This window comes from Oscillibacter sp., from assembly GCF_032018205.1.
In the GTDB taxonomy this organism is placed as follows: Bacteria; Bacillota; Clostridia; order Oscillospirales; family Oscillospiraceae; genus Oscillibacter.
This window is the reverse complement of the sequence record NZ_DALZOY010000009.1, coordinates 66455-123792: the sequence shown is the minus strand read 5'-3', so window position 1 is coordinate 123792 and position 57338 is coordinate 66455. Positions and strand designations below refer to the sequence as shown.

Annotated in this window: 51 protein-coding genes, 7 tRNA genes, 3 pseudogenes and 1 CRISPR repeat array (1 of these 62 cut by a window edge); of the genes and pseudogenes, 36 read left to right on the top strand and 25 right to left on the bottom strand. The window is 56.4% G+C overall.

Translation table 11 applies throughout. The features are described from left to right. Positions 1 to 620, top strand: the end of a protein-coding gene (gene guaA, locus RTU96_RS08950; RefSeq protein WP_312636192.1) for a glutamine-hydrolyzing GMP synthase. It extends 916 nt beyond the left edge of the window; the window shows 620 of its 1536 coding nt (coding positions 917-1536); the start codon falls outside the window, past its left edge; its stop codon occupies positions 618 to 620. 117 nt (positions 621 to 737) lie between these two features. Here the strand turns inward: guaA and RTU96_RS14770 are convergent, their stop codons facing one another. From RTU96_RS14770 to RTU96_RS08935, 3 genes and pseudogenes are all read right to left on the bottom strand, one after another. Beyond that, positions 738 to 1034 carry a M20/M25/M40 family metallo-hydrolase gene (locus tag RTU96_RS14770; protein ID WP_397356734.1) on the bottom strand — a complete coding sequence of 99 codons (297 nt, stop codon included), beginning with the start codon at positions 1032 to 1034 and terminating at the stop codon, positions 738 to 740. Then, positions 989 to 1294, bottom strand: a pseudogene (locus tag RTU96_RS08940) (ATP-binding cassette domain-containing protein); the annotation flags it as partial. The gene RTU96_RS14770 and the pseudogene RTU96_RS08940, both read right to left, overlap by 46 nt. 93 nt (positions 1295 to 1387) lie before the next feature. Beyond that, positions 1388 to 1855, bottom strand: coding sequence for an ABC transporter permease subunit (locus RTU96_RS08935; RefSeq protein ID WP_312636190.1), 468 nt, complete (start codon positions 1853 to 1855; stop codon positions 1388 to 1390). 344 nt (positions 1856 to 2199) lie between these two features. Between RTU96_RS08935 and RTU96_RS08930 the strand changes: the two are divergent. Continuing rightward, positions 2200 to 2960: pseudogene (locus RTU96_RS08930) on the top strand (trans-sulfuration enzyme family protein); the annotation flags it as partial. Then, positions 2957 to 3621: pseudogene (locus RTU96_RS08925) on the top strand (PLP-dependent cysteine synthase family protein). The pseudogenes RTU96_RS08930 and RTU96_RS08925, both read left to right, overlap by 4 nt. Positions 3622 to 3810: 189 nt before the next feature. Here the strand turns inward: RTU96_RS08925 and RTU96_RS08920 are convergent. Together RTU96_RS08920 and RTU96_RS08915 are read right to left on the bottom strand one after the other, a co-directional pair. Further along, positions 3811 to 4572 (bottom strand): tRNA threonylcarbamoyladenosine dehydratase, encoded by a 762-nt coding sequence (locus RTU96_RS08920; protein ID WP_312636189.1) that lies wholly within the window; start codon positions 4570 to 4572, stop codon positions 3811 to 3813. Positions 4573 to 4637: 65 nt separating this feature from the next. Then, entirely contained in the window at positions 4638 to 5546 is a 909-nt protein-coding gene (locus RTU96_RS08915) for an XdhC/CoxI family protein (RefSeq protein WP_312636188.1), read from the bottom strand. A gap of 351 nt (positions 5547 to 5897) precedes the next feature. Here RTU96_RS08915 and RTU96_RS08910 point away from each other — a divergent pair, with 351 nt between their 5' ends. Then, positions 5898 to 6041, top strand: a complete 144-nt coding sequence (locus tag RTU96_RS08910; protein ID WP_312636187.1) for a hypothetical protein — start codon at positions 5898 to 5900, stop codon at positions 6039 to 6041. Positions 6042 to 6537: 496 nt separating this feature from the next. Next, positions 6538 to 6759, top strand: a complete 222-nt coding sequence (locus RTU96_RS08905; protein ID WP_312636186.1) for a hypothetical protein — start codon at positions 6538 to 6540, stop codon at positions 6757 to 6759. A gap of 102 nt (positions 6760 to 6861) precedes the next feature. Here the strand turns inward: RTU96_RS08905 and RTU96_RS08900 are convergent, their stop codons facing one another. After that, a complete protein-coding gene (locus RTU96_RS08900) occupies positions 6862 to 7656 on the bottom strand; it encodes a class I SAM-dependent methyltransferase (RefSeq protein ID WP_312636185.1) in 795 nt (264 codons plus the stop codon). Between the two features lie 462 nt (positions 7657 to 8118). On the opposite strand from RTU96_RS08900, the gene RTU96_RS08895 reads away from it, so the two are divergent. Further along, complete coding sequence (locus RTU96_RS08895) at positions 8119 to 8985, top strand: AraC family transcriptional regulator (protein ID WP_312636182.1); 867 nt, start codon at positions 8119 to 8121, stop codon at positions 8983 to 8985. A 72-nt stretch (positions 8986 to 9057) separates the two neighbouring features. Here RTU96_RS08895 and RTU96_RS08890 read toward each other — a convergent pair whose 3' ends face one another. The 6 genes from RTU96_RS08890 to RTU96_RS08865 all read right to left on the bottom strand — a co-directional run bounded on the left by RTU96_RS08890 (position 9058) and on the right by RTU96_RS08865 (position 12803). Then, positions 9058 to 9819, bottom strand: coding sequence for an N-acetyltransferase (locus RTU96_RS08890; protein ID WP_312636181.1), 762 nt, complete (start codon positions 9817 to 9819; stop codon positions 9058 to 9060). 8 nt (positions 9820 to 9827) lie between these two features. After that, entirely contained in the window at positions 9828 to 10259 is a 432-nt protein-coding gene (locus tag RTU96_RS08885; protein WP_312636180.1) for a DUF3788 domain-containing protein, read from the bottom strand. A gap of 177 nt (positions 10260 to 10436) precedes the next feature. Continuing rightward, positions 10437 to 11129: a DNA alkylation repair protein gene (locus RTU96_RS08880; RefSeq protein ID WP_312636178.1), complete on the bottom strand. Its 693-nt coding sequence runs from the start codon at positions 11127 to 11129 to the stop codon at positions 10437 to 10439. Positions 11130 to 11292: 163 nt separating this feature from the next. Further along, positions 11293 to 11520 carry a hypothetical protein gene (locus RTU96_RS08875; protein WP_312636177.1) on the bottom strand — a complete coding sequence of 76 codons (228 nt, stop codon included), beginning with the start codon at positions 11518 to 11520 and terminating at the stop codon, positions 11293 to 11295. A 56-nt stretch (positions 11521 to 11576) separates the two neighbouring features. Continuing rightward, entirely contained in the window at positions 11577 to 12272 is a 696-nt protein-coding gene (locus RTU96_RS08870) for an alpha/beta hydrolase (protein WP_312636175.1), read from the bottom strand. A gap of 437 nt (positions 12273 to 12709) precedes the next feature. Then, positions 12710 to 12803, bottom strand: a tRNA-Ser gene (locus RTU96_RS08865). A 243-nt stretch (positions 12804 to 13046) separates the two neighbouring features. Here RTU96_RS08865 and RTU96_RS08860 point away from each other — a divergent pair. From RTU96_RS08860 to RTU96_RS08790, 15 genes are all read left to right on the top strand, one after another. After that, a tRNA-Gly gene (locus tag RTU96_RS08860) sits at positions 13047 to 13121 on the top strand. 6 nt (positions 13122 to 13127) lie between these two features. After that, positions 13128 to 13204, top strand: a tRNA-Arg gene (locus RTU96_RS08855). A gap of 51 nt (positions 13205 to 13255) precedes the next feature. Further along, positions 13256 to 13331: transfer RNA gene (locus RTU96_RS08850), tRNA-His, on the top strand. Positions 13332 to 13386: 55 nt separating this feature from the next. Beyond that, positions 13387 to 13461 (top strand) — tRNA-Gln (locus RTU96_RS08845). Positions 13462 to 13473: 12 nt separating this feature from the next. Continuing rightward, a tRNA-Lys gene (locus RTU96_RS08840) sits at positions 13474 to 13549 on the top strand. A 315-nt stretch (positions 13550 to 13864) separates the two neighbouring features. Next, positions 13865 to 15403 carry a CRISPR-associated endonuclease Cas3'' gene (locus tag RTU96_RS08835; RefSeq protein WP_312636174.1) on the top strand — a complete coding sequence of 513 codons (1539 nt, stop codon included), beginning with the start codon at positions 13865 to 13867 and terminating at the stop codon, positions 15401 to 15403. A gap of 9 nt (positions 15404 to 15412) precedes the next feature. Beyond that, positions 15413 to 16087: a hypothetical protein gene (locus tag RTU96_RS08830; RefSeq protein WP_397356743.1), complete on the top strand. Its 675-nt coding sequence runs from the start codon at positions 15413 to 15415 to the stop codon at positions 16085 to 16087. Positions 16088 to 16119: 32 nt separating this feature from the next. Continuing rightward, complete coding sequence (cas5c, locus tag RTU96_RS08825) at positions 16120 to 16779, top strand: type I-C CRISPR-associated protein Cas5c (RefSeq protein WP_312636204.1); 660 nt, start codon at positions 16120 to 16122, stop codon at positions 16777 to 16779. A gap of 7 nt (positions 16780 to 16786) precedes the next feature. After that, on the top strand, positions 16787 to 18571 hold the full coding sequence (cas8c, locus tag RTU96_RS08820; RefSeq protein WP_312636171.1) for a type I-C CRISPR-associated protein Cas8c/Csd1: 1785 nt from the start codon (positions 16787 to 16789) through the stop codon (positions 18569 to 18571). A gap of 15 nt (positions 18572 to 18586) precedes the next feature. Then, positions 18587 to 19579, top strand: coding sequence for a type I-C CRISPR-associated protein Cas7/Csd2 (cas7c, locus tag RTU96_RS08815; RefSeq protein ID WP_312636169.1), 993 nt, complete (start codon positions 18587 to 18589; stop codon positions 19577 to 19579). Further along, entirely contained in the window at positions 19560 to 20144 is a 585-nt protein-coding gene (cas4, locus tag RTU96_RS08810) for a CRISPR-associated protein Cas4 (protein WP_312636168.1), read from the top strand. Before cas7c ends, cas4 begins: the two co-directional genes overlap by 20 nt. 6 nt (positions 20145 to 20150) lie before the next feature. Continuing rightward, positions 20151 to 22154: direct repeats of the CRISPR family, unit length 31 nt; unit sequence GATGCCCCCTCACGGGGGCATGACTTGAAAC. Between the two features lie 521 nt (positions 22155 to 22675). Then, positions 22676 to 24196, top strand: a complete 1521-nt coding sequence (locus RTU96_RS08805; protein WP_397356740.1) for a DUF1538 domain-containing protein — start codon at positions 22676 to 22678, stop codon at positions 24194 to 24196. Then, positions 24186 to 24899, top strand: coding sequence for a P-II family nitrogen regulator (locus tag RTU96_RS08800; protein ID WP_312636164.1), 714 nt, complete (start codon positions 24186 to 24188; stop codon positions 24897 to 24899). Before RTU96_RS08805 ends, RTU96_RS08800 begins: the two co-directional genes overlap by 11 nt. Positions 24900 to 25038: 139 nt before the next feature. Then, positions 25039 to 26949, top strand: coding sequence for an LTA synthase family protein (locus RTU96_RS08795; RefSeq protein ID WP_312636162.1), 1911 nt, complete (start codon positions 25039 to 25041; stop codon positions 26947 to 26949). Further along, the gene (locus RTU96_RS08790; protein WP_312636160.1) at positions 26949 to 27479 is read left to right on the top strand and encodes a hypothetical protein; all 531 of its coding nucleotides are present in this window, start codon (positions 26949 to 26951) and stop codon (positions 27477 to 27479) included. The genes RTU96_RS08795 and RTU96_RS08790 overlap by 1 nt, the downstream gene beginning before the upstream one ends. A gap of 113 nt (positions 27480 to 27592) precedes the next feature. On the opposite strand, the gene uvrC is transcribed toward RTU96_RS08790, so the two are convergent. The 4 genes from uvrC to RTU96_RS08770 all read right to left on the bottom strand — a co-directional run bounded on the left by uvrC (position 27593) and on the right by RTU96_RS08770 (position 31233). Then, complete coding sequence (gene uvrC, locus RTU96_RS08785; protein WP_312636159.1) at positions 27593 to 29452, bottom strand: excinuclease ABC subunit UvrC; 1860 nt, start codon at positions 29450 to 29452, stop codon at positions 27593 to 27595. 121 nt (positions 29453 to 29573) lie between these two features. Beyond that, positions 29574 to 29837, bottom strand: coding sequence for an HPr family phosphocarrier protein (locus tag RTU96_RS08780; RefSeq protein WP_293009669.1), 264 nt, complete (start codon positions 29835 to 29837; stop codon positions 29574 to 29576). A gap of 303 nt (positions 29838 to 30140) precedes the next feature. Beyond that, on the bottom strand, positions 30141 to 30674 hold the full coding sequence (gene rbr / locus RTU96_RS08775; RefSeq protein WP_293009668.1) for a rubrerythrin: 534 nt from the start codon (positions 30672 to 30674) through the stop codon (positions 30141 to 30143). 163 nt (positions 30675 to 30837) lie between these two features. Further along, complete coding sequence (locus RTU96_RS08770) at positions 30838 to 31233, bottom strand: transcriptional repressor (RefSeq protein WP_312636157.1); 396 nt, start codon at positions 31231 to 31233, stop codon at positions 30838 to 30840. A gap of 202 nt (positions 31234 to 31435) precedes the next feature. Here RTU96_RS08770 and RTU96_RS08765 point away from each other — a divergent pair, with 202 nt between their 5' ends. Then, the gene (locus tag RTU96_RS08765) at positions 31436 to 31873 is read left to right on the top strand and encodes a hypothetical protein (RefSeq protein ID WP_312636156.1); all 438 of its coding nucleotides are present in this window, start codon (positions 31436 to 31438) and stop codon (positions 31871 to 31873) included. A gap of 123 nt (positions 31874 to 31996) precedes the next feature. Here RTU96_RS08765 and RTU96_RS08760 read toward each other — a convergent pair whose 3' ends face one another. Together RTU96_RS08760 and RTU96_RS08755 are read right to left on the bottom strand one after the other, a co-directional pair. After that, the gene (locus RTU96_RS08760) at positions 31997 to 32950 is read right to left on the bottom strand and encodes a calcium/sodium antiporter (protein ID WP_312636154.1); all 954 of its coding nucleotides are present in this window, start codon (positions 32948 to 32950) and stop codon (positions 31997 to 31999) included. Positions 32951 to 33059: 109 nt separating this feature from the next. Beyond that, positions 33060 to 34190, bottom strand: coding sequence for a bifunctional histidine phosphatase family protein/GNAT family N-acetyltransferase (locus RTU96_RS08755; RefSeq protein ID WP_312636153.1), 1131 nt, complete (start codon positions 34188 to 34190; stop codon positions 33060 to 33062). 136 nt (positions 34191 to 34326) lie between these two features. Here RTU96_RS08755 and RTU96_RS08750 point away from each other — a divergent pair, with 136 nt between their 5' ends. From RTU96_RS08750 to RTU96_RS08740, 3 genes are all read left to right on the top strand, one after another. Further along, positions 34327 to 34506 carry a hypothetical protein gene (locus tag RTU96_RS08750; RefSeq protein ID WP_294857139.1) on the top strand — a complete coding sequence of 60 codons (180 nt, stop codon included), beginning with the start codon at positions 34327 to 34329 and terminating at the stop codon, positions 34504 to 34506. 183 nt (positions 34507 to 34689) lie between these two features. After that, positions 34690 to 34780: transfer RNA gene (locus RTU96_RS08745), tRNA-Ser, on the top strand. A gap of 216 nt (positions 34781 to 34996) precedes the next feature. Next, entirely contained in the window at positions 34997 to 36205 is a 1209-nt protein-coding gene (locus RTU96_RS08740) for an MFS transporter (RefSeq protein WP_312636152.1), read from the top strand. A 59-nt stretch (positions 36206 to 36264) separates the two neighbouring features. Here RTU96_RS08740 and RTU96_RS08735 read toward each other — a convergent pair whose 3' ends face one another. Continuing rightward, entirely contained in the window at positions 36265 to 36438 is a 174-nt protein-coding gene (locus tag RTU96_RS08735) for a hypothetical protein (protein WP_312636151.1), read from the bottom strand. A gap of 82 nt (positions 36439 to 36520) precedes the next feature. Here RTU96_RS08735 and RTU96_RS08730 point away from each other — a divergent pair, with 82 nt between their 5' ends. The 3 genes from RTU96_RS08730 to RTU96_RS08720 all read left to right on the top strand — a co-directional run bounded on the left by RTU96_RS08730 (position 36521) and on the right by RTU96_RS08720 (position 39580). Next, complete coding sequence (locus RTU96_RS08730; protein ID WP_312636150.1) at positions 36521 to 36751, top strand: helix-turn-helix transcriptional regulator; 231 nt, start codon at positions 36521 to 36523, stop codon at positions 36749 to 36751. Between the two features lie 126 nt (positions 36752 to 36877). Continuing rightward, positions 36878 to 38002: a peptide chain release factor 2 gene (prfB, locus tag RTU96_RS08725; protein WP_294857133.1), complete on the top strand. Its 1125-nt coding sequence runs from the start codon at positions 36878 to 36880 to the stop codon at positions 38000 to 38002. A 198-nt stretch (positions 38003 to 38200) separates the two neighbouring features. Then, positions 38201 to 39580, top strand: a complete 1380-nt coding sequence (locus RTU96_RS08720) for an MATE family efflux transporter (RefSeq protein WP_312636149.1) — start codon at positions 38201 to 38203, stop codon at positions 39578 to 39580. 36 nt (positions 39581 to 39616) lie between these two features. Here the strand turns inward: RTU96_RS08720 and RTU96_RS08715 are convergent, their stop codons facing one another. From RTU96_RS08715 to RTU96_RS08695, 5 genes are all read right to left on the bottom strand, one after another. Next, a complete protein-coding gene (locus tag RTU96_RS08715; protein WP_312636148.1) occupies positions 39617 to 40342 on the bottom strand; it encodes a M23 family metallopeptidase in 726 nt (241 codons plus the stop codon). Positions 40343 to 40466: 124 nt separating this feature from the next. Then, positions 40467 to 41984: a 2,3-bisphosphoglycerate-independent phosphoglycerate mutase gene (gpmI, locus tag RTU96_RS08710; RefSeq protein WP_312636147.1), complete on the bottom strand. Its 1518-nt coding sequence runs from the start codon at positions 41982 to 41984 to the stop codon at positions 40467 to 40469. 112 nt (positions 41985 to 42096) lie between these two features. Then, complete coding sequence (tpiA, locus tag RTU96_RS08705) at positions 42097 to 42870, bottom strand: triose-phosphate isomerase (RefSeq protein ID WP_293009257.1); 774 nt, start codon at positions 42868 to 42870, stop codon at positions 42097 to 42099. Between the two features lie 128 nt (positions 42871 to 42998). Beyond that, positions 42999 to 44192 (bottom strand): phosphoglycerate kinase, encoded by a 1194-nt coding sequence (locus tag RTU96_RS08700; protein ID WP_312636146.1) that lies wholly within the window; start codon positions 44190 to 44192, stop codon positions 42999 to 43001. A gap of 107 nt (positions 44193 to 44299) precedes the next feature. Continuing rightward, positions 44300 to 44791 (bottom strand): tRNA (cytidine(34)-2'-O)-methyltransferase, encoded by a 492-nt coding sequence (locus tag RTU96_RS08695; RefSeq protein WP_293009259.1) that lies wholly within the window; start codon positions 44789 to 44791, stop codon positions 44300 to 44302. 355 nt (positions 44792 to 45146) lie between these two features. Here RTU96_RS08695 and RTU96_RS08690 point away from each other — a divergent pair, with 355 nt between their 5' ends. The 7 genes from RTU96_RS08690 (at position 45147) to RTU96_RS08660 (ending at position 54944) form a co-directional block, all read left to right on the top strand. After that, entirely contained in the window at positions 45147 to 46262 is a 1116-nt protein-coding gene (locus tag RTU96_RS08690) for a DapH/DapD/GlmU-related protein (RefSeq protein ID WP_312636144.1), read from the top strand. A 60-nt stretch (positions 46263 to 46322) separates the two neighbouring features. Continuing rightward, positions 46323 to 47282, top strand: coding sequence for a ribose-phosphate pyrophosphokinase (locus RTU96_RS08685; protein WP_312636142.1), 960 nt, complete (start codon positions 46323 to 46325; stop codon positions 47280 to 47282). 217 nt (positions 47283 to 47499) lie between these two features. Then, complete coding sequence (pth, locus tag RTU96_RS08680; RefSeq protein ID WP_312636202.1) at positions 47500 to 48099, top strand: aminoacyl-tRNA hydrolase; 600 nt, start codon at positions 47500 to 47502, stop codon at positions 48097 to 48099. A 55-nt stretch (positions 48100 to 48154) separates the two neighbouring features. Beyond that, positions 48155 to 51685 carry a transcription-repair coupling factor gene (mfd, locus tag RTU96_RS08675; protein ID WP_312636141.1) on the top strand — a complete coding sequence of 1177 codons (3531 nt, stop codon included), beginning with the start codon at positions 48155 to 48157 and terminating at the stop codon, positions 51683 to 51685. Next, complete coding sequence (gene lepB, locus RTU96_RS08670; protein WP_312636138.1) at positions 51678 to 52355, top strand: signal peptidase I; 678 nt, start codon at positions 51678 to 51680, stop codon at positions 52353 to 52355. The genes mfd and lepB overlap by 8 nt, the downstream gene beginning before the upstream one ends. A 39-nt stretch (positions 52356 to 52394) precedes the next feature. Continuing rightward, a complete protein-coding gene (locus RTU96_RS08665; RefSeq protein WP_312636137.1) occupies positions 52395 to 53369 on the top strand; it encodes a peptidylprolyl isomerase in 975 nt (324 codons plus the stop codon). 318 nt (positions 53370 to 53687) lie between these two features. Next, complete coding sequence (locus RTU96_RS08660) at positions 53688 to 54944, top strand: acetyl-CoA C-acetyltransferase (protein ID WP_293009266.1); 1257 nt, start codon at positions 53688 to 53690, stop codon at positions 54942 to 54944. A 240-nt stretch (positions 54945 to 55184) separates the two neighbouring features. On the opposite strand, the gene RTU96_RS08655 is transcribed toward RTU96_RS08660, so the two are convergent. Continuing rightward, on the bottom strand, positions 55185 to 56597 hold the full coding sequence (locus RTU96_RS08655; protein ID WP_312636136.1) for a PLP-dependent aminotransferase family protein: 1413 nt from the start codon (positions 56595 to 56597) through the stop codon (positions 55185 to 55187). A gap of 108 nt (positions 56598 to 56705) precedes the next feature. On the opposite strand from RTU96_RS08655, the gene RTU96_RS08650 reads away from it, so the two are divergent. Further along, complete coding sequence (locus RTU96_RS08650) at positions 56706 to 57254, top strand: ECF transporter S component (RefSeq protein WP_312636135.1); 549 nt, start codon at positions 56706 to 56708, stop codon at positions 57252 to 57254. Positions 57255 to 57338: the final 84 nt, after the last annotated feature.

The window sequence follows — 57338 nt, the reverse complement described above, 5'->3', positions numbered from 1 at the left end:
TTTTCGAGGCCGAGGCCAAGAAAATCGGCAAGGTGGACTATCTGGCGCAGGGCACCATTTATCCCGATGTGATCGAGTCCGGCCTTGGCGCTTCCGCCACCATCAAGAGCCACCACAATGTGGGCGGCCTGCCCGACTACGTGGACTTTAAGGAGATTATTGAGCCGTTGCGGATGCTGTTCAAGGACGAGGTCCGCGGCCTCGGCCGCGAACTGGGCCTGCCCGAATATCTTGTGATGCGCCAGCCTTTCCCCGGTCCCGGGCTTGCCATCCGGGTGATTGGCGAAATCACGAAGGAAAAGCTGGACACTCTGCGCCTTGCGGATTTCATTTTCCGGGACGAGGTGGCAAAGGCCAAGCTGGAAGATTCCATGAACCAGTATTTTGCGGTGCTCACCAATATGCGCTCTGTGGGCGTGATGGGCGACGGACGGACCTATGACTACACGCTGGCTCTGCGCAGCGTGACCACCACGGACTTCATGACCGCCGACTGGACCCGCATCCCCTACGATGTATTGGATCGCGTCTCCACCCGCATTGTCAACGAGGTCCCCCACATCAACCGCATTGTCTACGACATCACCTCCAAGCCCCCCGCCACCATCGAGTGGGAGTAAATAAAACAACGCCGGGAACCCGTATGACTACTGGGTTTCCGGCGTTTTATTTTGTGTTTTAAGAGGCGCTCTTCTCTATATTTACACGAACTCAGCAGGAAGCGCCAGCCTCATATTTCAATTTATCCGCCATCTGTTCGCTTTGGAAGCAGGACTGACACTGATTTGCGCGCCTAATAGGGCGGTGGTGTGAAAATCATGTCCGCAGGCATGCATACGCCCCGCGTTTTCAGAGCTGTACGCAAGCTCGCTGGCCTCTGTAATCGGAAGCGCGTCAATATCCGCGTGGATAGTAATAACGGGTCCTGAAGCGTTTCCAACATTCTTGCCAACGCCCCCGTCGGAAGGCCCACCCTGTCCAGAAGCTGTCTGCCCCGGAGGACCGCGTCCTGTTTGTTCATTTTCTTCACGCACAACAGGCTCTGCGTCACGTTTTCCAAGGCGGTTTTGTTGCGGAACAGATTATAGTGCTGGAACACCATGGCCGATTTGCCGCGCAAACCGGAAATCTGCTTTTTGGTGGCGGTTTTTGCGTCTATTGCAGCGCCGTTGAATTCGATTTGTCCCTCGTCGGGCGCATTCAGCCAGTTGATTGCCCACAGAAGCGTGGTTTTCCCAGCGCCGGACGGACCGATCATCGTGACAATCTCGCCCTGCCGGATATTCAAATCAATTTCCCGTAAAATTACGTTTTCGCCAAATTGCTTTTAAGATTTCTAATGTGAACACTTCGCGGCTCTCCTCTCGTATCTGCGCACTCTCTTTTCTCAGCAGCCAAACAGATACTCCAGCACGATGCAGCAGACCCAGTAAATCAGAGCGACCACAATCAGCAGGGAGATCAAGGAGTTTCCAAGCGGCGGCAGGGCAACCGTAAACGCCTGAGGGAGAACCACCCGGAACAGCGCCTGCCGCGTCGTCATATTGACGCTGTAACAGGCTTCAAGCTGTCCTGCGCCAACGGAGAGCATCGCGCTGCGAATGGTTTCCGACATGAACGCGTCGCTGTTCAGGGACAGAGCCACCACGGCGAAGACAGCGGCCTGAATCCCGTTGACCGAAAAATTGCTTCCAAGCTGTTCGTTCAGGCTACGCAAAAAAACCAGAATCCCGTAATAGTCCACCAAAAGCTGCACCATGTCCGGCGTGCCGCGGGCAAAGGATAAGCAGGGGCGAGAGGATACGGATATTAAAATACCGGACAAACGCCACGCCAAATCCCAGTATAAGCGCAATGATTCCCGAGCAGGCCGCAATCTTCAACGTAACAGGCAGATATGAAATGATTTCAGGTACGGTTGAAACCATGAATTGAAGGTCAAACACTTTTCCCATAGAGATAATCCTTTCTGATTGCGGTGAAAGGCATCTGCTTCCATACGCACAAATGCCGCGCTGAGACTGTGTCCGCCCGCTTCATTATGCAGAAATCGTTAAAATTCCAATGTAATCCGTGCGCAGTCAGGCAAGCCCACCCGCCCCAAAACTCAGTTAATACGGGCCTGCACCGCTTCCCGCGTGGAATAATCCTCGCCAAGATAGGTGTTGCTCAACTCCGCAAGTGTTCCGTTGTCCAGCAACCTTCCGGGTCCTGGACAAGGTTTTTAAAAATTTCGGCATTACCTATGAAATCATCGACACCACGGACCTGTCGGCTCTGCCCGAGAAGCTGACGCCCGACGTATGGGAAGCCGGTGATTGTGGATAACACCTTTATGACGCCCTATCTGCAAAGGCCGCTTTCCCTTGGCGCGGATATCGCGATTCACAGCGGCACGAAGTATCTCGGCGGGCACAGCGGCGTAATTTCCGGCTTCGTGGTTGTGAAAGACCCGGCACTGGCCGACCGGCTTTACTTTTTGCAAAACTCCACCGGCGGGGTCTTGGGTCCGTTCGACTCCTTCCTCATGCTGCGCGGCATCAAAACGCTGGGCGTGCGCATGGACCGGCACACCGCCAACGCGCAGGTCATCGCCCGCTGGCTGGAGGTCCAAGCAGGTTTATTACCCGGGGCTGGAGCGCGACCCCGGCTATACCATCCAGCAAAAGCAGGCATCCGGAGCAGGCGGCATGATCTCCTTTGAGCTGCATGCAGACTATGACGTCCGTGTGTTTTTCCGCGGTCTGCATCTGGTCACGCTGGCGGAAAGTCTGGGTGGTGTTGAATCTCTCGTTTGCCACCCCGCCACCATGACCCATGCCGCCATTCCGGAGGAGATTCGGAAAAAGGTGGGCATCACGGACGGTCTGATCCGGCTGTCGGTTGGAATTGAAAGCGTGCAGGATATCCAAGGGGATTTGGAGCAGGCGATTCAGGCAGCGGGAAAGGCGCAAGCATGAACTATGCAGACAGCATCCAGGCTTTCATCGGCGAAACGCCGATGCTCTGGCTGAATCATCTGGATGCTCCGGAGGGAGCGGGCCTCTTTGCCAAGCTGGAGCTTTTCAATCCGGCGGGAAGTGTGAAGGACCGCGTCGGGCAATACACGGTGGCGGAAAAGAGCGGTCGCCTGCTCCCCGGCGGCACGTTTGTTGAAGCAACCGCGGATAACACAGGTATCGGCATTGCCGTGGCGGCGCTGAATAAGGGCTATCGGGTTATTTTTATGGTGCCGGGCAAGTTTTCCATGGAAAAGCAGGCTGTTATGAAGGCATTGGGCGCAGAAATCGTTTTCACGCCCAGAGAGGGCGGCATGCAGCAGGCGGCGCAGGCAGCGCAGGCACCTTCGGAGGGGTCATGCGCTATTTAAAGGAACAAAATCCAAACATTCAGGGCGTTCTGGCGAACCCCATCGGCTCTACCATTGGCGGCGGAGAACACCGCGACTATGGCATCGAAGGCATTGGAAACAACTTCATTCCGAAAACCATGGACAGTTCTCTGGTGGACCGGGTGATTAAAGTCGGAGATACCGAGGCGTTTGACACTGCCCGTTTATTGGCAAAAAAGAGGGCGTTGTGGCGGGCAGCTCCTCCGGCGCCTCGCTGGCGGCGGCGCTGAAGCTTGCGTCGGACGTAACGCGGGGAAACATTGTGGTGATTTTACCGGACCGGGGGGATCGGTATTTCAGCAAGAACCTGTTCTGAAAAATGGGGCTCCCTGATGGTTTGCTGATGCAGCATGCGCTGCTTCAATAAGCCGTCAGGGGGCCGTCTATGTGCTTGGGTGGCACGTCAAATGAATTTCTGTTCACTTCCCCACCCCGGAGAGGTCTTTCACCACTTCTCCGGCGAGGATCAGCCCTGCCACAGGCGGAACAAACGCGTTGCTGCCCGGCACCTGCCGGCGCTGGGTGCATTTGCGCGCCGTTCCCGGCGGGCAGATGCAGTGGGTCCGGCAGCTGATGGTCATGTCGTCAATGGGCGTCATCGCCGGTTCCCGGGAGTAGACCACCTTTAATTTCCTGATTCCCCTTTTTTTCAGCTCCCGCCGCATCACGCGGGCCAGCGGGCAGACAGAGGTTTTGTAAATATCCGTCACTTCAAACGCCGTGGGGTCCATTTTATTTCCGGCCCCCATGCTGCTGATGATGGGAACGCCGGCGCTCTGTGCCTGCTCAACCAGCTCCAGCTTTCCAGTCACGGTGTCAATCGCATCCACCACGTAATCATATTGTGTAAAGTCAAACTGCGCCGCCGTCTGCGGGGCGTAAAAAGTCTTGTAGGTGTGCACAACCGCGTCCGGATTAATTTCCAGAATGCGCTCCTGCGCCACATCCACCTTATACTGCCCAACGGTTTTGCGGGTGGCAAATATCTGCCGGTTGACATTGGTAAGGCAGACCCGGTCGTCGTCGATGAGATCCAGTGTGCCCACGCCGCTGCGCGCCAAAGCCTCCGCCGTATAGCCGCCCACGCCCCCGATGCCAAACACCGCCACCCGCGCCGCAGACAGCTTTTCCATCCCGTCCGCGCCCAGCAAAAGCTGCGTTCTTGAAAATTGATTTAACATATTTCCTTATATCCTAACTTCCTGCGTTTTCAATTTATCGTCCCCAAGCTGCGCCAACGGGGAGTTCATATATCCTGAATCAGCACCTTCATCTGCCCGCCGCAGACCATGCCCTCTTCCTCCGCGCGATTGCTCATGTCCACCGTAACGCACTGGCGGCGGCCTGTCCCAATCAAGCGGTACGCATCCATTAACACGGCATTTTCGCTGCATCCGCCGCCAATCGTCCCCACCGCCCGAAAGCTTTGGTCCACCGCCATCATGGCTCCGGATTTCACCGGCGTGGACCCTTCTGTTTCGTAGACAAGCAGCAAGGCCTTTGGCGTTTGCGCATTTGCCAGAAGCTCCAGCAGCGGAAGGTTGATGTCCTCTGTGACAAGCAGTTCGGCTTTTGAGCGGCGGGGCGTGTCCTTCCGTCTGGATTGAATGACCTCGGCTGTAATCGAAATTGCGATTTCCTCCACTGTAAGCGCATTGATGTTAACGCCAATGGGCGTATGAATCTGATCCAGCACAGCGCAGGGAAAGCCCTCCTCTTCCAAAAGGCGAAGCAGCTCTATGCCCCGCCGTTTCGAGCCGATCATCCCCAGATAGTGTGGAAATTCGCCGTGCAGGATAATCCTCAAGCAGTCCGCATCGTGGCGGTGCCCTCTGGTGATGGTTGCAATATAGTCCCGCTTTGTAATTGCAATCTTTTTGATTGCATCCGGAAATGCGTCGCAAATCACCTCTGCCGCTTCCGGAAACCGCGTTTGATTGGCAAAGGACGGCCGGTCATCCACAACCGTCACCGCAAAACCAATATCGGCGCAATAGCGGCACAGAGGCTGGGCAATGTGCCCGCCGCCCAGCAAAATCAGCCGCTCCTTCGCGCTAAATGTACGCAGGTATGTGTCGCCCTCAATCTCAAACGGCATAGACGCCGCTTCTCCCACCCGAATCGCATTCAAAAGCTTCTCAAATTCCAAACGCATCTCAGTGCTTCCTTCCCAGCTCCCCCGGCTGCAAAGACGGAGAAGCACCGTATTCCGAACTGTCCGCCAAATTTTCACTGAAAGGTTTCCCCCGCCCTCGAATATCAAGAGCAGAAAGACATCCAAGTTTTATCTCCTGCGCGGCCGAGCAGCGCAGGGCATAAGGGGCAGCATAAGCAAGTCCGTTCCACCAACATAGTTTGTTTATTGGTTTTTACAGCGTAGCATATTTTTCGTCAGGATGCAAGGAAAGCACCTGCTATTTTCATATTGTATTTCCAGTCAAATCATGCTATACTGAGTGAACTTAATACCACAGTAGTGAAGCACATCGAAGAGGAGGACAATTTTATGGATGAGATTAAAAAGAGCGCAGACCCGAAAAGCACTCAGAACGGTCATGAACCTATTCAGGATCTGGAATTTGTCGCCTGTTCTCCCGAGTTTTCCAACGGGTGCACGGATGTAGAGCCGGATGAGCCCGAGCAACCGTGAATTCTGCCGGACAGCCTGCAAGCTTGAAAGCTTGCAGGCTTTTTTTATTTGATCCAGCGATACCCGCCGCATGGACTGCCACGCCGATTTTTAAAGAGGACGCCAGCGCGTTTCCTGAAAAACGGGCCCCGGAGTACTTAGGCTAATAACCTGTCTGTTAAAACACCATGTCCCTTATGCTAATACAATATCCATCCCCCAGAATACTCCTTTTTTATTTTCCGCTCCTGTCAATTGCTCCATGCGCCTTTTCATATTCTTCGACACAATTTCGGATAAGAATCAGAATCTGACTGTTTGCGGACCGCCCCTCATAATCCGCCACAACGTGCAGCTTATTTAGCAATTCATCATCAATCCGAATGGAAAGGCTTTTTGTAGCCATATATTCACCTCGAAATAAATTTAATATGTATTTATTTTAGACTCATTTTATGGTGCAATGCGGAAATAGATATAAAACATATTCAATTCACATCTATAAAAGGAGCTTTTTATGGCAGACTATAAAAAACTATATCTCAAAATGTTTCGGGCCTCGGATGAGGCGATCAACCTTTTGATTGCGGCGCAGCAAACCTGCGAAGAGCTTTACATCAGCCAGCCCGAGGTGGAATTAAAGGTTCTTCCGTTGCCGTCAGAAACAAGAACCACAGAAATGAGACATGATTTTAAATCCATGCCTGCCAGTCTGACAAAAGAAAATGAGCCGTCGTAGGACGGCTCATTTTTTCGTGAAACGCCCGCCGGGCTTCAATCCAATGAAACGGCAGGACACCCCACAGCCCGTGCTTTGACGCAAGGGCGCATTGCTCAGGTCCTATTTCCTGCCGCAGATCAGGCCCATTTCGCCCGCCACCAGCGGCGTGCGCAAAAACTTGGGCACAAAGTCGTTCTGCCGCGTGTCTATAAAGCGTATTTCCCTTACCTCCTTGGAGAGCGCTTCAACCAGCCCATCCATATCCGGATAGCTTCTCGGAGAATTAAAAACATCTTCAAAGGAAAAAGGTGCGCCGGGCTTTAAAACACGCAGGGCCTCCTGAATCAGCTTCAGCTTATCCGGCTGAGACGCCACCTCGTGAAATACAAAATTGCTCACCGCCGCGTCAAAGTATCCGTCGGGAAAATCCAGCTTTGCCGCATCTCCCTTTTGGAAAGCGGTGCGCCCGGCAACGCCTTCCAGCCGCGCATTGGTTTCACACTGGCTTTGGGCATAATCCCACATTGCGCCCCAATAATCCATCCCGACGCAATGGGCTCCCGGGTATTTCTTTGCGGCCTTAATGGTCAGCGCGCCGCTGCCGCAGCCGATATCCAGCAGCACCCCGTTTCCGTCCCAGTCCAGATATCGCAACACATTGTCTAATATTTTTCCCTGAACACCGCCGCCCTCATATGAGAGCAGCTCTCGGGCATGGGCCATATAAAAGAAAAATATCCCCATAAGCACTGACACCGCCGCCAGCAGAACCCGCAAAATCAGGATGGGGACGCCGCCGGACAGCAAAAAGCTCAGCGCAAACAGCAGCGCCGAAGCCGCGGTAATTGTCCCCAGAATCACCGGCAGCTTTACCGGAATCCAATTTGCGTAGTCAATGTTTGTTTGCTTTTTCATACGGTATCCTCCCCTTGTTCGCCCGTTGCGGGCGGTTTTATCCCATTAACGCGCGCAGAGCAACCCACAGTCCGAAATCTTCGGGCAGATTGCCGCTTTCATCCGAACCCCAAGAGCATTCGGTTAGAAATAGCTAACCCGATTTTACCATGATATTGCTTACAATTCAATCATTTACTCAAAAGATTTTTCGAGATACAAAACATGAATGAATCCAAGCCGCATACACCGCACAATTACCTCCCGTTTGGAAAAATAATGTGGTATACTAAAGAAGCCGGACGCCGGCGCCCTTATAATCCCAAAATTCATTTGGATAAGTCCCGCAAAACGGCGGCTTTTAAGCCGAGCACCGTGTCTTGGCTCCACCCAAACCCAGAAATATATCTCTCCGAATCCGGCAGAGACGGAGAGGACGCGCCTCCCAAAATAACGTAAGATTTCAGCACAGGAGATGATGGTATGGATTGGCTTTCCCAACTCAACGACGCACTGCGGTATATCGAGGAAAATCTGGACGGAGAAATCGACCCGGAACATACATCGAAGCTTGCCTGCTGCTCGGTGTTCCACTTTCAGCGGATGTTTTCGTATATGGCCGGGGTTTCCTTGTCAGAATACATCCGCAGGCGGCGCATGACAAAAGCGGCGTTCGATTTGCAGAACACCGAGGATAAGGTGATTGACGTCGCGCTGAAATACGGGTACGACTCCCCCACCGCCTTCAACCGCGCGTTTCAGAGTGTCCACGGGGTTTCTCCCTCCGCCGCCCGGCAGGAGGGCGCGAGGCTTAAAGCCTACCAGCCCATCAGCTTCAAAATTACCATACGAGGTGAAGCTGAAATGAATTACCGAATTGAGCATCACAACGCATTCCGCATTGTTGGCCCGAAAATGAGCTGCCCCTGGTCCCCCGAAAAGCAGGAGGGATTTTCCCTCATCCCTAAGTTTTGGGCCGAACAGTATCCAAAGGGAACCATTCCCGCATTATGCCAGCTCATGAATAAGCAGCCCATGGGCATCCTTGGCGTCTGTACGGGGGACTGGCAGACCGCGGGAAGCTTTGATTACTACATTGCGGTTTCCAGCGACCGGCCGGTGCCGGAGGGGATGGTGGAATATGAAATTCCCGACTGCACCTGGGCGATTTTTGAATGCAAGGGCGCCATGCCCCACGCAATTCAGGCCATGCAGCAGCGTATTTTGACGGAGTGGCTTCCCGGCAGCGGCTATCAATACGCCGACGCGCCTGACATCGAGCAGTATACCGACGGCGACCAAAGCAGCGAGGACTATGTTTGCTATATTTGGCTACCCGTGAAAAAGTAAACAACTTATTCTCTCAGAACAAACAGGGGCCGCAGCGATTTTCTTTCGCTGCGGCCCCTTCTCTGCCTATCTTTAAAATCCGTGCTCGTTTAAAAACTTTTCAAATTTTGCCGATCCGAAAATCTCGTTGGTCACATATTCGCCGTTATAAAAAAAGCCGTAGGTGGTGAACGGTGTGGGGGCCGACTGTGCCTGCGCCGTGGTTTCAATCTTGTGGACGCTGATTCTTGCGCCCCTTTCCTCCGCAAGCTTCACGATGACCGGCACATATTTGTCCGTGTGGGGGCACTGGTTGGTATAATACAAAACCATACCCTGCTCCTCAATTACGCCCTGTCTTGCGCAGTCTTTAAACCTTGGGACCGGCGCAGTCTCTGTAAACGGCAGATAGTAAAGCACAAAATACGGCTGGGCAGTGTCGGCTGCCAGAAAGTCCTTTTGCTTGAGATAAGCCGCATCAGAGAGAAAGGGGCGCTTTTTTTCAGACGCAACAACAGTTAATCCGCAGCAGCCCCTAGCCTTGGCGTCCTCCACGCATGTTTCCAGCAGGCGACTGGCATGGCCCTTCCCTTTGTACTGCCCCGACACCCAAAAGCAGTTGATATGCAGATATCCCGGCGCATCCATGGGACACCACGCTTTTTCGGCAGGGATATACTCGATAAACACCTTGCCACGCGCATTCAGCTTTTGAAATACAAGTCCGTCCCCGAAGCGCTCTTTCAGCCACGCCTTTTTGGAGGAAACACACGTTTCCCCCTTTTTGTCCGTGATGGCGCAGCAGATGTGCTCACGGTCAATATTCTCCGCTATTACGGCAATAATCTCTTCCATGCTTATGCCTACCTTTTCTTAAGCTTTCTGCGAATTTGGATCAGGCGCTTCACATCCTCCAAAATGCCCGCGTCGGTAACGTTCATCATCAGCCATCTTCCGCCTGCACTGAACGCGGTGTTGAAAAAAAGCGACTGGGTATATTTCTCGCACAGCGGCATGGTAAGCTCTGCTTCGGTTTGCTCTCTGGCGCCGATCACCACCAGCGCGATAAAAAATCCGTCCATGGGATAGAGCGTGCACAGAGAACGCCCGGCCTTTTGATACTTCACGTTCCAGCCCTGCTGGGCAGAGCAACTGCTATAATAAAAACTTGGCTGCACCTCGTAATTTTCACGCATAAAGCGATTCATCTCAATCCATAAGGGGCTGTTGATATAGTCTGCGATTTCAGCGGCAGTCGGCTGCTTATCCGGACCAAAACGTTTTGCCCAATCCATCGTCATTCCTCCAGAATCAATTATATATCAGATAATATGACAACAGCACGTCATGTTTTGCTTCGCTTTTTCTTTAGCTTCTCCACAATATGCACGGGGCAAAGCACCTTCACATCCCGCCAGACAAACGCAAAAAGCTGTACTCCGGACTAATCTTGTTTGGGTTTTCTTAAAGGCTCACTTCACCCGAAGGGTGCGAAGCTCAGCCTTCTGCGCTTCTGTAATACGGTAGCTCTCAACGGCCTTTTGAATTGCCTTGTTATGAACCCATTTGTCAAGCCGATTGTGCCGGATATAAGGAATTACCGCATCCCACTGCTTGGCCAGCGCCGTGGCAAAGTACCAGGCAATCATCATATTGACGTAGTATTCCTCCGAGTGAATCTTCGCCACCAGAGTAAGGTGCTCCGGTGCAAAATTCTCGTCCAGAAAGTGCGTCATCAGCATCCCGATGCCAAAGCGGATGGTGTAAGTGCGGTCGGACGCCATCCACCGTTGAATCTCGTTCAAAAGCTCCGGGCGGTGCTTTCGAAACACCTTGGGGCTGATCAGGTCGCAGGTGGCCCAATTATCAACGTAGGGCAAAAATGCGTCTATCGCTGCCACTGCGGTGTTGTAGTCCTTAATTTGCTCTATCACAAAGCCATGGAGGTTATTTTCATCGTAGTATTGATGGGGGAGCCGCTTCAAAAACTCCGCAGTTTCCGGCTCTTTAGAAAGCTCATTTGCCAGCTTCCGCAACTCGGGTGTGCGCACGCCAATTACCCGCTCCGGTGCTACCGTGGGGATCAGCTTGCATTGAAAGTCTTTGTATTTCAAATCTTGCAGGGCAAACAGCCGAGCCTGAACGCTTGTCTTTACATCATGCATAACCGCACACTCCATGACTATATTAAAACTTCCTCACAGTGATCATTTTGGTGCTGATTCCTCTGCACCAAAAAACCGATATAGGTTTTAGGCAGGTCTGAAACCGCTTGTTTCGGTATTGTCCCATAATGGTGTTTCAGCGCTTGGGTTTTCAAATGTTACGTTATCCTCTTTGCCGCCTGCGCACAAAAACCTGTACGGGACTTCCAAATTCTTCTGTCAATGCCCCCACCTCAAAGCCCAGATGCTGATAGAAGGCTCTGGCGGCGGCGCCGTTGGGATCACCGGCCCGGTACGTGGTCACTGTGAGATCCTTTTCCGGATTAGCGAGGGGCAGTATATAGCCGACCAGTTCCCGGGCAATGTGCCGCCGCTGACAGCGATCATCCAACTGTCAATATCCGCAGAAGTAGCCTTCGCAATTTTTGCAGTGCGTCCCTCTTTTTTTCACTCTGTCTGTTTCCTTTCCCACGCCTGCAAAAATGCCAGTTGTTCGGGCGTGTGAAGCCAATGTTCGCCATGTTCTATCACCGTCAGATCACAGCCAAACCGACTGACAAACGCATCTATTGTCCTCCGGTCGGTCAGGTTGTCCTGCCCGGCATAGAGAATTGCCGTCGAAGCCGCCCACTTTTTAATGGAGTGCCCTTTCACATACTGGAGATAGTCCCAGGAAAGTGTTTCACCAAAATCAGTGGCAATTTCGCCCTCCCGCTCCAGTCGCGTTTCATCCACAGCCGCCCAGCGCATCATGTTTTGAATCAGTCTTTCCATATCCAGCACGGGCGAGACTAATAGCGCCTGCTCCAGCGGCGTATCCGAAAAGGCCAGCATGGAAAACCATGCCCCAATGCTGTTGGCACGGAGGGAAACATACGCCCAGCGCTGCCTTAGAACCACCATGACCTCTCGCAGCTCCGGCACCACATGCCATGGGTCAAAGCCGCAAACCGCTTTTCGTTCCCCGTGTTCGGGAAGGTCAATGGCCAGTACCTGTGCACCTCCCAAGCAGGCACTTTCTGCGAATGCCTCCGCTTCTTCTTTGTATCCATGCTTGCCATGGACAAACAGCCACACCCGGTCAGAATCTTCGCCATACAGGACAGCGGGAATATCATGAACCTGAAATTTTATCACAGGCATAGGAACACCTCTTTTTTGCAATACAGTTTGTATTTGTTTATATCATAGCACAGGTTATCATGGAGCACAATTGCACCAATAATATGACCACCTGCCAAAATCGGCAGAACCTCTGCCGGATCTTCTTATATCCGGCTTCCTGATTTACGACTTACTTGTGCCAGCTTATTCGCAGCGGAGAAAGTCTCATAACGCGCATTTGTCTTTGGCCGGGCGCAGCTATCTCTCCACCAACGCCGATATTTACGCGCAGTTAGACCTTGCAAGCACGCTGAACACGGGAGAGGTCGTGCCAAGCCTGCTGAAGCAGGCAATAAATCAGAAAAAAGCCTGTGAAAAGGCACGACAATTTCCCTTAACCTGTATTTGAGTTTCAATTTTTTGAGAATGCCAAACAGAAAAGCAGCCATGGAAGCGGATACTTCCATGGCTGACACTGGCGGAGACGGTGGGATTCGAACCCACGGACCGGCTCATCACCGATCAAACGATTTCGAATCGTTCTCGTTATAACCACTTCGATACGTCTCCATATTTTATTCGGCCTTTGCGCCGAGAATGGCCCCAAAAATTTTCAAAATCGCACACCTTAGTCTCCGCTTTATTCGAGTGCACATTATGACACACTTTTTAAAAAGTTGCAAGCCCCTTTCCCCACGGTAAAAAGCTTTTTTCCTAAAAATGCAAAAAAACTCAAAAACGTCGTCTTCCTTCTTGACAGTGAGTGTATTTCATGCTATCATACCTAAGCTGACGTTTCCATGGAGGGCTCGCGCAGGTGTAGCACAATGGTCAGGGCACCAGCCTTCCAAGCTGGGGATGCGAGTTCGATTCTCGTCACCTGCTCCAAAACATGCGCCAGTAGCTCAGGTGGATAGAGCAACTGCCTTCTAAGCAGTAGGCCAGGGGTTCGAATCCCTTCTGGCGTACCAGTTCCCTATGGTTTCATCATCAGTAAGACCGCGCGGATTTATCAATATGTGGTGGGTGTAGTTCAATTGGTAGAGCACCGGATTGTGGTTCCGGCTGTCGCGGGTTCGAGTCCCGTCACCCACCCCAGAATGAGCGAAGGGGATCGGGCTTGCCCCGATTCTCTTCGTTTTCGCTTCCATCTTGGGGCGTAGCCAAGTGGTAAGGCAAGGGACTTTGACTCCCTCATCCGCTGGTTCGAGTCCAGCCGTCCCAGCCATTTTTTTCGCATGATCCGGTAGCTCAGTCGGCAGAGCAACTGCCTTTTAAGCAGTGGGTCCGGGGTTCGAATCCCCGCCGGGTCACCAAATAGAGACTTATCCGAACACACACGGTTTATTTTTATTAACGGTCTTTTCGGCTGTGTGATAAATCGTAAGTAACGGGTAAGCCAAAGCCACTCGCCTCAATTGAGGCGAGTGGCTTTTTTATATTATCTTACCAATTAAAACGCCGGAATCCCGAGGCCGCATTTTTCTTTTACTACCGCTATGCTATACATAATAAGTTGCTTGGTTAATTCGTGAATATCGTTAACCTTATTTTGTATAAATTGCCAACGCCCAGATTGAAAATAAGATGGTAATATATAGTAAGAATATAAAAGAAAGCCGGGAATTTATTTGAATGATGTCTATTATGCACGAAGTGAGAACGAGTTGCACGAAAAAGAGACGGTACAGCATCATTTAAAGCGTACCGCAGAACTATGCGCAGATTTTCTCTCCGTCCTTGCTTATGAGGACTTCGGGCAGGCACTCGGTACATTTCATGATATTGGGAAATACAGCGAGCTATTTCAGGAAGTACTGTTACATCAGAGATCGCACGTCAATCATGCGTACCCCGGCGCGGCTGCGGTCTTCAAATGCTGCGGCAAGCGAACCGCGCTTGCTGAAATTTTAGCCACCGTAATTGCGTCTCACCATGGACATCTGGACTATGACTGGGCGGACAGGACTTTGCTTAAACGCGTCCTATATGGCACGGGAAGCCGTCTGGACCGGGAAGGATATGAGTTTTCCATCTTTGGCCTGTTGGAATTTCAAAACACTATGGAACGGTTTCAGCAGGAAAACACCATACCGGTGCCCCACTCCACGTTGCCGGATTTTCAGAGGCAAGAGGATTCCAGCCTTGCAAAGATGCTCTTTACCCGTTTTTTGTTTTCCGCCCTGGTGGACGCAGATTATTCCAGCTCCGCAGAACACTTTGAGCCGGATTACCTGACGGCGCACACCGGTCCGGCATTGAATCCGGTTATTTCAACAGAACGACTGTTGGCCGTGCAGACGCAGAAAAAGGAGTCGTCCAGTGCTGCGTCTTCCCTGAACGAAATGCGGGACGAACTTTTTGAAAATTGCCGACAGGCGGCCAAACTGCCGCCCGGGCTTTTTACTCTGACAGCACCCACAGGTCTTGGAAAGACGCTCAGCCTGTTTGCATTTGCCGCAGAGCATTGTCAAGCACACAGAAAGCGGCGGATCATTCTGATCCTGCCATACCTTGCAATCATTGACCAGAATCTGAAGGATTATCGACAGATCGAGCCTGATTTGCTGGAGTGCCACAGCAACGCGGAGCTGAAAGAGGGTGCCCGGCTTCTGGCGCAGCGCTGGGAGTCTCCCTGCATCGTAACCACCAACGTCGGGTTTTTTGAGCCGCTTTTTTCTGCCCAGCCCACCGTGTGCCGGCATCTGCACGCCATTGCAAACAGTGTAATCGTTTTGGACGAGGCGCAGTCCCTTCCGCCCCACCTGCTGGACGCCACCCTTCGAACGGTGAAGCTGCTGTGCGAACAGTATGGGTGTACCGTTGTATTTTCAACTGCGACCCAGCCGTCCTTTCAGTACCGACCGGGTCTTCAATGGAATCCCCGGGAGATCGTGCCGCATCCGGAGATGCTGTTCCGCGCGGCAAGGCGCGTGGAATTTGAGTGGCGTATTCAAACACCCACGCCGCTTCGTGATCTTGCGGAGGAGCTGTCGCAAAAGCGGCAGAGCTGCGTAATCGTTAACCTTCGCGCCCACGCAAGGCTGCTCTATCAAAAGCTGGCGCAGTTATGCGGAAATGAGGACACATTTTACTTGACGACGGATCTTTGCCCCGCTCACCGACTGGCGTTGTTGAATGAAGTGAAAACACGTCTGGTCGAAGGATAACCCTGCCGTCTGGTTGCAACCCAGTGTATCGAGGCGGGCGTGGATTTGGATTTTCCAACAGTCTATCGGGCACTTGCGCCGCTGGAGTCTATTATTCAGGCAGCAGGCCGCTGCAACCGCAACGGGGACAAGCCCGACGGGCGCGTGGTGGTGTTTTTGCCGGATGAAAAAAGGCTGTATCCGCCCGGGGGATATTATGAGCACGGGGCGAAATGCGTGCAGGTGCTGCTCTCCCGCCACCCCATTGACTGCAACGATTTGGAGCACATTCGGGAGTACTACGAATTGCTTTACAGCTACGGCGACGGCGACCTTCAGAAACTGCAAGACGCTTTGCAAAACGAACAGTTTGACAAGGTAGAAGCGTCCTATAAGCTCATAGATAAAAAGGGCGTACAGGTGATTGTCCCTTATGAGGGACAGGCGGAACTGTACGACAGAATCAAGGCCGAGTATGATGCCGCCGGACTGACCGGAAGACTCATTCACCTTGCGCGGTTGGTGACGGTATCCTGCCTTGATGAGCGGTCCGTGCGCCTGAACTGCGAGCCTCTGCTGTTCCGCTCGCCCGAAATGAGCGACCGGGGCGAGACCGGATATTATCTGCTGGGGAGCGGCAGATTTTATAAAAAGGACTTGGGCCTGTATTTTGGCGACGCAGAAGACAATCTTTACATTTTATAGAAAAGGAGGGAGTAAATTTGGACAATCAGCAGGTGACCATAACGATTTGGGGCCGCTTTGCTTTGTTTTCGAGACCGGAAAGCAAAGTTGAAAGAATGACCTATCCGGTACCAACGCCCAGCGGCATTCGCGGCGTTTTAGCTTCCATCTATTCCAAACCCGCGGAGTTTTACTGGCAGGTGAATCAAATTGAGGTCCTGAACCCCATCCAATACACAACTTTTAAGCGCAATGAGGTAAAAAGTAAGCTTTCCCGCATCTCGGCGGAGAATCCCACCAGCGCCTGCATTGAAATTGAAGAGAACCGCACCCAGCGGCAGGCTGTGGTGCTGAAGGATGTGCGCTACCGCGTCACTGCAGAAATCGTACCGCGCCCGGATTTTGAAAAGCCGATTTCGCATCTGTACAATCAGTTTGAGCGGCGGGTGAAACGCGGTCAGATGTTTATGCAGCCCTGTATGGGGACAAGAGAGTTTCCGGCCTATTTTGAGTGGGGTTCCACAGGTGAGCTTCCCATTGCGCTGGATATGGATCTTGGTCTGATGGTATACGATGTTTTTGATCTGAACGAGTGGAAAGTCGGGAAACAGGCAAACCCGTCCGTATCCTTATACCACGCTCAAATGAAAAACGGCGTTATTCAGGTTCCTGAGTTTGATTCTCCGTTGGTTTTGAAACCGGAAAAGAGGTGAAAGCAACGTGCTGACAGAATTATACCAGTATGCCCTGAAAAAGAATCTGGCGGCCAGACCCGGCTTTAAGCGCAAACGGGTCAAAGCATACCTGTGTCTGTCGTCCGAAGGAGAATTTCTCGGCATCGAGCTGCGGGAAAAAGGCGCGCCGGATGTATATGCGCCGGATGTGGGCGCAGCCGCCAACGGCACGCGATACTGCAACCCTCTGGTAGAGAAAGCGCAAATTCCCCTTCGGATCATCAAGGATCCGGAGAAAGACAAAAACATCCCGACAAAAAGTGATTTCTATCTCTCCATGCTGGATGACGGCGCGGTTGACGAGCCGTATTTCACCGTCATCGCCCGGGCGCTGCGGGACGGCGAAACTGTCGCGGCCATGGAGCGGGCGATGGAGGAGCAAAAGCTGAAAGGCTCCGACCCCGTCAGTTTTATGGTGGACGGACTTCCAATTGAGCAAAGCGAGAAGTATCTTTCCTGGTGGGAGACATTTCGCGCCCAGTTTTCTCCCGCCCAGACCGGAGACCGTCCCCGCTGTCTGATCACCGGGCAGGCTGCGCCGTCCATGGATACGGTCCCCAAGGTTTCCGGCCTGCTGGCGGTGGGTGGGCATACATCGGGAGATGCATTCCTCTGCTTCGATAAGGACGCGTTTCAGTCCTACGGACTGAAAAAAAGCGCCAACGCGCCCGTGTCCGAGGAGGCCATGACGGCAGTCAATGCGGCACTGTCCGACTTGCTTCGTAAAGCAGAAGTTCTGGGTGGAGCAAAACTGGTCCACTGGTACTCCGGACCCATCACCGAGGAGGAGGAGTTGCTTCCGCTCCTGTTTGACGCAGGCTGGGACAATGGCAACTTTGAGTCGGAAGAATCCGCCGGAAGCGGTGAGAAGGCGGCTCTGCGGTCCGCACAAAAGCTGATTGAAAGCATTTGGACCGGCAAGACCTCCGAGCAGCTCAACGCCCGCTATTACATTTTGCCTTTGTCGGGGGCCGGCGGACGCATGATGGTGCGCGGCTGGTACGAGGGCAGCTATGAAGAACTGTATCAGAGTATCCGGCTTTGGTTTGACGATCTGACCTTGGTGCGCTGGAACGGCAAGGGACTTGCGGACGCTCCCAAACTGAAAACGCTTTGCACCCGTATGCTGAAACCGGGCGGTGATCCGAAAAAGGTATGGGACCGGATGGATAAAGAGCTGCCCAATCTTTTGGGAAAAGTCCTCAATGCCATTATTAAGGCGGGACCGCTGCCGGACGAGGCGGCTGTGCGGGTATTGCATTATATCCGTTCCGCAATTCTGGCGGCGGAACAGGACGGGGGAAACAGCGCAGGGCATTTTGAGCGTGAAACACTGGCGTTCCAGCTTTTAAAAGTATGGCTGATCAGAAAACAACGGGAAAGAGGAGATGAGAAACTGATGGAAGCGGCAAAGACAGATCGAATGGAAAGTGCGGCATACTGCTGCGGTCAACTGATGGCAACTTATGTGGCCATTCAACAGGCCGCCATGCCGGAGGTCGGCGTCGGACTGGCGCAGCGGTATTATACCGCCGCCAGCAGCGGCCCCGCGTTTGTAATCGGGAAACTGGCTCAACTGGCTCAGCATCATTTAAGCAAATTGGACAAGGGCCTTTCCATTTATTATGAACGATGCCTTTCCGAAATCTACGTCCGTATAGGCGATTCAAAAATTCCCACGATGCTGTCCATAGAGCAGCAGGCGGAATTTGCTCTTGGCTACTATCAGCAGCGCGCGGCGCTCTACTCTACGTCGGCTTCAAAAGAATAAGGGAGGTAAAAAACAATGGCAATCGAAAATCGGTATGAGTTTCTCTTCTATATCCAGTGCCGCGATGGCAATCCCAATGGAGACCCCGACCTTGGCAACAGTCCGCGCATGGACCCGCAGGACAGCCACGGCTACATTACGGACGTGGCCATAAAGCGCCGTATTCGCAATTATGTTCAGGCAGCTCATGCGGGCGATCCCGGTATGGAGATGCTGATTCGCAGCGCCAGCAACATCAATACCGGCATTGCCCGGGCAAAGGAACTCTCCGGCGTGGAAATCTCCGCCAAGGGCAAGAACGAGGTGTATGCCGGCCGCCGGAAAGCCTGCGAGCTTTTTTACGACGTACGCACCTTTGGCGCAGTCATGTCCACCGGCCCCAACGCCGGGCAGGTGCGCGGCCCGGTACAGCTTACGTTTGCCCGGTCGCTGGACCCCATCGCGGCACAGGACATCTCTATTACCAGAATGGCGAAGGCGGCTGATGTGCCAAACGCAAAAATACTGGAAGACTATACAGCTTGGGAGACCCAGCAATCCGAAGATTCTCTGCGCACCATGGGCCGCAAGCAGTTTATCTCTTACGGCCTTTATGAGGCCCGCGGCTTTATCAGCGCAAATCTGGCGGCAGAAACCGGTTTTGACGATCAGGACCTGCACATCCTGTTTGAGTCCATCCTGAATATGTACGAGCATGATCGTTCTGCCAGCAAGGGAGAGATGTCGGTCATCACACCGCTGGTGATCTTCCGCCATACCGGCACGGACAGCGACTTGGAGCAGAGAAAGCGTCAGGCAAAGCTTGGCTGCGCCCCCTCCCACCGCCTATTTGATCTGGCCACTATTGAAAAGAAATCAGATGTGGAATATGCCCGTTCCTGGAAGGACTATAACGCCTCCATCCAGTTGGACGCAAGGCCGGCCGGTGTGGACGTGGGATTTCTCTGCTCTCCTTACGGTGAGATCATCTGGAATCAGGTGCCGGAAGATGCCGAGTTCTTCTGTTGATCTAGACCCGCTGCCACTCTCCTGGCTAACGCAGTACGGTTACTGCCCGCGCCGCTGTGCGCTTTTGGCGCTGGAGCGGGTCTGGTCGGAAAACGAGTTTACCGCCGCAGGCCGGGCGCAGCATCAAAGAGTTCACACGGCGCGGGTGGAGCGGCGGGGAGAGAATATCAGCCTGTTTGAGCTCCCCGTTTTCTCAAGGGCCTTGGGAGTCAGCGGTCTTTGTGATTGCGTGGAGGCCGCACAGTCTCCCGATGGCATCCATCTTCCGTATGGAGACGGACGGTATCGGCTATATCCGGTGGAGTATAAGCATGGCATTGTCCGGGATGAGGTGGAGTATCACATACAACTGTGTGCGCAGGCCATGTGCCTTGAAGAGCAGTTTGGCGGTACAATATCCACCGGTGCGATCTTCTTCATTGACGCGCACCGGCGGGATGAAGTCGCCCTGACCTCAGAACTCCGAAAGGCAACGGCGGATACCGCAAACGCGGTGGCGCTTCTTGTAGCACGGCAGTTGCTGCCTCAAGCCAAATACAGCGCAAAGGTGTTTTTGAATGATTGATAATGAGATGCCCCCTCACGGGGGCATGACTTGAAACCGGTCAGGGATGCCGGGATTTTGAGGAATACGGAGATGCCCCCTCACGGGGGCATGACTTGAAACGCTATGTTCTTCCCCCCTGTTCGCCGGATGGTACGCGATGCCCCCTCACGGGGGCATGACTTGAAACAGTTTGGATAGTAGCAATAGCTTTTCTCATATCTAGATGCCCCCTCACGGGGGCATGACTTGAAACACCAAGAAGCAGGCAAAAGAAATTATAGAGGGGTTGGATGCCCCCTCACGGGGGCATGACTTGAAACATAGACCCGTCTTCCCCATCCCCGGAAGGGGTCGGATGCCCCCTCACGGGGGCATGACTTGAAACATAAGGCGCTGGACCACCATCTTGTGATTGACCCGGATGCCCCCTCACGGGGGCATGACTTGAAACATTAAAGCTTGGCCCGGATGGTCCGAAATGTCGCTGATGCCCCCTCACGGGGGCATGACTTGAAACTTATACTCGCCAACACCCGCTGAAGCATCCAGATGATGCCCCCTCACGGGGGCATGACTTGAAACTCCATCAATGCTTGGGCTGCTATGAGGTCGTCCACGATGCCCCCTCACGGGGGCATGACTTGAAACCCCTATATGCCACAACCTTTGGCAACAATATGCCGATGCCCCCTCACGGGGGCATGACTTGAAACTCAGATAGTTCAACGCCGGGGATTTCAATGCCAAGATGCCCCCTCACGGGGGCATGACTTGAAACTAATTTTGTGAGGGACGGGCTGCGCGACCTTATTGGATGCCCCCTCACGGGGGCATGACTTGAAACATGTAGCTGGCGGCAGATGTAGGAATCGAACCCACGGATGCCCCCTCACGGGGGCATGACTTGAAACAAGAACGCCGACCCATCCGGGATAAAAAACGGTGATGCCCCCTCACGGGGGCATGACTTGAAACCCCGTTCTGGGCGATGTGGCCGGGGGCCTCCCCAGATGCCCCCTCACGGGGGCATGACTTGAAACCACCGTGTTGTCTCCGTGCCCCAGCGGGTAGACCTGATGCCCCCTCACGGGGGCATGACTTGAAACGTCGGTGTTCGTGTTCGCCACGTCAGCCGCCGCGCCGATGCCCCCTCACGGGGGCATGACTTGAAACCAGCTCCCGCCCGGGACCGTAAATCGCACGGTGTAGATGCCCCCTCACGGGGGCATGACTTGAAACGGCTCTCTGAGAGCCTTAACCGGTCTGCCTGCCCATAGATGCCCCCTCACGGGGGCATGACTTGAAACAGAATTAAATGACGCGTACCCTGACCATGGCAGTAGATGCCCCCTCACGGGGGCATGACTTGAAACCGTCTGGCAGTTACGAGGAATACCGTGAACGGCGATGCCCCCTCACGGGGGCATGACTTGAAACAAAGGGGATACCCTGTGGGGGATTGCCCGGAAGCAGGATGCCCCCTCACGGGGGCATGACTTGAAACAAGCGTTTCCGCTTAACCCCTCAATATTACCACCAGGATGCCCCCTCACGGGGGCATGACTTGAAACATGCAAGTGGAGCCGCCGCCGTCACCGATAACCGATGCCCCCTCACGGGGGCATGACTTGAAACTCCTTATCGTAGTAGGAATTTTGTGTGGTGAGGTGATGCCCCCTCACGGGGGCATGACTTGAAACATTTTCAATCGCCATTTTTACTCACCTCCTTTTACGATGCCCCCTCACGGGGGCATGACTTGAAACTTTACAAGGCTGTCCGGTGTCGCATAATCGCCATGATGCCCCCTCACGGGGGCATGACTTGAAACTTTTTTTAAGGGGGAACTATGGCAGAAACAGAAGATGCCCCCTCACGGGGGCATGACTTGAAACTTTGTTGACATAGGCAAACCGCATGGACGATAGTGGATGCCCCCTCACGGGGGCATGACTTGAAACAACCAGTTTTACAGCGAGAACATGGCTGAAGACATCGATGCCCCCTCACAGGGGGTGTGATGCGCTATGACGAACTTGGCGCGGCGATGTTTTTATTCCGTTAAAATTTCATTGCCCATTCCGCGCATCAAGCAGCGGGCCGAGGTTCACAGGCTTACAGGCACGCAGGTCCTCTTAATAATGGAAGTCTCCCGGAAACCACAGTGGTTTCCGGGGTTTTTTAACGCACTCTTGTTCTGTGCACGTCCGGGCTTTATGAGATTGCCACAAAAAAGTTGGGCATACTCTCCAAAGCGGGAAAAGCGCATGGTCCGGGGTTCAGTATTGACAAATCCTATATAATCCGTAAACTAAGTATATAGGGTCAGCCGCTCGCCGTTTCTTGGCGAACGGCTTTTGACAAATGATTTCGCTCTTTTGCCGCGGCGAGGCGCGCCGCCGACTGCACAGACAGGGTGCGGTGGTTTTTCGGCGCCGTCCGTATTGAGGGCATGGGCGAATTTATTTTAGGGCTTTCAGGAGTCCTTGAAATACATAGTAAGGAGGATATCATTGAAAGAAAATCTGAAAGCGAAAATTAAGGAATCCATGTCGTCTGTTCTGCCAATCACAATTATTGTGTTCCTGCTGGGAATCACAATTGTTCCTGTTCCGGTGGGAACCATCACCCTGTTCCTCGCCGGAGCGGTGATGCTGATTGTGGGAATGGGATTTTTCGCACTGGGCGCAGACGTGGCTATGATGCCCATAGGACAGGGTATCGGCAGCCACTTTGGAAAACCCGGAAAATCCATTGCAGCCATACTTGCGGTGGGCTTTATCATGGGCGTGATTATCACCGTGGCGGAACCGGATCTTCAGGTGCTGGCCCATCAGGTTCCCGCCATCCCCGACAGCGTTTTGATCTGGACAATTGCTCTGGGCGTGGGACTTTTTTTAACCGTCGCGGTCCTGCGGACCGTTTTCCATCTGAATCTGGCCCACCTTCTGCTCATTTTTTATGCGATTGTCTTCGCGCTGGCTTTTTATGTCTCAAAGGATTTTATCCCCATGGCCTTTGACAGCGGCGGCGTGACCACCGGACCCATTACCGTGCCGTTTATCATGGCCTTTGGTGCAGGTCTGGCCTCCATGCGGGAGGACGACTCTCAGGACAACAGCTTCGGTCTTGTTGCCCTTTGCAGCATCGGCCCCATTCTCTCAGTACTGGTACTGGGGCTTTTGTATAAGCCCTCCTCCGCCGATTACACCACGATTACCATTACAGAGGTAATTACCACCAAGGACGTGGCGGCGCAGTTCGTACACAGCCTCCCCATTTATGTGGAAGAGGTGGGCAAGGCCTTTGGTCCCATTCTGCTGTTTTTCCTGGCTTTTCAGGCCATTTCCCACAGATACAACAAGCGCCAGATGGTGAAGATTCTTGTGGGTCTTCTCTATACGTTTATCGGCCTTGTCTTGTTTCTGACAGGGGCAAACGTGGGTTTTATGCCCGTGGGATATTATATCGGTTCAGAGATGGCTAAGACGTCCTTCAATTGGGCGCTGATTCCTCTGGGCATGATTATCGGCTATTTCATTGTGGCGGCGGAGCCCGCCATTCACGTGCTGAACAAGCAGGTGGAGGAGGTCACTCAGGGCTCGATCTCCCAGAGCGCCATGCAGCTAAGCCTTTCCATCGGCGTGGCCATGTCTCTGGCGTTTGGCATGATCCGCGTGCTGACGGGCATCTCTATTATGTGGTTTTTGATTCCGGGCTACGTCATTTCCATTGTCCTGTCGTTTTTTGTGCCAAAGATTTTCACGGGCATCGCCTTTGACAGCGGCGGCGTGGCCAGCGGACCAATGACGGCTACCTTTGTGCTCCCTTTTGCCATCGGAGCGGCGGAAGCCTTTGGCGGAAACATTATGACCGACGCGTTCGGTATCGTGGCAATGGTTGCCATGACTCCCCTGATTACGATTCAGGTTTTGGGATTTGTGTATCAGATGCGGATGCGCTCGTCTGCGCTGCGCGCAGAAGCCGACGCCGTGTTCTCTCAGGAGGATACGATTATAGAATATGAGCCCGGAGAATACGGAGAGGAGGGCGAGACAATTGAACAATGACTACAACCGGATTATCAAGCTGATGGTCACCATCGTGGATCGCGGCAAGGGTGAAAAGGTCGCCGAAATCTGCCGTGGGCATCATCTGTATTACCATATCCTCTGCTTTGGCATGGGAACCGCAAATTCCGAGATGCTGGATTATCTGGGGCTTGGAAAAACAGAAAAGGACTTCGTGATTACCATGGGCCCGAGGGAACGGCTTCCCTCCACCGTCAAAGAAATCGCACAGCAAATGCAGCTACACAAGCCAGGACGCGGAATTGTGTTTACGATTCCGCTGTCTGGAATCAGCAGCCTGTTTTCTCAGATGCTGCTGCGGGAGGAGGATAACGAATTGGATCAGAACACCGGAAAGCAGGAGGGTTGCTGCGGCTCGAAATATGAGCTGGTGGTTGCCATTGTAAACCGCGGCTACACCGATAAGATCATGAGCGCCGCCCGCTCCGTGGGCGCCATGGGCGGGACCATCATCGATGGGCGCGGCGTGGGCTACGAAGAAGCGGAAAAGCTTCTGGGCGTGTCCATCAAGGCCGAGAAGAGCATCGTGTGCATTCTTTGCAGCCGCAAAGAAAAACACACCATTATGCAGGCTATCAACACCGAGGCCGGTATTAAATCCGAGGCGCGGGGGATTCTTCTCTCCGTCCCTGTGGACGATATGATGGGCCTGAATGTGGATCACGAGGCTTCGGCACAGTAGCTTCCAAGCGCCCCGCCTTTTGGCGGGGCGCTTTTCTCTCTTTTGAACAAGCTGAAAGTGCCTTTTCTTGCTTTTTTTCAAAAAAGCTTTATAATGAAAAAGGATTTCAAATTGTGAGGAAAGGATTATCATACTATATATGAGAAAACATACAAAGCCCCTTCCCGCCCGTGGCATGGGCCTGCCGCTGACATTTTTGCTGGCGGTACTGCTGTCGGGGTTTTACACGCTGCTTTGCCTGTGGATTCAGCCAAACAGCCTGCGCTCCGCCCTTTCCCTTTTTTTAACGGAGCCGCTGCTCATCGTGCTGAACGCCCTGCCCATCGGGCTTTTGATTGTGGCCTTCGCCATGCTGTTTGCAAACGTATTTTTTTCTGCGGCGCTGGTGGGAACCCTTTGCGGCATTCTCTCCATTGCCAGCCGCATTAAAATCGAAGTCCGCAATGAGCCGCTGTTTCCCCGGGATCTGGGCCTTTTAAAGGAGGCAACCAGCGCCGCCGGGTCTTATGCCATCCGTTTCCCATGGTCCGCGATTGCCGCTGTGGTGATAAGCTGCGCTTTGCTGGTGGCTCTGGGCATTTTTTTTCGGGGCAGGCCGCTGTCTCCCGGAAGACCCATCTGGATTCGCTTCCTGCTGCGCTTTTCGGGCGCGGTGATTACGCTGGGCGTGCTGATGGGCCTGATTTTCACCGTTTACGCCTCTAATGCTCTTTACAATTCCTTCCCCGTTTCCAATCCCTATTACGTTCCCTCCGTGTTTAACGAGTTGGGGTTTCCCTACTGCTTCACCCATCACTTTACCACCTACACCGTGGATAAGCCGGCGGGCTTCAGCCGGGCGGCTGCGGAAGAGTGGGACAGCGGCGGACAGGCTCCCGGACAGGGCGCGCCGGTAAACGTCATCATGGTGATGAACGAGGCGTTTTCCGACGTGACCGACCAACCCATGTTTACCTATACGGAAGAGGAGAACCCTCTGAAAAATCTCCATGCCATTCGGGAAAGTGCTCACTCCGTCTCCGGCCACGTGGTGGTCCCCGGCTTTGCCGGGGGCACCGCCAACACGGAGTTTGACGTGCTGACGGGCATGCAGACCAACGCCCTCTCCGCCACCACCACCTCCGCCTTCCGAGCGGTGAACCGCAATCTGTACAGCCTGTATCGCGTTTTTGCCGCAGACGGCTACGCCACCTCCTTCCTCCACCCCGGCGATGCATGGTTTTATAACCGGGAAAACGTCTACGACTTTTTTGGCGCGGAGGAAATCGAGTTTGCGGAGGATATGCAGGACCTTCAGTATAAGGGCCGCTGGGTCACCGACGATTCACTTGCGGGGCTGCTCGAAGAGAAATTTGACGCCGCCGTAGCCGCCGGGAAGCCGCTGTTCAACTACACCACCACCATCCAAAATCATATGTCCTACACCGCCGACAAATACGGTCCGGACTATGCCTATCCCCCAGTGCAAACCTCCGCCTCCCTTTCTGACCAGGCTAAAGAGCTCCTTTCCGTCTACATCGAGGGTGCCCGTGACGCAGACGCCATGCTGGGCCGCCTGACGAACTATTTTGCCGCCAGCAGCGAACCGGTGGTGCTGGTTTTTCTCGGAGATCACCTGCCCTATCTGGGAGACAATCAGTTGGCCTATAAGGAGCTTGGAATGAATCTGACCCCGGAGGAAAATGGCTCGGCGGGCTTTTTGAAATCCTATGAAACCCCCTATGTCATCTGGGCCAACGACACGGCCGCCGAAGCGCTGGACTGGGACGCAAGCGTAGCCGCTGTGGATCTGCCTGAAGACGGGACGATCAGCGCCTCCTTTTTGGGCGCGACAGTGCTGGAACTGACGGGGCGAGGTGACGAAAGCCCCTGGTTCCAATTCCTAAATCAGCTTCGCCGGACTGCCTATTCCGTGGTGCAGAAAGAGACGGCGGTTTTGCCCGACGGGACCGTGACCACGCTGGACGCGCTGGATCAAAGCGGGCAGGAGCTGCTCTCCAAGTGGCGCTGCTGGAGCTATTACAAGCTCAAATACAAGGACGTGAACTGATGGGGCGGCAAAGTCATGAAATCGCCCTGTGCGGTGTAGCAGCAGCCCTTGGGATCGTGCTGCTGCTTCTGGGATGCATGATTCCCGGGGCCACATACTGCGCTCCGCTCTTGGCAATGCTGGCCCTGCTGCCGGTGCTTTCCGAGCGCGGACCCCGGCCCGCCCTGAGCGTCTACGGTGTGACAGCGGTGCTGGCCCTGCTGCTGGCGCCGGACAAGGAATCCGCGCTGGTCTATCTCCTCTTGGGGCACTATCCGGTTTTGCGTCCCACGCTGAACCGGCTGCGGCTTCGCTTTGTGCGTTTACTCTGCAAGCTGGCGGTATTCAACTCCGCTGTGGCCGTTTTGTATTTTCTGCTGCGGGCGGTGGGACTGGATGTGCTGAACGAAGAGCTTGCGGGCTACGCATGGCCCCTTTCGTTGGCGTTTCTGCTGGGCGCAAATCTGACGTTTCTTCTGTTGGACCGGGCTTTGGGGCAGATGACGCTGCTGTGGCAGTATCGGCTGCGCAAGCTGTTTTTCAGGCATTGAGCCTCCTGCGTTTTTTATTCTGCTTAAAAAGGACCTCCAAGCGCTCAGAGAGCGCTTGGAGGTCCTTCGTGTGTGCCGTTTATCGGAGCGGCTTCATTTTTTAATACCTCACGTCAGCCGTCCTGCTTTGCCGATTCGCCGGCGATGGCGGGAGTATCCTTTTCATGGAGATGGCGGTACGCCCCTTTCGCCGCAGCAGGCCCTACCACCGCCGCAAGCTCTTCCTCCGTGGCGGCGCGAATGGCCTTGACCGTTCCGAAATGCTTTCGCAGGGCTTCCCGCCGCTTGGGACCCACGCCAGGGATATCGTCCAGCGCGGAGCGCAGAGCATTTTTCCGGTGGCTCTCCCGGTTATAGGTGATGGCAAAACGGTGCGTCTCCTCCTGAATCTGCCCGATCAGGGCAAACACCGCCTGATTCGCCTGAATGCCGATTTCCAACCCCTCCGGGGTCACCAGCGCGCGGGTGCGGTGGCGATCGTCCTTCACCATGCCAAAAATGGGGATGTCCAGACCAAAGGTCCGGGTCACCTCCAGCGCCGTTTTCGCGTGCACCTCGCCGCCGTCGATCAAAAACACATCCGGCAGGGGCAAAAACTTTTCGTCACCGTCCGCAGCCCGCTGAAGTCTGCGGCGCAACACCTCCCGCATGGAAGCATAATCGTCCGGGTGTCCGGATACATCCTTAATCTGAAACCGGCGGTAAGCGCTTTTCAAGGGCCTGTCCCCACCGTAAACCACCATAGAGGCGACAATTTCGCTGGAGCCGGTGTTGGAGATATCATAGGATTCCATCCGCTCCGGCGGACGGGGCAGGCCCGTCATTTTCGTCAAAAGGGCCAGTACCTGACTGCTGCGCTCCTCTCGCGTGGTGGCTCGCTTCGCCTCCTCGGCGGCGTTCTGCCGGGCCATTTCCAAAAGGCCCGCCTTTTCCCCCCGCTGAGGAACGTGGACCCAGACTTTGCGGCCCGCCCGGCGGGACAGCGCTTCAGACAGCTCCTCGCAGTTTCCCGCGTCGGCAGGGAGCAGAATTTCGTGGGGCAACAGCGACCGGGGCAGGTAATACTGGGCGGCAAGAGCGGCGAGCATTTCCCCCTCGTCCTCGTCCACCGGGGCGGCAAACAACTCCGTCTCCCGCCCGGCAAGGTTCCCCTCCTCCATATGGAGAATGGCATAGCAGCACTTGGCCCCCTTGTAGATGCCCCATATATCCGTGTCGGCGCAAAGGCCCGCGATAACTGTCTGCTTTTTCGCCAGCGCGCCGATGGCGTTAATCCGGTCCCGGAGGACTGCGGCCCGCTCAAAGCGAAGGTCTTCCGCTTCCGATTCCATCTCCTCCGTCATCTCCCGCAGAAGCTGCTTGGACTTTCCCTCCAGCAGCGCCGCCGCCTGCGTCATGCGGCTTTGATAGTCCTTCTCCGACAAACCCGGACGGCACCATCCGTCGCACCGGCCCATGTGATAGTTCAAACACGGCCGCCCCACGCCGATGTCCTGCGGAAATTTCCGGCGGCAGGTGGGCAGCTTCAGCGCGGCGCACACCGCGTCCAGCGCCTGTCGCGTCTCAAATCTCCCGCCGAAGGGACCAAAATACCGTGCCGCATCGTCGGCGTAGCGGTGGACCATGGAAAATCGGGGATACGTCTCCTTGGACAGCCGCACAAAGGGATAGCCCTTGTCGTCCTTCAGTAAAATGTTGTACTGCGGCATGTGCCGCTTGATGAGGGAGTTTTCCAGCACCAGCGCTTCCCACTCGCTGGAAACGAAGATCGTGTCAAACCTGTCCACCTCAGACACCATTTTGCGGGTCTTAACCGTGTGAGACGCACTGTCCTGAAAATATTGGCTGACGCGGTTTTTTAGTTTTTTCGCTTTGCCCACGTAAATGACCTTGCCAGTTTTGTCCATCATGAGATACACGCCGGGCTTCAGGGGCAGATTACCGGCCTTTTCTCTCAGCTCGTCTTTTGTCACGTACTCCCTCCTCTCGTTTCCACATAAAAAAGAAAACCCCGCGTTACCGCGGGGTGAAAGAGGCGCGGCCGCCTCTTTTTCTCTTTTCTCTCCGGGGAGATTTTAAGCGCGGGTGAAAGAGTTATTCGCCAAAGTTGTTTTCGATCAGCTCCGCCAATGCGGCGACGGCTTCCTTCTCGTCGCTTCCGTCGGCAATCAGCGTGATTTTGGTCCCCATAACAATGCCCAGGGACAGCACACCCAGAAGGCTCTTCGCGTTTACCCGGCGGTCTTCCTTCTCCACCCAGATTCCGCTTTTGAACTCATTTGCCTTTTGGATAAAGAACGTCGCGGGCCGCGCGTGAAGACCCACCTCGTTATTGACCGTGATCTCCTGTGTATACATATGCAGCACTCCTTTTCCCTATCGCCGTATTAAAACTCCGCATACCATGTCATTTTGTCCTTATATCATATCCGTTTTTTACAAAAACGTCAACAGGCTTTTATACAAACATTTCAAAAATACGCAGGGAGAATTGGCGCGGTTTTTGTCTTTTTCCACAAACTTATCAGGAACGTCCCCCGCTTCACTTGTGCGCAATTTGCTTTTTCCAAAAAACGGCGGATTTTTATGGCTTTTTCTGTCCGTCAGACAGGGAAAGCCGGGGCCGCCGCAAAAGCGGCGGCCCCGGCGGCAAATGTAACCTTAATAATTAAGGGCCTTCACCTGAAAATAACTCCGGGGGTGGTTGCACACGGGGCACACCTGAGGCGCGTTCTCGGCGATCTCCACATGGCCGCAGTTGCGGCAGAACCACATGACCTTTTCGCCCTTTTTGAAAACCTCGCCATTTTTCAGGTTTTCCAGCAGCTTTAGATAGCGCTCCTCATGGGTCTTCTCAATTTTCGCCACGCCTTCAAACTGGGCAGCCAGCGCCAAAAAGCCCTCTTCCTCGGCGGTGCGGGCCATTTCGGCGTACATGTTTGTCCACTCGTAGTTCTCGCCCGCGGCGGCGGCCACCAGATTTTCATCGGTGGAACCGATGCCGTCCAGTGCCTTAAACCACAGCTTGGCGTGCTCCTTCTCGTTCAGGGCAGTCTCCTCGAAAATGGCCGCGATCTGCTCGAAGCCCTCCTTGCGCGCTTTGCCCGCATAGTAGTCGTACTTGTTGCGGGCCTGACTCTCCCCCGCAAACGCAGTCCACAGATTTGCTTCCGTCTTGCTTCCCTTCAGTTCCATGATAATATTCCCCTTTCAAACATTCTATCTCAGGCGGCGGCGCGGCCTGCGCCGCCGCCGTGGCTGACTTGTGACTTTTCCGTTTTCTGCAAGCATTCCGCCGGACAAATGGGTGTCCGGGGGAAATGAAAGCAACGGTCATGCCGAAGATCTCCAGCAGCACTCAGCAATCTTCTTTTCGCGCGCGCTGCCCGCATCGGGGGCAGGTCCCGTAAAACATGAGTGCGTGGCGTATGGCCCGAAAGCCTTTTTTGCACGCCGCTGCATCCAGACCGGGATCATAGGGGCCTGCGGCATCGCTTACAGCGCCGCAGGTAAGGCAGGTAAAATGCGCGTGGGGCGTCGTATCCCCGTCAAACCGGACGATGGGACCGGGCAGCTCCTGCAGCCGCCCCTCTTCCGCCATCCGGTGAAGATTGCGATAGACAGTGCCCAGACTCAGCCTGGGAATTTCCGGCTTCAGCCAGGCAAACACCATCTCTGCCGTGGGATGATCCATGCTCTCCCGCACGACCGCGTAAATTTTCTCTCTTTGAAGCGAATATCGCTGCGGCTGCATGGGGCCTCCTTTCAGAACCTATCCAGTAATGATTTCTACTTATATGATAATATGCGTCTTAAAAGAATGCAAGCAGTTTTTTAAAATTGTTACTTTTTTCACCTCGTTTTGCAAAAAACTACCACGGTTGTTTCGCGGTAAACTTACCATACTAACTCAGGGTATCGCAATGTAATAAAGTCCACACAAAGGAGGAAACGACTTGAAAAGGACATTTGCGTTTTTGCTCACTGCTTTGATGGCCCTGAGTTTAACGGCCTGCGGCACTGACAAAAACAACACGCCCAACAATAGCACTCCCAATCAATCCGCCACTGACAACAACACCGGCTCCGGCACGGGTTCCGGCGCGGGTTCTGCCACCGGAACCGCCGTGGTAAAAAATAAAGACCAGCGGCGCATTGAAAACGGCGCCACCGGCACGGCTGCCGGAGCCGCGGACAACGCGATGCTGGGCCTTGAAAACGACGGCGTAGGCGCGCCCGAATCTGCAATTGTAAACAACGGAACCAGAACCGGCAGCGGCGCGATTCGCAGCACCACCTATGAACAGATGCTTCGCAACGCCCGCGTGCATGACCGGGACGGCTTTCTGCTGGACGGCGAAAATGCCGTAACCCCCGGCGCAGCGTTCCGCTAAAATCCCGGCGCATTGCTCCGCGGCAAATTCTTTGCCCCTGATGGGACAGAGGGCGCGGCAGCGCGGGAACACACAGAATTGAAAGTGCGCCGGGAAATTTTTTCTAAATTTCCCGGCGCGCCCTCACGTCATCAAAACTGCAAGATACGCGGCGTACATCCCCAGCAGCAAAAAGCCCTGCCAACGATAGAACCGGCCCACGGCAAGAGGCGGCAGCATGGCAAGCGCGCACACTCCCAAGCACATGGGCAGATCCAGCGCGGTGGTCTGAGAACCAATGTCCAGCCGCCCGCCGGATACTGCGGCGCACACCGGCAGCACCAGCGTCAAATCAATCACGTTAGCGCCCACAATGTTTCCGATGGACATCGCCGTCTCTTTTTTTGCAATGGCGGCAAGGGCCGTCACAAGCTCGGGCAGCGACGTACCCACCGCCACCAGCGTCACTCCGATCACTCCGGCAGGCACACCCAGCCGGAGGGCCAACTCGCTGCCATAATCAATCAGCAGGCGGGAGCCGCCAATAATCCCCGCAAGGCCAAGAAAAAACATCGCAAGCTTTGAAAGTATCATTCGCCGGGAGGCTCGGCCTCGGCGTGCCCTGCTTTCCCGCTCCGCCGCCATGCCGCGCCCCGCGTCTCGGAGATTGCTCCAAAGATACAAGGCAAAAATCAGAAACAGCAGCAGCGCGGAAAGCAGCGTCAGGCTCCCGTTTCGGCACAAAATGGTCATCAGTGCCGCCCCGCAGATCATCAAAATCGCCTTGGGGGCAAACTGCCGGTCCACGACGGAAGGAATGCAAAGCACTGAGATGCCCAAAATCAGGCCCAGATTTGCGGTGACGGAGCCTACCGCGTTGCCTACTGCCAGATCAATTTCCCCTCGCAGCACGCCGGTGATGGACACCGTCAGCTCCGGCAGCGTGGTGGCAACGGATACCACGGTGGCTCCCACAATAAAATGTGGGATGCCCGAGGTTTCCGCAATCCACACCGCACCGTCCAAAAACCAGTCTCCACCCTTGACGATCAGCAAAAGTCCCACTGAGAACAGCAATACAATGACAGCCAAATTCACGGCGCGCCCGTCCCTTCCCGCCCCGCGTCGGCGCGGGGTCTTGTCTATCAGGATATGCGGTTTCCGCCCGAAATACCATTCAGAATTTTTAGAAGGCCACGCCGCTGTGTCAAACCGGCCCCGGCGTCCACTCCCGGGAGCGAATGTCCTTTTCCAGCACCAGCGGCTCCGCCGCCGGTTCCACGGGAGAAAATCCATACTGAGAGAAGAAGCGCAAAGCAGCCTCGTTCTCCCGGCGCAGAGAGAGCCGCAGCTTTTCCCGCCCCATGGCCCGGTATCGCAAAACGGCCTGCCCCAAAAGCTGAATGCCAAGTCCTCTGGACCGGCAGCTTTCCGCCATGCAGTAAAGGGAAATCCAGCCCTCCTTTTCCTCCGCTCCCTTCTCGGGATTCAATTGCAGAATTCCGACGGGTTCGCCTTGCATATAGGCGCCGATGGTGGGCCGCTCCGCCGCTTCCCGCAAAAGCACGTCCGGGCTGAATTCCCGTATTTCTCCCGCTGCCGTCCAGCTCCTTTCCACGCAGTCCGTCAGCAGCGCGGCCTGCCCGGGCAACTCCACGGGACGGAAATACAGCCCCGGCTCCACACCGTTGGGGTGCTTCCACCAGTGCTGCTTTGCAAAGGTGGACAGCGCCTTTACGTGGCTGTTGTCATCCCGGTAAAGCAGACGGAATTTCCCGTTTTCATATTCAATTTTGGAAACCGCGGTATTGTCGCCATGGGGCGTCTTTCCAATTTCATGCAGTCCGCAGCCCTCAATCTCCCCCAGAGTCAGCCGAATGGCGCAGCCATGAGAAAATACCGCAACGGTTTTGCCGGAATTTTTCTCACCGATGTCCCGCAGCGCCGCCAGCATCCGGTCCCGGACGGCGGCCATGCTCTCGCCACCCTCCACCTGCCACAGGTCGGGCCGGGAGGTAAACAGCGCCAACTGCTCCGCCGCCTCGATGCCGATTTCACCCCATGTCTTTTCCTCCCATTCGCCCACGCAGATTTCCCGCAGGTCCCGTCGGGTTTGAATGGGCAGGCTCTTCGTGTTGGCGATGGCCCCGGCAGTAATGCGGGTGCGGGTCAGGTCGCTGGAATACACCGCGTCGATTTGCACATCACGAAAGCGCTCCGCCAAGGCGGCTATCTGCTGATAGCCCCGGTCGGTGATGATGCTGTCGCACTGGCCCTGCGCGATTCGATAGAGGTTTCCCTCCGCTTCGGCATGGCGGATCAGATACAAAACGGTCATGTCAAGTCCTCTCTTTTCTCAATTATTATTTCTTTTTTATTATATAGAATCCGGTGGTATTTGGCAAATCAATTTCCGGCATAAGACGCGCTTTACGCGCCATACTAGCTTCAGACCGCAAAAGGAGTGACGAAATATGAGGAACAATGCCGGGTTTTGGTTCGGCATGGGCGCCGGAATGGCTGCGGGCGCTCTGGTTGGAATGATGATGCCCCACGGAAAGCGGACCATGAAAACTCAGGTGGGTAAAGGCATTCAAAAGCTGGGCGTCGCCGTGGATCACACCGTGGATCATCTGGTTTCCACCATGCGCTGAAAAAAGGGCGGGAGTCAAGGCTCCCGCCCTTTCCCCGCATCCGAATTGGGAGAGAGGGGGTTCCCAATTTCACTACGCCAAATGCGCAAAACTTTTTTCTTGACATTCCGACATGTTTTGGTATAATGATAAAGCTGTCCCACGACAGTAATTGTATATCGCTCAGTTTTTCCGAGCAGCTATGGAGAAGTCGCCTAGTTGGTCGAGGGCGCATGATTGGAAATCATGTAAACCTTAACGGGTTTCGAGGGTTCGAATCCCTCCTTCTCCGCCACAAAAAACCCCCTGAAAGCCAATACTTTCAGGGGGTTTGCTGTATTCTGCGCAAGCCGTTTGGATAACGCCAAGCCCCGCTTGCACATGTGCATTTTCAAAACGCAGAAAATTTTTATCAGAAGGTCGTCAAATTCTAGTCAGATAGGAACTGTACAACAGACAGGGCCCGGCCAAATTTTCTCCCCCCAACCGTTAACACAGAGGAGGCTCTTGCATGACCGGCTGGAAGCGCAATGTAACGCTTTATATGGCAGGACAGTTCGTGTCCATGTTCGGATCGATGCTGGTGCAGCACGCCATCACCTGGCAGATCACGCTGGAGACGAAATCCGGCGTAATCATGACGCTGTTCACCTGCGCGGCACTGCTGCCCATGACGCTGATTTCCCCTTTTGCCGGCGTTTGGGCCGACAGATACAACCGCAAATATCTGATTGTCATTTCCGATGGGTGCATCGCTTTGATTACGCTGGGCCTGGCACTGGCATACCTTTCTGGCCACAGAAGCATCTGGCTGATGCTCATCGTGGTGGCGGCCCGGTCCCTTGGGCAAGGAATTCAGCAGCCCGCCGTGTCCGCCATGATCCCCCAAATGGTACCCTTGGAAAGCTTGCAGCGGTTTAACGGCATCCAAAGCTCCATTCAGTCGCTGAATATGTTTGTCTCACCCATGGCGGCCGGGGCACTGCTGTCACTGATGCCCATTGGGTATATTTTCTTCATTGATGTAATCACCGCGGTCGTCGGCATTGCCATCGTGTTTCTTTTCGTCAAGGTGTCCGGCATTCCCCGCGTGGGAGAGGTTCCGCGCGGCATCAGAGCCTATGTCCAAGAATTGCGGGAGGGCCTGCGGTATATCAATTCTCAGGCTTGGCTGAAGCTGATCATTGTCTACGGGGCGTTTTTTTCCTTTTTCGTGTCTCCCTCCGCCCTGCTCACGCCCCTTCAGGCCGCACGCACTTTTGGGGACGACGTATGGCGGCTCACCGCCATCGAGCTTGTGTTTTCGGCGGGCGCGATTTTGGGAGGCGTGGTGATTTCCGCGTGGGGCGGCTTTAAAAACAAGGCCCACACGATGATTCTCGCCTGCGTGCTGTTCGGGCTTACCAGCGTCCTTTTGGGTGTGATCCCGAATTTCTGGATATACCTTGGCGTCATGTTGCTGTGCGGGGCGACAGTGCCCCTGTACAACTCGCCCAGCATGACCCTGCTGCAAAGCAACATCGACCCGGACAAAATGGGCCGGGTGTTCAGCGTGATGATGATGTTCAGCGGGCTTGCGATGCCGCTGGGCATGGCCGTATTCGGTCCCTTGGGCGACATGGTGAAAATCGAATGGCTGCTGATGATCTCCGGCGCGGCAATTTTTATCAGCGGGCTTGCGCTGCTGGGGGCGCGATCCTTGATTGAGGTGGGGAAATAAGCGCGGTTTTTTTCAGAAGGCCGCTGATTTTGCGCAGCCAGCAAGGCGCGGATGCGGAATTACTCCGCCTCCGCGCTTCTCGCATTTCCCGGTGTCGGGGACTCTATCGCCCCTTCCCGTTCGTCTTGGCTGAGGTACAGCTCTTCACATTCCTGCTGCACGGCAATCAGACGATTGACGGCCTCCTCCGAGGCCCGAAACAGCTTTAAATACAGTTCCTTATAATCCGGCATAAACACACCTCCCAGCTTTATATAGTTTAGAACAAAATATTCTAAAAATCAATAGAACAAATTGTTCTTAGCTATACTGGACATGGTGATAAACATGGAGCGATATGAAAGAATACGAAGTCTGCGCGAGGACGCAGACCTGACGCAGGAAAGCGTGGGCAAGGCCGTTAATATTCCCCAGCGTACTTATGCTTATTATGAGAGCGGACAGAGGATGGTTCCTCCGCATGTCCTGTGCTCTCTGGCGGATTTTTACGATGTAAGCGTCGATTACATTCTGGGACGGACCTCCAACAAAAAAGACACGCGATAGCGGCATGGCGGCAGAAGGATGGCGGCGGCGGAATTGTAACGGTTCTGCCGCTGTTTTCCTTTACAAACGGGGAAAACTCCTATATAATGTTTTGGCTGATGAAATACGCGAAATGGAGAATCAATCATGGCTTTGATCGAATATGACGAATATAAGCAGCGACTGAGCGCCCTTGGGCCAGAGCTTGAAAAGCTGGGCGCGGCGCTGGATATCGATTCCGCCAGACGGGAGGCCGACAGTCTGGAGGCCCAGACCGGCGAGCCGGAGTTTTGGAACGATTTGGAGCGCTCCCAGAAGGTGCAGCAGCAGCTCAAGCGCTTGCAGGGCAAGCTGGGCCGTTATGAGAAAATGGTCGGCGAGCTGGAGGATTTGAAAACCCTGTGCGAAATGGGGCAGGAGGAGGACGACGCCTCCCTTCTGGAAGAATTGAAGACAGGCTATGCCCGTCTGGAGGAGGAGATTTCCGAGCAGCGGCTCTCCACCCTCCTCTCCGGCGAGTATGACAATTGCAGCGCCATTTTGTCCTTCCACGCCGGAGCGGGCGGCACCGAGGCGCAGGACTGGACCGGGATGCTCTATCGGATGTACACCCGCTGGGCGGAGCGCCACGACTTCAAATATCAGATTCTGGATTTTGAAGACGGCGAGGAGGCGGGTATCAAATCCGCCACCATTTCCATCGAGGGTGAAAATGCCTACGGCTTTTTGAAAAGCGAGCATGGGGTGCACCGTCTGGTGCGGGTTTCCCCCTTCGACGCAAACGCCCGCCGGCAGACCTCTTTTGCCGCGCTGGAGGTCATGCCCGACCTCCCGGACGACGCGGAGGTGGAGATTCGCCCCGAGGACATCGAGATGCAGGTCTACCGCGCCTCCGGCGCCGGCGGGCAGCACATTAACAAAACCTCTTCCGCTGTGCGCCTGATTCACTTGCCCACGGGGGTGATCGTCTCCTGCCAGACGGAGCGCAGCCAGTTTCAAAACAAGGATAACTGTATGAAGATGCTGCGGGCAAAGCTTTTGGAGCTGAAGGCCCAGCAGCACGCGGAGAAGATTTCGGACATTAAGGGCGTGCAGATGAAGATTGAGTGGGGCAGCCAGATCCGCTCCTATGTCTTTATGCCCTACACCATGGCCAAGGACACCCGCACAGGTTTTGAGACAAGCAATATCAATGGAGTGATGGACGGCGACATTGACGGGTTTATCAACGCCTATCTCACCGCGTCCGCCACCGGCGAATTGAAAAAATAAACGCCGCCGCCCATGTACACGCTGGATTCCCCAGACCCTTAAACTGAATGCATTTGCGCAGATTGCGGCGCGGCTGATGGCCGCGCCGTTTTTCGTAGGGCGGTGGTCTGCCGTTCCCGCGCGCTGCCATCCCTCGGCCCCGATGGGCCGCCCGCCCCTGCGGGGCGGTTTTGTCAATATGGAGAAAGAGAGTACTCAATGGAAGAAAACATGCACAAACCCGCCGAAAACAAAATGGGTGTTATGCCCGTCGGCAAGCTGGTATTCAATATGTCCCTGCCCATGATGGTTTCTATGCTGGTGCAGGCGCTGTACAACGTGGTGGACGCCTTTTTTGTGGCCCGCGTGTCGGAAAACGCTTTTACCGCGGTTTCTCTGGCCTTTCCGATTCAGATACTGATGATCGCCGTGTCCACCGGCACCGCCGTGGGTATCAACGCGCTGCTGAGCCGGGCGCTGGGCGCGGGGGATTTAAAACGGGTGCAAAAGGTGGCGCTGAACGGCGTGTTTCTGGCGGCACTGAGTTCCCTTCTGTTTATTTTTGTCGGGGCCTTCGGCTCCGCACCGTTTTTTCAGTCCCAGACCGATGTGGAAGAGATTGTCGCGGGCGGGATTTCCTATCTCACCATCTGCGCCTGCGGGTCCTTCAGCCTATTTTTCGGCATTACCTTTGAGCGCCTGCTTCAGTCCACAGGGCGTACCCTTTACACCATGTTTACTCAGGGACTCGGGGCCATTATCAACATCATCCTGGACCCCATTCTGATTTTTGGCCTGCTGGGCGCGCCCCGGATGGGCGTGACGGGCGCGGCGGTGGCCACGGTTTTTGGTCAATTGTGCGGCATGGCGCTTTCCCTGTTCTTCTGCCTCACCAAAAACCCGGAGGTTCCTCTGCGGTTTAAGGGCTTTCGCCCCAGCGGCGAGTTGATTCGGGACATCTATCTCATCGGCGTGCCCTCCATCATTATGCAGGCCATCGGCTCCGTCATGGTCTACGGGATGAATCGCATCCTGATTCCCTTCACTACCACCGCAGCCTCTGTATTTGGCGCGTATTTCAAGCTCCAGAGTTTTGTCTTTATGCCGGTGTTTGGCCTGAACAACGGCATGATTCCCATTGTGGCCTATAACTATGGCGCACAAAACAAGCATCGCATTTTGCAGGCGTTTAAAATAAGCCTTGCCACGGCGGCATGCATCATGGTGGCCGGAACGCTACTGTTCTATCTGTTCCCGGGAGAGCTGCTGGCGCTGTTTGACGCTTCGGAGGAAATGCTGGACATCGGCGCGCCCGCGCTGCGGATTATCAGTCTTACCTTCCCCATGGCCGCCGTGGGTATCGCTTGCAGCGGAATGTTTCAGGCTCTGGGAAACAGCTTTCTCAGTATGCTTGTTTCCCTCACCCGCCAGCTAATCCTGCTGCTGCCCGCGGCATGGCTTCTGAGTCTGCGGGGTGATCTGGGGCTGATCTGGTGGGCCTTCCCGATTGCAGAGATTGCGGCCTTTATTCTGTCTCTTGTGTTTTTCCGCTGGACCTACCACAAACACATTACCATTCTTCCGGACAAGCGGCCCTGAAAACAAAAAAGGCGCGCCTGACGGCGCGCCTTTTTTTCAGTCCTCTAAAAATGTCTGGGGGTTCACCGCGTCTCCGTCCTTTTCCACGGCAAAGTGCAAATGGGGGGGCAGGGCGGCTTCCGCAATGGCGGTGGAGCCCACCGCTCCGATAATCTGACCGGCGGAAACTGTATCTCCGGCCTTGACGGCGGGTACAGTCTGCAAATTGGCATAGGTGGTCACATAGCCACCGTCGTGCTCGATCACCACGGTGGTCCCCATCAGGGGATTGTCTTCCACGGAGGTTACTTTTCCGGCACAGGCGGCCATCACCTGGGTCCCCACCTCGGCAGCCAAATCCACGCCCGCGTGGGTCCGCCAATCGCCCATGGTTTCATCATAGCTCAGCGCGTCCACACTGAAGGCCGACACCACCGCGCCCCGCAGGGGCCAGACGATAAGGCTGGGGGCGATGGGCTTCACCGGTGTGTCGTCCACCTCCACAGAGGGCATCTGCACCGGCGCCTGTACCGTAACACCCTGATCCGGAACCTTCAGCGTCTCCGGCTCCAGAATCTCCAGCGATGGCCCGTTGGGATCCAGATCATCGAAGAGGTCCGCGTCCGGCGCGGCGGTGGACGCATCCGGATCCTCCCTCGCTGTGCTGCCGCCGTGAAACAAAATGGCATAGCCCGAAGCTCCCACAATCGCCAAGCTCAAGAGCAGGACTATGTAGAAGCCTGCTCCGCCCAGCACCGTTTTCGGCATATTGGGTTTGTTCATAGAAAACCGTCCTTTCCATTGGTTTACCCGCAGTATGTCCAAGGAAAGGAAAAACTATACATTTCCGCCCGGGCGCAAAAATATTTGCGCCCGGGCGGTTCGCTGTCTCAATTTTATGAGTGTCTTATTTTATAATCAGCGTCTCGCCCGTCATCTCTTCGGGACAGGCAAGACCCATCACGTCCAGAATCGTGGGAGCAATGTCCGCCAGCTTCCCGCCACGGCGCAGCTCACTGCCTGCGCCGCAGAGGATAAAGGGCACCGGATTGGTGGTGTGGGCAGTGAAGGGGCTGCCGTCCGGCTGCTCCAGCTCCTCTGCGTTGCCGTGGTCGGCGGTAATCATGGCGATGCCGCCCATTTTCAGCGTGGCATTCACCACCTTGCCCACGCACTCGTCCACAGTCTCCACGGCCTTCACCGCCGCGTCGAGCATGCCGGTGTGCCCCACCATGTCGCAGTTGGCAAAGTTCAAAACAATCACGTCGTACGCCCCGGACTCAATGCGCTCCACACACTTTTCGCAGACCTCTGCGGCGCTCATTTCCGGCTGAAGGTCATAGGTAGGTACCTTGGGCGATGCCACCAGCACCCGGTCCTCGCCGGGGAACACCGTCTCGGTTCCACCGTTAAAGAAGAAAGTCACATGGGCGTATTTCTCCGTCTCCGCAATGCGAAGCTGGGTCATCCCCAGCGTGCTGAGATACTCTCCCAACCCGTTGCGCACACTCAGCCGAGGAAACGCCACCTCCACGTTAGGCATAGAAGCGTCATACTCCGTGGTGCACACAAAGGTCACGGGGAAATACTGGTGGGTAAAGCCGTCAAACGCGGGGTCCACCAGCGCGCGTGTCAGCTCCCTCGCCCGGTCGGGACGGTAGTTGAAGAAAATCACACTGTCGTTGTCGCCCACGGTACCGGCCTCGTCGCAGACCACCGGCTCCACAAATTCGTCGGTCACACCCTTTTCATAGGAATCCCGCACCGCGGCCACGGCGTCGGGATTGGTTTCCACGCCCTCGCCGTATACCATGGCGTCATACGCCTGCTCCAGCCGATCCCAGCGTTTGTCCCGGTCCATCGCATAGTAGCGGCCCATGACGGTGGCAATTTTTCCAACGCCAAGCATGCGGCACTTTTCCACGGTCCGGGCCACAAACTCCGCGCCCGACTGGGGAGAGGTGTCCCGTCCGTCCAAAAACGCATGGATATAGACCTTTTCAAGGCCCTTCTCCTTCGCCAGCTTCAAAAGGGCAAAGAGGTGGTCGATGTGGGAATGCACGCCGCCGTCGGACAAAAGGCCCATCAAGTGCAGGGCCGTCCCCTTTTCTGCGCAGGCATTCATCGCGTGAAGATAGGCGGGATTTTCAAAAAACGAGCCGTCGGCCACGGCGTTGTTCAGCCGGGGCAGGTCCTGAAACACCACCCGGCCGCCGCCGATGTTTGTGTGGCCCACCTCGCTGTTGCCCATCTGCCCGGCGGGCAGACCCACGTCCAGCCCGGAGGCGGAGAGGGTGGTATGGGGAAATTCCTTAAAAAACTGATCGAGGCAGGGCGTTTTCGCCGCCCGCACCGCGTTTCCCCGCTGACTGTCGGACAGGCCGTAGCCGTCCATAATAATCAGCGTTGTGGGAGTTTTATTCATAAAAGTACCTCTTTCTGACTCAGCCGATGGTTCCGGACCCCGGCCCGGCCACATGGGGGACGCGTCCCGCTTCCCCGCCGAAAAATTGCGGCGAAGAAACACGCGGTGCGGCTCAATCCTGATTGGCTGCGTTGACAATCTCCACAAACTGCTCCGGCTTCAGGGATGCGCCGCCGATCAGTCCGCCGTCGATGTCGGGCTGGGCCAGCAGCTCCGCCGCGTTCTGGGGGGTCATAGACCCTCCGTATTGAATGGTGACGGACCGGGCAACCCGCGCCCCGTAAAGCGCGCGGATGGTGGCGCGGATATTGCCGCACACCTCGCCCGCCTGCTCCGTCGTGGCGGTTTTTCCGGTGCCAATGGCCCAGATGGGCTCGTAGGCCACGATGCACCGGCGCAGCTTATCGGCGGGAACGCCGTGCAGCGCGCTTTTCACCTGAAGCGTCACCCACTCGTTTGTCACACCCATCTCCCGCTGCTCCAAGCTCTCTCCTACGCAGATAATAGGGCTCATGCCCTCGGCAAGCACGGCGTGGACCTTTTTATTTACGCCTGCGTCCGTCTCTCCGAACTTCTCCCGCCGCTCGCTGTGGCCCACAATTACGTACTTTACGCCCAAATCCCGCAGCATACCGGCGGAAATTTCCCCGGTGTAGGCGCCTTTTTCCTCAAAATATACATTTTCCGCACCCACGGAAATCCGCAGGTCCTTAAACGCCCGCAAAGCCGCTGAAATGTTGCAGGCGGGGACGCAGATCAACGTGTCGCACCACTTGGCTCTGGGCATAATTTTCTTCATTTCCTCGGCAAACTTCTTCGTCTCAGTGGCAGTCATGTTCATTTTCCAGTTGCCGGCGATTACGGTTTTACGGTAGCGACGATTCATAGCGATACTTCCTTTTCTGTATGTTTCGGTTATTCCACAAGCATGGGGAAACGCCCGGCGGGGAAAGGCAGCTTCAAGGCTGACGGAGGACCGGAGGAACCCGGACCGGGCAAGGCGGGTCTGAACATTTATCTGTCTTGCAGGCAGGCCACGCCGGGCAGCTCTTTGCCCTCTAAAAATTCCAGAGAGGCCCCGCCCCCCGTGGAGATATGTGTAATTCTGTCGGCATAGCCCATCTGCTCCACCGCTGCGGCGCTGTCTCCGCCGCCCACGATGCTTACCGCGCCGCTTTCCGCGATTGCCCGGGCCATGGCGCGGGTGCCGCCGGCGAACGCGTCGAACTCAAACACGCCCATAGGGCCATTCCACACAACGGTGCCCGCACCTTCAAGCGCGCCGCAGAAGAGTTCCACGGTCTTCGGTCCGATGTCAAGGCCCATCATATCCTCGGGAATGGCGGTGACGTCCATGGCAACGGGCTGCGCGTCGGCGGAAAATTCCTTCGCCGCCAGCGTATCCACCGGCAGAAGAAGCTTCACGCCCTTTTCCTGAGCGGCGACCAGTGTCTCAAGCGCCAGCGCCTGCTTATCTTCTTCCAGAAGAGATGTTCCAATAGAGCCGCCCTGTGCCTTTATAAAGGTATAGGCCATACCGCCGCCGATGATCACGGTGTCGGCCTTGTTCAAAAGGTTTCCGATAACGTTGATCTTGTCGGAGACTTTTGCCCCGCCCAAAACCGCCACAAAGGGCCGCTTTGGGTCGTCCAGCGCCTTGCCCATCACCTCAAGCTCCCGTGCCACCAAGAACCCGGACACGGCGGGGAGAAACTCCGCCACGCCCACGGTGGAGGCGTGGGCCCGATGAACGGAGCCAAACGCGTCGGACACAAACAGCGCCGCCATGGAGGCCAGACTTTTTGCAAGCTGAGGGTCGTTTTTCGTCTCTCCCGGCTCAAAGCGGGTGTTTTCCAACAGCAAAACCTCGCCCGGTTTCAGCGCTTCGGCCTTTGCCTTCGCGTCAGGACCCACAGTGTCGGCAGCAAACATCACTTCTCTGCCCAAAAGCTCCCCCAGTCGTTTTGCCACGGGGGCCAGACTCAGCTCCATTTTCCGCTCTCCCTTGGGTTTTCCCATGTGAGAGCAGGCGATAACCGCCGCGCCGTTTTCAAGGAGATATTGAATGGTGGGCAGCGCCGCCGTAATGCGCTTGTCGCTGGTGATTGCTCCGGTGGCTTTATCCAGCGGCACATTAAAATCGCACCGCAGCAAAACCTTCTTGCCTTTTACATCCACGTCCCTGACGGTTTTCTTATTGTAGTTCATAAAGCATCCTCCCTCTCAATGTCACCCGTCCAACCGGCGGGGCACAAAACCTCTCAAATCCGCAGGCGGCGCGGGCCATTCCCCTCAGGCGGGCAAAACGCGGGGCGTCAGCGCGGTTGCGCCATCTCTCCCTCCCCCGCAAGGCCGGAAAAGCCTGTTTGGCGCAGCGCTTCATACACGCACACCGCCACGGTATTGCTCAGGTTCAGGCTTCGGGCCTCCTCCCGCATGGGAAGGCGGATGCAGCGCTCCCGATGTGCCTTGCGGAAGTCCTCCGGCAGGCCCGCCGTCTCCTTTCCGAAAAACAGCCAGCAGCCGTCTCGAAACTCCGCCTCGGCATAGGAGCGGGGCGCCTTTGTGGTGGTAAGCCAGATATCCCTTGCGTCAGGATTGCGGCAAAAAAAGTCGTCCAGATTTTCGTAGTCAAAAACCTCCACCAGATGCCAGTAATCCAGCCCTGCCCGCTTCACGGCCTTGTCCGAGATGTCAAACCCCAGCGGGCGGATCAGGTGGAGACGCGCGCCGGTTGCGGCGCAGGTGCGGGCCACATTTCCGCAATTCTGCGGAATTTCAGGTTCTACCAGAACCACATTGAGCATCGAATCCCTCCATTTGCATGAACGGGTCAATTGTAATCCATAACCCGCGCAAATTCAACCTCTTTATGGGAAAAAACCGATTTTTTAGAGAAAACAACTGCAATCCCATGAGAAATTCTGCGAAATGCCGAAGTCACAGTCCGACGCTTTGAAAAACTGTGAAATTTCAACATATTTTTTGCAAAATGGTTGTTTTGCCGAAAGAGAACCAGAATTTTCTGAAACAATTTACCTACAAACACTGGATTTTCCTTAAATCTTTGCTATAATGTCTTTGCAACCAATCCTGCGGCGGAGGCCGCGGTGACCGGCGGGGCGCTTGCGCCGCCGGATTTTTCTCAGGGAGAGGATACCGATGGATCAAAAACGCGCAGTTATTTTCCTGACGGCTTCCCCGGACCCGGAGCAGAGAGAACCGCTGATGCTGAAAGACATTCTGTTTTGCCCCATCCTGTCGTGGGTGGCCCGCAAGCTGGAAGGCGACGGCGTAGAGCGGTTTTTTGTTGTCTGCGGGGCGGAGTATGCCGAAAAAGCCCGGGCCTGCTTCCCGCCGGAGGCGGACGTGGAGCTGTCGGATGCACATCCGCCCCTGCTGGACTTTGTGTCCGGCGCAGAGCGGGTGATTGTGGTGCCCCGGCCGGTGATTCCCGCGTCCCGTGCTGGCGAGGGATACGTCTATTCCGCCGAAGGCTCCGCCTTGGCGGAGGGCTGGAAATCCGCCGCCACCATTTTCTTGCAGAATGTGGACGGCGAGAAGGGCTGGATTGCCCTCAACTCTGACGAGGACATTCAAAATGTGGAGCCGCACCTGCGGAACGAGGTCGTAGGGCGGCACCTTGCAGGCGGCGTGCGGATGCTGGACCCCGCCGCCGTGTACATCGACCCCCGGGTGGAGATCGGCCGGGGGAGCTTTCTCCTGCCCGGAACCATTTTGCGGGGGAACACCGTCATCGGTCGGGACTGCGTGATTGGCCCCAACTCCGTGGTGCGGGAGTGCTCCGTGGGGGACGGGACGGAGATCAACGCCTCGCAAATTTTTGAATCCTCTGTTGGCAGCGGAACCCATGTGGGACCATTTGCCTACGTCCGCCCCGGCTCCGCCATTGGAGACGGTGTGAAGGTGGGCGACTTTGTAGAGGTCAAAAATTCCGTGATCGGCGACGGGACAAAAATTTCCCATCTCACCTACGTGGGCGACAGCGACGTGGGTAAGCACGTCAACTTCGGCTGCGGCACCATCACTACTAATTACGACGGGTTCCACAAATACCGCTGCACCATCGGGGATGATTCCTTTATCGGCTGCAACACCAATTTGGTGGCTCCGGTGCGCGTGGGAACGGGCAGCTACATCGCGGCGGGCGCCACCATCACCAAGGACGTGCCGGACGACGCGCTGGCCGTTGCCCGGGTGCAGCAGGAAAACAAGGACGGCTGGGCCGCCCGGCGGCGGAAAATGCACGGTAAATAAGCGTATAATCGGGTATAATTTTTTACAATATACTTACTACATAAGAAAGAGGGCGTTGTTATGATTTCTCACGGCAAGGACGTCAAGGTATTCTGCGGCAACTCCAATCCCCATCTCGCGGCGGATATCTGCAAATTTATGGGGACCAAACTGGGCGAGTCGGAGGTGGGTACCTTTTCCGACGGCGAGATTTTTGTCTCTCTGTATGAGACGGTCCGAGGCAGCGACGTGTTCGTGGTCCAGTCCACCTCTTCCCCCGTCAACAGCAATCTCATGGAGCTGCTCATTATGATCGACGCGCTCAAGCGCGCCTCCGCCGGACGCATCACCGCCGTGATGCCCTACTACGGCTATGCCCGGCAGGACCGCAAGGCCAAGGCCCGGGACCCCATCACCGCGAAGCTGGTGGCCAACATGCTCACCGCCGCCGGCGCGGACCGGGTGCTGACCATGGATTTGCACGCCTCTCAGATTCAGGGCTTTTTCGATATTCCCGTGGACAATCTGGCGGGCAACCCCATTTTTGTGGATTACTATGCCAAGAAGTTCGGCGCAAACTGCGAGAACATGATGGTGGTGTCTCCCGACGTTGGCAGCGTGGCCCGTGCCCGTGCCTTTGCCCAGAAGCTGCATATGAATCTGGCGATTGTGGATAAGCGCCGCCAGAAGGCCAATAGCTGCGAGGTGATGAACGTCATCGGCGACGTCCGGGGCATGGACTGCATCATTTACGACGACATGGTGGATACCGGCGGGTCTTTGTGCAACGCCGCGCAGGCGCTGATGGACGTTGGCGGCGCGAAGAGCGTGTGCGCCTGCGCCACCCACGGCGTTCTCTCCGGCCCCGCCATTGAGCGCATCAATAACAGCGTCATCTCCGAGGTGGCCCTGCTGGATACCATCGCTCCCATCGACGCGGGTAAATCCGAGCGGATCAAGTATCTCCCCGTGGCGCCTCTGTTTGCCGAGGCCATCGAGCGTATCTATCAAGAAGTTTCCATCTCCAAGCTGTTCCGCTGAGGAGAGCCCCGGCGAAACTGAATCCACAGGGCGGGGAGAGGTTCTTCCCGCCTTGTGTGTATTGAAGCTACCCAAAGTCCCCTTCCTTTTTCCACTTTCAGAGTGGCGGACTTACGGAAAGAAGCACGCCGAATCCCGGCGGCTAACCTTGATGGAGCAAGCAAAGACAGATGGACCCCCCAACGGGGTAAATTCTAATACAAAGGGAAATAAAGCCATGTTGTTTGGAAACAAGTCCTCCGGGGCGGAGTGGATTTTGGCCGGTCTTGGAAATCCCGGCGAAAAATACGCCAAGACCCGGCACAATATGGGCTTTCTCACCGTGGACCTGCTGGCAGAGAAGCAGGGGGTTAAGCTGAACAAGGTGAAGTTTAAGTCCGCATACAATATTCTGCACTTTGGCGGGGCGCGGGTTCTGGTGATGAAGCCCCAGACCTTTATGAACCTCTCCGGCGAAGCCGTGGGCGAGGCCGCCCGGTTCTATAAAATCCCCCCCGAGCGGGTGCTGGTGATTTACGACGATGTATCCCTGCCCGTTGGAAAACTGCGGGTGCGTCCCTCCGGCTCTGCCGGAGGCCACAACGGCATCAAGAGCATCATCGCTCACCTTGGCACCGATCAGTTCCCCCGTGTAAAAATCGGCGTGGGCGACCCCGGCGGAGCCGCCGGGGAGCGGGACATGATCGACTGGGTGATCGGCGTTCCCTCTCAGGCCGAGCGGAAGGCCCTGCTGGAGGTATTCGGTCGGGCCATTGATGCCGCTGAGTGCATCATCGGGCAGGGAGACTGCCAAAAGGCCATGAATCTCTATAACTGAACGCCGGAGCGTCAAGCCCAATCTTGCGCCGCAGGCGCGTCAAAAAGGAACGTGTATGGAACAACTCCTGAAAAAACTGAATGAGCTTCCGGAGCTACGGGAGGCCGTGGCCAGCCTTGAAAGCGGCAGAAGCCCCTTGGCTGTCTCCGGCCTTCAAAACGCGCACCGCGCCCTTGTGGGCGCGGCCATTGCCGCGCCTATGGACCGCCCCGCCGTCTTTTTGTGCGGCGACGAGCAGGAGGTCCGGCGGCTGGCGGGGGATTTGCGGGCCATAACAGGGGCGGAGCCAGTGGTTCTGCTTGGCCGGGAGTGGCAGTTCCGGGCGGGGGCGGTGGCTTCCCGCGCGTGGGAGCAAAACCGGCTTGCCGCGCTGTACGCCCTGACCCGCGGGCACGTTTCCGTCTGTATTGCCACGGTGGACGCGCTGATGGCCCGGACGCAGCCAAAAAAGCTGCTGTCCTCCGCCACGCGGACCCTGAAGGTAGGCGGACGGCTGGATTTAAACAAACTTTCCGAGGAGCTGACCGCCGCAGGCTACGCCCGCTGTGAGCAAGTGGAGGGCGTGGGACAATTTGCCGTCCGGGGTGGGATTCTGGATGTGTTCTCCCCCCTGATGGACCAGCCGGTGCGCTGTGAGCTGTTCGACGACGAGATTGACTCCATGGGTCTGTTCGACCCCGCAAGTCAGCGCCGGGTGAAAAATGTGAAGTCCGCCCTGCTGCTTCCCGCCGCCGAGGTACTGCCCCATCAGGCAAACGGCGGAATCGAAGGGCTTGCCGCGTCTCTTGAAAAAGAGGCGGAAAAGCTGGAGAAAAAGGACCCGTCCTCCCCCGCCGCATCGTCTTTGCGGGCAGATGCGGCCCGTCTGCGGGACGGGGCCTCTTTAAGCGGCGCGGACCGATATCTTGCGGCCGTGTACCCCGAACCTGCCTGGGGGCTGGACTACCTCCCTCCGGACTCGTTGATCTTTTTCAGCGAAACGGCCCGGGTGGAAGAGCGCGTAAAGGGCTTTGTTCTACAAGCGAAGCAGGATACGGAGGCCCTGATGGAAGCCGGGGTTTTGGCGGGAGCTTTCTCCCGTCTCACCATGACCGCCGAGGAGTTGTTTTCCCGTCTGGCGGATTTCCCCTGTGTGATGGAGACAGCATTGCCCACCTCCCGCTATCCCATCCCCCCCAAGGTGCTGATCAACCTCACCACAAAGCAGCTTCCCTCCTACGGCGGAAGCCTTGAAACCGCAGCCGAGGACTTAAATCACTACCGGGCGGCACAGTACGGCGTTTTGATTCTCTGCGGCGGCGAAGCCCGGGCTAAGAATTTACTGCGGCTGCTGGAGGACCGAAACATTCCCGCCGCGCTGGACCTGCGCAACACCGCCATGCCGGCCCCGGGCGAAGTGCGGCTGACTGCCGGAACGCTGAACGCGGGCAGCGAGTGGCCCCAGCTTCGCCTTGCGGTGCTGACGGAGGGGCAGCTCGCTCCCGCCGCGCAGAAGCGGCGGAAGCTGAAGCAGGACTCCGGACGGCAGAAGCTTCAGTCCTTTACCGATCTTTCCCCCGGTGATCTGGTGGTCCACGCCCAGCACGGCGTGGGCCGGTTCTCAGGCATCCGGAGGATGCCGGTGGACGGCGTGGAAAAGGACTATATCAAGATAGACTACGCCGCCGGAGACTGCCTGTACGTACCGGTGACGGCGTTGGATCAGGTGAGCAAGTACATCGGCGGCGGCGAGGACGACGGACGCGCCCGGCTGAACAAGCTGGGCGGAACGGAGTGGGCCCGGTCCAAATCCAAGGCCAAAGCGGCGGCGAAGGATCTTGCCAAGGGCCTTATCGCCCTGTATGCCGCGCGGCAAAAACAGCCCGGCTTTGCCTTTTCTCCCGATTCCCCGTGGCAGCAGGAATTTGAGGATGCATTCCCCTATCCGGAAACAGACGACCAACTCCGGGCCATTGATGAGATCAAAGCAGACATGGAGCGGCCCCGGCCCATGGAGCGGCTGCTGTGCGGCGACGTGGGCTATGGCAAGACAGAGGTGGCTTTGCGGGGCGTGATGAAATGTGTGCTGGATGGAAAGCAGGCGGCGATTCTGGTCCCCACCACCATTCTGGCCCAGCAGCACTACGCCACCGCCATGAGCCGCTTTGCGGGCTTTCCCGTCAGCGTGGAGGTCCTGTCCCGGTTCACCTCCCCCAAGGAGCAAAAGCGCATTCTAGAGGCCGCCCGCACCGGCGGTGTGGACGTTTTGATCGGCACCCACAAGCTGCTGCAAAAGTCCATGCAGTTTAAGAATCTGGGGCTTCTGGTCATTGACGAAGAGCAGCGCTTCGGCGTGACCCATAAGGAGCGTCTGCGGGAGCTTGCCCAGCAGGTGGACACCCTCACCCTCTCCGCCACCCCTATTCCCCGGACGCTGAACATGGCCCTGTCGGGCCTGAGGGATATGAGCACCATTGAGGAACCCCCCGCCGACCGCCAGCCGGTGCAGACCTATGTGCTGGAGCACGACTGGCAGATCGTGACGGACGCCATCCGCCGGGAGCTGAGCCGGGGCGGGCAGGCCTATTACCTCCACAACCGGGTGGACTCCATTTCCACCACCGCCGGGCGGCTGCAAAAACTTTTGGGGCCGGAGGTCCGCATTGCCGTGGGCCACGGAAAAATGTCCGAACGGGAGCTGTCCGACGTGATGCGCCAGATGGTGGACGGCGAAGCGGACATGCTGGTGTGCACCACCATCATCGAAACAGGCATTGATATCTCAAACGTGAATACACTGGTGATTGAGGACGCGGACCGGATGGGACTTGCCCAGCTCCACCAGCTTCGCGGACGCATCGGCCGCAGCACCCGGCGGGCCTATGCATACCTCACCTACCGCCAGGGCAAAATTTTGCAGGAGACGGCGGAAAAGCGCCTTGGCGCCATTCGGGAATACGTGGAGTTCGGCTCCGGGTTTAAAATCGCCATGCGGGATTTGGAAATCCGGGGCGCGGGCAACCTGCTGGGGCCAGAGCAGTCCGGGTACATGATGAGCGTTGGCTACGACATGTATCTCAAGCTTTTGGAGGAGGCGGTGCTGGAGGAGCAGGGCGTGCAGCCTGTCCGCGCGGCGGAATGCTCCGCCGACTTGACGGTGAACGCCCACCTGCCGGAACGGTACGTCCCCTCGGCGGAGCAGCGGATGGATTTGTACCGCCGCATCGCCGCTATCCGCGCGCCGGAGGATTCCGGCGAGCTTTTGGACGAACTGATGGACCGGTACGGCGACCCGCCAAAGCCCGTGCTGGCGCTGCTGGACGTGGCACTGCTGCGCGCGGCGGCGCAGGCCACCGGAGTCACGGATTTGAGCCAGAAGGGCGAACGGCTGCGGCTGGAGCTGGGGGTATTCCATCCGGAAGCACTGGCGGCGGTATGCGCCCTGCCGAAGTACCGGCGGCTTTTAACTCTAAGCGCCGGGGACATCCCCATGCTGACCCTGCAATTGCGCCCAGGCGCGGACGTGCTGGAAACAGCATCCGCGCTGGTGGAGGACCTGCGCCTTGCGGCGGAGGATACGAAAGAAAAGGAGAACGGCCATGTCTGAGGAAAAGGACCGGAAGGAGCTGCCCGAAAAGGATCAAAAGCCCGAAGCGGCAGAAAAGCCCGCTATGACGGAAAAGCCCGAAAAGGCGAAAAAGCGGACAAAGTCCGTCAACGAGCGCGGCAGAACTCCCTTTGGCAGATTTCTGCGCAACTATGGATACTTGTTCATCACCGTATTTGTGATGCTGGCGCTGTTCCGGGGGATTTTCCTTTTGGGCTTTGTCACCAGCGGGTCCATGGAAACTACCCTGCCCACCCACTCCGTGTTTCTGAGCTGGCATTTGAGCTATGCGTTGGGCGACCCTGCGCCGGAGCGGGGGGACATTGTTCTCTTTGACAGCGACGAGCTGGGCCAGACGCTGGTAAAGCGAGTGGTGGGCCTGCCGGGGGAAACCGTCTCCTTTTATGACGGCAATGTGCTGATTAACGGCACAGAGCTGGAGGAGCGCTATCTTCCCGTGAAGGGGATCACCTATTCCCGCGGGGAAACCGACAGCTTCACCGTGCCCGAGGGCTGCGTCTTCCTGCTGGGCGACCATCGGGACGACTCTCTGGACAGCCGCTTCTGGCAGGACCCCTTTGTTCCCGCATCCAATATTCGCGCCCGGGCGCTGGCCGTCGTTTCCCTGTGGCCGGGCAATACGTGGCTCGGCGTGCGCCGGGTGGGCTAAGTGCGCCCGCCTGCTCCGCCGGGAGGAAGGAGCAGGCATATGAAACGGGTGTTTGCGGCCCTGCTTGTGGTGATGACACTGCTGAGCGGCTGCGGCAAAAAAGCGGAGGAACCGGCGGGCCTTTATTATGAGGCGTCGGGCATTGCGCCGGAGGCGGTGCTTTTGACCGTGGACGGTCGGGAGGTCCCGGCGGCGCGGTATTTCTACTGGTTGACCGCCGACTGCGACTATCTGGCGGAGCAGGCGGGCGGCGAGCCGGACTGGTCCGCCGACGCGGGCGGGCAGACCTTGGACGACTATGTGAAGCGGCAGGCACTGGAGGCCACAGTGTTTTACGACACCGTGGAGGCTTTGGCGCAGACCCAGGGCTGCGTGCTGACAGCAGAAAATCTTGCCGCCATGGATTCGGACTGGGCGGCTCAGGCCGCGGAATACGGCGGTGAGGACGCGTATCTTGATATTCTGACGCAAATGGGCCTTGACCGGGCGGGCGCACAGCTTCTGACCGCCGACTATTATCTCTATGAGCAGCTCCGGGCCTTGTCTCTGGCGGGAGAAAGCGAGCTGTCCCCCGCCGACGGAGTGGTCAGCGACTTCGCCGCGTCCGCCGGGGTTTACACCGCCGACGTGCTGGTATTCCCCAACGCGGATTTGGCGGCCGCCGCCCTGTCCGATTTAGAACAGGACCCTGACAAGGACCCGGCGACGCTAAAGGACGGGGTATACACCACCGTCACCGCCGCCGTGGGCGACGGGACGCTGCCTTCGGCAGCCGAGCAGGCACTGAAGGGACTGGAGCAGGGCCGGTGGAGCAACCCTGTGGAGACGGAGGGCGGCGTGTATCTGCTGCGGCTCTTGCCCACGGATATGGACGCGGCAGCAGGTCTTTGGTTTGATTCTCATATTCAGTCCCTGGCAGCGGGGGCGCAGGTGGTTCCGGCGAAAGAATACGGGGACTTCACAGCCGACTCGTTTTATAAGAGCCTTAGCGCGGCAAGGGCCGCGAAGCGCTGAACATCGCGTTTTTCAGCGAAAAACCTAGAATGCTTTTTTGAAATCTCTTCCATTTTCGTCACCTTGACGAAAATGGAAGAGATTTTGTCAAAAGTTTAACAAATATTTTGAAAGTACCTCTTTTACCATTGACGGACAGGCAAATCTTCTCTATAATAAAGTCAACAGCAGTTAGGAGTGGGCTCTTCGGAAGGGTTCTGGCGGAGATGTCAGGGCTATCCGGCGCGCCCCTCCGCCGCCGCGTTTCAGGAGAATTTTCCCACGGTCCGAAGCGGTTTTTGCCGCGCAAAGAATTTATTTGAAAAATGGAGGAACATCATGAAAGAACTTTATGTCGTGAATTGCTGCCGTACAGCCATCGGTTCTTTTGGCGGAGCCTTGAAGGGCGTTCCCGCCGCCGACCTTGGAGCCATCGTGGTTAAGGAAGCCCTAAACCGCGCAGGCGTAAAGCCCGAGCAGGTGGATGAGGTCATGTTCGGCTGCATCCTCACCGCAGGTCTGGGCCAGAACGTGGCCCGGCAGGTGGCCGTCAAGTCCGGGATTCCCTATGCCGTTCCCGCCTACACGGTGGGCATGGTCTGCGGCTCCGGTATGAAGTCTGTCATCGAGGGTGCACGCTCCATTCTGGCCGGCGACTCCGACGTGGTGGTCTGCGGCGGCACGGAGAACATGTCCGCAGCTCCCTACGTGGCTCCCGATGCCCGCTGGGGCGCCCGCATGGGCGACAAGAAGCTGGTGGACTCCATGATCAAGGACGGCCTGTGGGACGCATACAACAACTACCACATGGGCACCACCGCTGAGAACATCTGCGACGTGTGGGGCATTACCCGCAAGGAGCAGGACGAGTTTTCCGTCTCCTCCCAGCAGAAGTGCGAAGCCGCGCAGGCCGCCGGCAAGTTCGACGACGAGATTGTCGCCGTCCCCGTGAAGGTCAAGAAGGACTTTGTGGACTTCAAGAAGGACGAATTCCCCCGCGCCGGCACCACCATGGAGGGCGTGGTGAAGATGAAGGGCGCCTTCCCCGTGGGTCCCGAGTCCCCCAATCCTCAAGTGGTACATACCTTTGAGCTGACCGGCGCTCAGGAAACCGACGACAAGGGCACTCCCCGCGTCACCGCCGCTTCCGCCTCCGGCATCAACGACGGCGCTGCCGCCATCGTGCTGGCCTCCGGCGAGGCCGTGAAGAAGTACGGCCTGAAGCCCATGGCCAAGCTCATTGGCTGGGGCCAGGGCGGCGTGGATCCCAAGATCATGGGCGTGGGCCCCGTCCCCGCCTCCCGTCAGGCCATGGAGAAGGCCGGCGTTTCCATCGAGGACATTGATCTGGTTGAGGCCAATGAGGCTTTCGCCGCTCAGTCCATCGCCGTGGCCCGCGAGCTCAAGTTTGACATGAGCAAGGTCAACGTCAACGGCGGCGCTATCTCTCTGGGCCACCCCGTGGGCGCTTCCGGCGCGCGGATTATCGTCACTCTGCTCCACGAGATGAAGAAGCGGGACGACGCGAAGAAGGGTCTTGCCACCCTGTGTATCGGCGGCGGCATGGGCGTTGCCACCATCTTCGAGAAGTGCTGATTTTTTAAACTAAGGCGTTTACATCAGGCAGGGCTGCGGCGTATCGCCGTAGCCCTGCTTTTGCGTCTGCCTTTCCAGCTTTGCCGACATGAACTATTCTCACTTGGCGGTAAGGCCGGTGGGTGCTTTAGGCAAGCCTTCCGTTAGTGGACGCGGGGACGCACACGGGAATCGGGCCTAACGGAAAGGTTGGACCACGGCAAGCGCCGCCCGCATGTTGTCGGGGCAGTAGCCATTGCGTCACTCCGCAAAAATCTCCGCCAGAAGCACCATGGCCTGCGGCAGATGCTCTCGCTCCAGCCCCGCGTAATTTACCACCAGCGTGTGGTCAAATTCTGCCTTTCGCCGCTGGCTGTATTCCGATAAAAAGCCCAGCCGTACGCCCATCGCCCGCGCCCTTGCGTCCAGTTCTTGGTCGCTCCGGTTTGTATCCAGTCGCAGCAGGAAGTGAAGCCCCGCCCCCTGCTCCGCAATGTGGACCCGACCGGCAAAGGAACTGCGCCGGAATGCCTCCAGCACGGCGGCGCGGCGGGAGCGATACTCCGTCCGCATTCGGGCGAGATGCCGTTCGTAGTACCCCTGCTCCAAAAACCGGGCCAGCACAAACTGCTCTGTCGCCGGAACCGTGCAGGCGTAAAACCCCAGTTTTTTGCGGTACTGCTCCAAAAGTCTTGGCGGCAGTACCGCAAACCCCATCCGCATAGACGGGGCGATGGTCTGAGAAAAAGTGTTCAGATACGCCACCCGTCCCCCACCGTCAATGCTTTGCAGGGGCGGAATGGGTCGTCCGGTAAAACGCAGCTCGCTGTCATAGTCGTCCTCAATAATTACGCGGTCCTTCTCTTCCGCCCAGCGCAGCAGCTCCTGCCGCCGCCGGATAGGCGTCACCAACCCGGTGGGGTACTGGTGCGCCGGGGACAGATGTGCCGCCCGTGCGCCGGAGGCCCACAGGGCGGCAGGGTCCATTCCCTCTCCGTCCAGCGGCAAAGAGACACAACGCACGCCGCTGTTTTCATATACCTGCCGGATTTTTTGATAGCCCGGGTCCTCCACTGCCAGCACCGCGTCCCGGCCCAGAAGCTGGGCCAGCAGAATGTAAAGATACTCCGCCCCCGCGCCCACTACGATCTGCTCCGGCGCGGCATGCAGTCCCCGATAGTCCCGCAAGTCTGCGCAGATGGCCCTCCGCAGGGCCAGAAGCCCCTGATTGGGCAGGGGCGAGAGAATCGCCGCCCCTTCCTCCGCCAGCACTTGACGCGTCAATCGTGCCCACGCCGCCAGCGGAAACCGGGCAGCGTCTACCCGGTTTGTTTTCAAGTCCAGCTTCCATTCCGGCTCCGGCGACGTGTTCGCCCTAAGAGCATCCTCTGCGGTCGGCTGCGCCGGAAGCGTGCCCCGCACGGTACTCCGCGCTACCTGCACCACAAAAAAACCGCTGCGCGGTCGGGCGCGAACATAGCCCTCCGCTTCAAGCTGCTGATACGCCCCCTCCACCGTGATAATCGACACACCCAGATGCGCCGCCAGCGCCCGCTTGGAAGGAAGCTTCTCCCCCACAGCCAGCGCACCCGAAAGGATGTCCTCCCGAATACGGCGATAAAGATATTCATACAGCGTCAGGCCGCCCCGGTCCTCCATCGAATAGGTCAGCATTGACTTCCCCTCCATCTGAACTTATCGAAATTTTAAAATGTGGGTATTTTAATCATACCATACACCAGCTATAATCAGCTCAATTGATACCGGAGGGAGTCAGAGAATATGGAAAACGGGTTTGGAACAGAGCATTTTCCCGCTGTGGACAGACGTGTCCGCAGCATTGTCACCGCCGCGCTTTTGGCCGCGCTGGCCTGCGCCGCCACCATGGTCATCCGCATCCCCTCTCCCACGGGGGGCTATCTGAATCTGGGCGACACGGTGGTTCTGCTGGGGGCCTTTTTGCTGGGTCCGTGGGCAGGCGCGCTGGCAGGGGGAATTGGCTCCGCCATGGCCGACGCGCTGTCCGGATACATGGTCTACGTTCCCGCCACGCTGGTAATCAAATCCGCGATGGCTCTGACCTCCGGGTTTTTATATCGCTCTTTGCGAAACCACACCCACGGCATGATTTTCGCTGCCCTTGGGGGAGAGATTCCCATGGTGGCGGGCTACTGGCTGTTCGACGCGCTGCTGCTGCAAAGCTGGGTCGGCGCTGCCGCAGGAATCCCCGGCAATCTGGTGCAGGCGGGCTTTGGCGTTGCAGTCTCCGCTTTTCTGGCAGCGGCGCTGCGGAAAAGCGGCTTTGTGCGAAGCAGGTTTTCAAATCTCTAAGCCCCACCCCGGTTCAGTCGTGTGCGCGGCAAAAGGGCGGCATCCGATATCAAGCACAAGCAGTAAAAATTAAAACAGGCGCGG

Coding starts and splice junctions, on each gene's coding strand:
- RTU96_RS08920 (WP_312636189.1), bottom strand. CDS start 4,572: ATGTTAAATCAATTTTCAAGAACGCAGCTTTTGCTGGGCGCGGACGGG.
- RTU96_RS08915 (WP_312636188.1), bottom strand. CDS start 5,546: ATGCGTTTGGAATTTGAGAAGCTTTTGAATGCGATTCGGGTGGGAGAA.
- RTU96_RS08910 (WP_312636187.1), top strand. CDS start 5,898: ATGGATGAGATTAAAAAGAGCGCAGACCCGAAAAGCACTCAGAACGGT.
- RTU96_RS08905 (WP_312636186.1), top strand. CDS start 6,538: ATGGCAGACTATAAAAAACTATATCTCAAAATGTTTCGGGCCTCGGAT.
- RTU96_RS08900 (WP_312636185.1), bottom strand. CDS start 7,656: ATGAAAAAGCAAACAAACATTGACTACGCAAATTGGATTCCGGTAAAG.
- RTU96_RS08895 (WP_312636182.1), top strand. CDS start 8,119: ATGGATTGGCTTTCCCAACTCAACGACGCACTGCGGTATATCGAGGAA.
- RTU96_RS08890 (WP_312636181.1), bottom strand. CDS start 9,819: ATGGAAGAGATTATTGCCGTAATAGCGGAGAATATTGACCGTGAGCAC.
- RTU96_RS08885 (WP_312636180.1), bottom strand. CDS start 10,259: ATGGATTGGGCAAAACGTTTTGGTCCGGATAAGCAGCCGACTGCCGCT.
- RTU96_RS08880 (WP_312636178.1), bottom strand. CDS start 11,129: ATGCATGATGTAAAGACAAGCGTTCAGGCTCGGCTGTTTGCCCTGCAA.
- RTU96_RS08870 (WP_312636175.1), bottom strand. CDS start 12,272: ATGCCTGTGATAAAATTTCAGGTTCATGATATTCCCGCTGTCCTGTAT.
- cas7c (WP_312636169.1), top strand. CDS start 18,587: ATGGCAATCGAAAATCGGTATGAGTTTCTCTTCTATATCCAGTGCCGC.
- cas4 (WP_312636168.1), top strand. CDS start 19,560: ATGCCGAGTTCTTCTGTTGATCTAGACCCGCTGCCACTCTCCTGGCTA.
- RTU96_RS08805 (WP_397356740.1), top strand. CDS start 22,676: ATGTCGTCTGTTCTGCCAATCACAATTATTGTGTTCCTGCTGGGAATC.
- RTU96_RS08795 (WP_312636162.1), top strand. CDS start 25,039: ATGAGAAAACATACAAAGCCCCTTCCCGCCCGTGGCATGGGCCTGCCG.
- RTU96_RS08790 (WP_312636160.1), top strand. CDS start 26,949: ATGGGGCGGCAAAGTCATGAAATCGCCCTGTGCGGTGTAGCAGCAGCC.
- RTU96_RS08780 (WP_293009669.1), bottom strand. CDS start 29,837: ATGTATACACAGGAGATCACGGTCAATAACGAGGTGGGTCTTCACGCG.
- rbr (WP_293009668.1), bottom strand. CDS start 30,674: ATGGAACTGAAGGGAAGCAAGACGGAAGCAAATCTGTGGACTGCGTTT.
- RTU96_RS08770 (WP_312636157.1), bottom strand. CDS start 31,233: ATGCAGCCGCAGCGATATTCGCTTCAAAGAGAGAAAATTTACGCGGTC.
- RTU96_RS08755 (WP_312636153.1), bottom strand. CDS start 34,190: ATGACCGTTTTGTATCTGATCCGCCATGCCGAAGCGGAGGGAAACCTC.
- RTU96_RS08750 (WP_294857139.1), top strand. CDS start 34,327: ATGAGGAACAATGCCGGGTTTTGGTTCGGCATGGGCGCCGGAATGGCT.
- RTU96_RS08740 (WP_312636152.1), top strand. CDS start 34,997: ATGACCGGCTGGAAGCGCAATGTAACGCTTTATATGGCAGGACAGTTC.
- RTU96_RS08735 (WP_312636151.1), bottom strand. CDS start 36,438: ATGCCGGATTATAAGGAACTGTATTTAAAGCTGTTTCGGGCCTCGGAG.
- RTU96_RS08730 (WP_312636150.1), top strand. CDS start 36,521: ATGGTGATAAACATGGAGCGATATGAAAGAATACGAAGTCTGCGCGAG.
- prfB (WP_294857133.1), top strand. CDS start 36,878: ATGGCTTTGATCGAATATGACGAATATAAGCAGCGACTGAGCGCCCTT.
- RTU96_RS08720 (WP_312636149.1), top strand. CDS start 38,201: ATGGAAGAAAACATGCACAAACCCGCCGAAAACAAAATGGGTGTTATG.
- RTU96_RS08715 (WP_312636148.1), bottom strand. CDS start 40,342: ATGAACAAACCCAATATGCCGAAAACGGTGCTGGGCGGAGCAGGCTTC.
- gpmI (WP_312636147.1), bottom strand. CDS start 41,984: ATGAATAAAACTCCCACAACGCTGATTATTATGGACGGCTACGGCCTG.
- tpiA (WP_293009257.1), bottom strand. CDS start 42,870: ATGAATCGTCGCTACCGTAAAACCGTAATCGCCGGCAACTGGAAAATG.
- RTU96_RS08700 (WP_312636146.1), bottom strand. CDS start 44,192: ATGAACTACAATAAGAAAACCGTCAGGGACGTGGATGTAAAAGGCAAG.
- RTU96_RS08695 (WP_293009259.1), bottom strand. CDS start 44,791: ATGCTCAATGTGGTTCTGGTAGAACCTGAAATTCCGCAGAATTGCGGA.
- RTU96_RS08690 (WP_312636144.1), top strand. CDS start 45,147: ATGGATCAAAAACGCGCAGTTATTTTCCTGACGGCTTCCCCGGACCCG.
- RTU96_RS08685 (WP_312636142.1), top strand. CDS start 46,323: ATGATTTCTCACGGCAAGGACGTCAAGGTATTCTGCGGCAACTCCAAT.
- pth (WP_312636202.1), top strand. CDS start 47,500: ATGTTGTTTGGAAACAAGTCCTCCGGGGCGGAGTGGATTTTGGCCGGT.
- mfd (WP_312636141.1), top strand. CDS start 48,155: ATGGAACAACTCCTGAAAAAACTGAATGAGCTTCCGGAGCTACGGGAG.
- lepB (WP_312636138.1), top strand. CDS start 51,678: ATGTCTGAGGAAAAGGACCGGAAGGAGCTGCCCGAAAAGGATCAAAAG.
- RTU96_RS08665 (WP_312636137.1), top strand. CDS start 52,395: ATGAAACGGGTGTTTGCGGCCCTGCTTGTGGTGATGACACTGCTGAGC.
- RTU96_RS08660 (WP_293009266.1), top strand. CDS start 53,688: ATGAAAGAACTTTATGTCGTGAATTGCTGCCGTACAGCCATCGGTTCT.
- RTU96_RS08655 (WP_312636136.1), bottom strand. CDS start 56,597: ATGCTGACCTATTCGATGGAGGACCGGGGCGGCCTGACGCTGTATGAA.
- RTU96_RS08650 (WP_312636135.1), top strand. CDS start 56,706: ATGGAAAACGGGTTTGGAACAGAGCATTTTCCCGCTGTGGACAGACGT.